52 protein-coding genes, 2 pseudogenes and 2 riboswitches (1 of these 56 only partly in view) are annotated in these 57,671 nt (G+C 35.0%); of the genes and pseudogenes, 36 read left to right on the top strand and 18 right to left on the bottom strand.

The features are described from left to right. Positions 1-324: the final stretch of a hypothetical protein gene (locus AC1Q51_RS24340; protein ID WP_079245002.1), read on the top strand. The gene continues 384 nt to the left of window position 1, outside the view; the window shows 324 of its 708 coding nt (coding positions 385-708); its start codon lies beyond the left edge, outside the window; it ends in the stop codon at positions 322-324. 46 nt (positions 325-370) lie between these two features. Here AC1Q51_RS24340 and AC1Q51_RS24335 read toward each other — a convergent pair whose 3' ends face one another. After that, entirely contained in the window at positions 371-1,567 is a 1,197-nt protein-coding gene (locus AC1Q51_RS24335) for a NupC/NupG family nucleoside CNT transporter (protein ID WP_001200494.1), read from the bottom strand. 202 nt (positions 1,568-1,769) lie between these two features. Then, positions 1,770-1,871: riboswitch (purine riboswitch) on the bottom strand. Between the two features lie 121 nt (positions 1,872-1,992). Here AC1Q51_RS24335 and rlmD point away from each other — a divergent pair. From rlmD to AC1Q51_RS24305, 6 genes are all read left to right on the top strand, one after another. Continuing rightward, on the top strand, positions 1,993-3,369 hold the full coding sequence (gene rlmD / locus AC1Q51_RS24330; RefSeq protein ID WP_078401480.1) for a 23S rRNA (uracil(1939)-C(5))-methyltransferase RlmD: 1,377 nt from the start codon (positions 1,993-1,995) through the stop codon (positions 3,367-3,369). Between the two features lie 161 nt (positions 3,370-3,530). Continuing rightward, positions 3,531-4,520 (top strand): tRNA dihydrouridine synthase, encoded by a 990-nt coding sequence (locus tag AC1Q51_RS24325; RefSeq protein ID WP_016083712.1) that lies wholly within the window; start codon positions 3,531-3,533, stop codon positions 4,518-4,520. 595 nt (positions 4,521-5,115) lie between these two features. Continuing rightward, positions 5,116-6,144, top strand: coding sequence for a hypothetical protein (locus AC1Q51_RS24320; RefSeq protein WP_000756602.1), 1,029 nt, complete (start codon positions 5,116-5,118; stop codon positions 6,142-6,144). Positions 6,145-6,198: 54 nt separating this feature from the next. Next, entirely contained in the window at positions 6,199-6,753 is a 555-nt protein-coding gene (locus AC1Q51_RS24315; RefSeq protein ID WP_000995851.1) for a zinc ribbon domain-containing protein, read from the top strand. Positions 6,754-7,102: 349 nt separating this feature from the next. Beyond that, a complete protein-coding gene (locus tag AC1Q51_RS24310; protein ID WP_326318623.1) occupies positions 7,103-7,621 on the top strand; it encodes a YehS family protein in 519 nt (172 codons plus the stop codon). A 95-nt stretch (positions 7,622-7,716) separates the two neighbouring features. Continuing rightward, the gene (locus AC1Q51_RS24305; RefSeq protein WP_000233763.1) at positions 7,717-8,424 is read left to right on the top strand and encodes a M48 family metallopeptidase; all 708 of its coding nucleotides are present in this window, start codon (positions 7,717-7,719) and stop codon (positions 8,422-8,424) included. Between the two features lie 219 nt (positions 8,425-8,643). On the opposite strand, the gene AC1Q51_RS24300 is transcribed toward AC1Q51_RS24305, so the two are convergent. Beyond that, positions 8,644-9,339, bottom strand: coding sequence for an N-acetyltransferase (locus tag AC1Q51_RS24300; protein WP_086387767.1), 696 nt, complete (start codon positions 9,337-9,339; stop codon positions 8,644-8,646). Between the two features lie 14 nt (positions 9,340-9,353). Continuing rightward, positions 9,354-10,463 carry a mandelate racemase/muconate lactonizing enzyme family protein gene (locus AC1Q51_RS24295; protein ID WP_016513317.1) on the bottom strand — a complete coding sequence of 370 codons (1,110 nt, stop codon included), beginning with the start codon at positions 10,461-10,463 and terminating at the stop codon, positions 9,354-9,356. Positions 10,464-10,556: 93 nt separating this feature from the next. Between AC1Q51_RS24295 and AC1Q51_RS24290 the strand changes: the two genes are divergently transcribed. Continuing rightward, positions 10,557-11,828: a hypothetical protein gene (locus tag AC1Q51_RS24290; RefSeq protein ID WP_043353419.1), complete on the top strand. Its 1,272-nt coding sequence runs from the start codon at positions 10,557-10,559 to the stop codon at positions 11,826-11,828. Here the strand turns inward: AC1Q51_RS24290 and nhaC are convergent. After that, entirely contained in the window at positions 11,817-13,238 is a 1,422-nt protein-coding gene (nhaC, locus tag AC1Q51_RS24285; RefSeq protein ID WP_000711502.1) for a Na+/H+ antiporter NhaC, read from the bottom strand. The genes AC1Q51_RS24290 and nhaC overlap by 12 nt on opposite strands. Positions 13,239-13,531: 293 nt before the next feature. Here nhaC and AC1Q51_RS24280 point away from each other — a divergent pair, with 293 nt between their 5' ends. Together AC1Q51_RS24280 and AC1Q51_RS24275 are read left to right on the top strand one after the other, a co-directional pair. Next, positions 13,532-14,647 carry a M20 peptidase aminoacylase family protein gene (locus tag AC1Q51_RS24280; protein ID WP_000853506.1) on the top strand — a complete coding sequence of 372 codons (1,116 nt, stop codon included), beginning with the start codon at positions 13,532-13,534 and terminating at the stop codon, positions 14,645-14,647. 214 nt (positions 14,648-14,861) lie between these two features. Further along, positions 14,862-15,467 carry an SAM-dependent methyltransferase gene (locus tag AC1Q51_RS24275; RefSeq protein ID WP_001005626.1) on the top strand — a complete coding sequence of 202 codons (606 nt, stop codon included), beginning with the start codon at positions 14,862-14,864 and terminating at the stop codon, positions 15,465-15,467. 33 nt (positions 15,468-15,500) lie between these two features. On the opposite strand, the gene ahpF is transcribed toward AC1Q51_RS24275, so the two are convergent. Both ahpF and ahpC read right to left on the bottom strand, forming a co-directional pair. Further along, positions 15,501-17,027 (bottom strand): alkyl hydroperoxide reductase subunit F, encoded by a 1,527-nt coding sequence (ahpF, locus tag AC1Q51_RS24270; protein ID WP_000599499.1) that lies wholly within the window; start codon positions 17,025-17,027, stop codon positions 15,501-15,503. 14 nt (positions 17,028-17,041) lie between these two features. Continuing rightward, entirely contained in the window at positions 17,042-17,605 is a 564-nt protein-coding gene (ahpC, locus tag AC1Q51_RS24265) for an alkyl hydroperoxide reductase subunit C (RefSeq protein WP_000924420.1), read from the bottom strand. A gap of 590 nt (positions 17,606-18,195) precedes the next feature. On the opposite strand from ahpC, the gene mtnK reads away from it, so the two are divergent. Genes mtnK through AC1Q51_RS24250 form a run of 3 tightly spaced genes read left to right on the top strand, consistent with a single transcriptional unit; the run spans position 18,196 to position 21,176 of the window. Beyond that, entirely contained in the window at positions 18,196-19,425 is a 1,230-nt protein-coding gene (mtnK, locus tag AC1Q51_RS24260; protein WP_000033229.1) for an S-methyl-5-thioribose kinase, read from the top strand. Positions 19,426-19,434: 9 nt separating this feature from the next. Further along, complete coding sequence (gene mtnA, locus AC1Q51_RS24255) at positions 19,435-20,481, top strand: S-methyl-5-thioribose-1-phosphate isomerase (RefSeq protein ID WP_080451051.1); 1,047 nt, start codon at positions 19,435-19,437, stop codon at positions 20,479-20,481. 53 nt (positions 20,482-20,534) lie between these two features. Next, complete coding sequence (locus AC1Q51_RS24250; RefSeq protein ID WP_492331779.1) at positions 20,535-21,176, top strand: L-fuculose-phosphate aldolase; 642 nt, start codon at positions 20,535-20,537, stop codon at positions 21,174-21,176. 84 nt (positions 21,177-21,260) lie between these two features. On the opposite strand, the gene AC1Q51_RS24245 is transcribed toward AC1Q51_RS24250, so the two are convergent. The 4 genes from AC1Q51_RS24245 to AC1Q51_RS24230 all read right to left on the bottom strand — a co-directional run bounded on the left by AC1Q51_RS24245 (position 21,261) and on the right by AC1Q51_RS24230 (position 24,618). Then, positions 21,261-21,431, bottom strand: a complete 171-nt coding sequence (locus tag AC1Q51_RS24245) for a hypothetical protein (protein ID WP_000644466.1) — start codon at positions 21,429-21,431, stop codon at positions 21,261-21,263. A gap of 173 nt (positions 21,432-21,604) precedes the next feature. Continuing rightward, positions 21,605-22,612, bottom strand: a complete 1,008-nt coding sequence (locus AC1Q51_RS24240; protein WP_000983749.1) for a FecCD family ABC transporter permease — start codon at positions 22,610-22,612, stop codon at positions 21,605-21,607. Then, positions 22,609-23,649: a FecCD family ABC transporter permease gene (locus AC1Q51_RS24235; RefSeq protein ID WP_002153558.1), complete on the bottom strand. Its 1,041-nt coding sequence runs from the start codon at positions 23,647-23,649 to the stop codon at positions 22,609-22,611. The genes AC1Q51_RS24240 and AC1Q51_RS24235 overlap by 4 nt, the downstream gene beginning before the upstream one ends. 48 nt (positions 23,650-23,697) lie before the next feature. Then, complete coding sequence (locus AC1Q51_RS24230; RefSeq protein ID WP_000732564.1) at positions 23,698-24,618, bottom strand: iron-hydroxamate ABC transporter substrate-binding protein; 921 nt, start codon at positions 24,616-24,618, stop codon at positions 23,698-23,700. Between the two features lie 333 nt (positions 24,619-24,951). Between AC1Q51_RS24230 and AC1Q51_RS24225 the strand changes: the two genes are divergently transcribed. Then, positions 24,952-26,001, top strand: a complete 1,050-nt coding sequence (locus AC1Q51_RS24225; protein ID WP_001078268.1) for an NAD(P)/FAD-dependent oxidoreductase — start codon at positions 24,952-24,954, stop codon at positions 25,999-26,001. 195 nt (positions 26,002-26,196) lie between these two features. On the opposite strand, the gene AC1Q51_RS24220 is transcribed toward AC1Q51_RS24225, so the two are convergent. After that, positions 26,197-26,565 (bottom strand): hypothetical protein, encoded by a 369-nt coding sequence (locus tag AC1Q51_RS24220; RefSeq protein ID WP_000235476.1) that lies wholly within the window; start codon positions 26,563-26,565, stop codon positions 26,197-26,199. A 186-nt stretch (positions 26,566-26,751) separates the two neighbouring features. Here AC1Q51_RS24220 and AC1Q51_RS24215 point away from each other — a divergent pair, with 186 nt between their 5' ends. The 7 genes from AC1Q51_RS24215 (at position 26,752) to AC1Q51_RS24185 (ending at position 32,515) form a co-directional block, all read left to right on the top strand. Further along, on the top strand, positions 26,752-26,991 hold the full coding sequence (locus AC1Q51_RS24215) for a helix-turn-helix domain-containing protein (RefSeq protein ID WP_492331778.1): 240 nt from the start codon (positions 26,752-26,754) through the stop codon (positions 26,989-26,991). Between the two features lie 235 nt (positions 26,992-27,226). Further along, positions 27,227-27,736: a hypothetical protein gene (locus tag AC1Q51_RS24210; protein ID WP_000051533.1), complete on the top strand. Its 510-nt coding sequence runs from the start codon at positions 27,227-27,229 to the stop codon at positions 27,734-27,736. A 20-nt stretch (positions 27,737-27,756) separates the two neighbouring features. Continuing rightward, a complete protein-coding gene (locus AC1Q51_RS24205; protein ID WP_000443836.1) occupies positions 27,757-28,206 on the top strand; it encodes a hypothetical protein in 450 nt (149 codons plus the stop codon). Positions 28,207-28,367: 161 nt separating this feature from the next. After that, positions 28,368-29,036, top strand: coding sequence for an LSm family protein (locus AC1Q51_RS24200; protein WP_001004268.1), 669 nt, complete (start codon positions 28,368-28,370; stop codon positions 29,034-29,036). 239 nt (positions 29,037-29,275) lie between these two features. Further along, positions 29,276-30,541: an S-adenosylmethionine decarboxylase related protein gene (locus AC1Q51_RS24195; protein ID WP_492331777.1), complete on the top strand. Its 1,266-nt coding sequence runs from the start codon at positions 29,276-29,278 to the stop codon at positions 30,539-30,541. Between the two features lie 137 nt (positions 30,542-30,678). Next, on the top strand, positions 30,679-31,905 hold the full coding sequence (locus AC1Q51_RS24190) for an ATP-binding protein (protein WP_090978200.1): 1,227 nt from the start codon (positions 30,679-30,681) through the stop codon (positions 31,903-31,905). A 229-nt stretch (positions 31,906-32,134) separates the two neighbouring features. Next, the gene (locus AC1Q51_RS24185) at positions 32,135-32,515 is read left to right on the top strand and encodes a hypothetical protein (RefSeq protein WP_016083694.1); all 381 of its coding nucleotides are present in this window, start codon (positions 32,135-32,137) and stop codon (positions 32,513-32,515) included. Between the two features lie 27 nt (positions 32,516-32,542). Here AC1Q51_RS24185 and AC1Q51_RS24180 read toward each other — a convergent pair whose 3' ends face one another. Continuing rightward, the gene (locus AC1Q51_RS24180) at positions 32,543-33,175 is read right to left on the bottom strand and encodes a cyclase family protein (protein ID WP_090978202.1); all 633 of its coding nucleotides are present in this window, start codon (positions 33,173-33,175) and stop codon (positions 32,543-32,545) included. An 85-nt stretch (positions 33,176-33,260) separates the two neighbouring features. Then, a riboswitch (SAM riboswitch) is annotated at positions 33,261-33,373 on the bottom strand. Positions 33,374-33,522: 149 nt separating this feature from the next. Here AC1Q51_RS24180 and AC1Q51_RS24175 point away from each other — a divergent pair. Both AC1Q51_RS24175 and AC1Q51_RS24170 read left to right on the top strand, forming a co-directional pair. Beyond that, positions 33,523-34,632, top strand: a complete 1,110-nt coding sequence (locus AC1Q51_RS24175; protein ID WP_090978204.1) for a PRK06851 family protein — start codon at positions 33,523-33,525, stop codon at positions 34,630-34,632. 112 nt (positions 34,633-34,744) lie between these two features. Beyond that, positions 34,745-35,527, top strand: coding sequence for a nucleotidyltransferase domain-containing protein (locus AC1Q51_RS24170; protein WP_001208235.1), 783 nt, complete (start codon positions 34,745-34,747; stop codon positions 35,525-35,527). A gap of 13 nt (positions 35,528-35,540) precedes the next feature. Here AC1Q51_RS24170 and AC1Q51_RS24165 read toward each other — a convergent pair whose 3' ends face one another. Both AC1Q51_RS24165 and AC1Q51_RS24160 read right to left on the bottom strand, forming a co-directional pair. Beyond that, positions 35,541-36,842 (bottom strand): MFS transporter, encoded by a 1,302-nt coding sequence (locus AC1Q51_RS24165; protein WP_097924657.1) that lies wholly within the window; start codon positions 36,840-36,842, stop codon positions 35,541-35,543. Positions 36,843-36,985: 143 nt separating this feature from the next. Then, positions 36,986-38,512, bottom strand: coding sequence for an FAD-dependent oxidoreductase (locus AC1Q51_RS24160; protein WP_000199977.1), 1,527 nt, complete (start codon positions 38,510-38,512; stop codon positions 36,986-36,988). A 581-nt stretch (positions 38,513-39,093) separates the two neighbouring features. On the opposite strand from AC1Q51_RS24160, the gene desB reads away from it, so the two are divergent. Beyond that, positions 39,094-40,179 (top strand): Delta(10) desaturase DesB, encoded by a 1,086-nt coding sequence (gene desB / locus AC1Q51_RS24155; RefSeq protein ID WP_000661219.1) that lies wholly within the window; start codon positions 39,094-39,096, stop codon positions 40,177-40,179. 53 nt (positions 40,180-40,232) lie between these two features. Here desB and AC1Q51_RS24150 read toward each other — a convergent pair whose 3' ends face one another. The 3 genes from AC1Q51_RS24150 to AC1Q51_RS24140 all read right to left on the bottom strand — a co-directional run bounded on the left by AC1Q51_RS24150 (position 40,233) and on the right by AC1Q51_RS24140 (position 42,683). Next, on the bottom strand, positions 40,233-40,925 hold the full coding sequence (locus AC1Q51_RS24150) for an amino acid ABC transporter permease (RefSeq protein ID WP_000461535.1): 693 nt from the start codon (positions 40,923-40,925) through the stop codon (positions 40,233-40,235). A 118-nt stretch (positions 40,926-41,043) separates the two neighbouring features. Beyond that, complete coding sequence (locus AC1Q51_RS24145; RefSeq protein WP_000823754.1) at positions 41,044-41,838, bottom strand: ABC transporter substrate-binding protein; 795 nt, start codon at positions 41,836-41,838, stop codon at positions 41,044-41,046. Between the two features lie 122 nt (positions 41,839-41,960). Then, a complete protein-coding gene (locus AC1Q51_RS24140; protein WP_000616921.1) occupies positions 41,961-42,683 on the bottom strand; it encodes an amino acid ABC transporter ATP-binding protein in 723 nt (240 codons plus the stop codon). 210 nt (positions 42,684-42,893) lie between these two features. Here AC1Q51_RS24140 and AC1Q51_RS24135 point away from each other — a divergent pair. From AC1Q51_RS24135 to AC1Q51_RS24095, 9 genes and pseudogenes are all read left to right on the top strand, one after another. Continuing rightward, a pseudogene (locus AC1Q51_RS24135) lies at positions 42,894-43,244 on the top strand (HAMP domain-containing protein); the annotation flags it as partial. A gap of 369 nt (positions 43,245-43,613) precedes the next feature. Continuing rightward, positions 43,614-44,186: pseudogene (locus AC1Q51_RS24130) on the top strand (methyl-accepting chemotaxis protein); the annotation flags it as partial. 146 nt (positions 44,187-44,332) lie between these two features. Next, a complete protein-coding gene (gene argR, locus AC1Q51_RS24125) occupies positions 44,333-44,782 on the top strand; it encodes an arginine repressor (protein WP_000711827.1) in 450 nt (149 codons plus the stop codon). A 268-nt stretch (positions 44,783-45,050) separates the two neighbouring features. Continuing rightward, positions 45,051-46,283, top strand: a complete 1,233-nt coding sequence (gene arcA / locus AC1Q51_RS24120; protein ID WP_000682331.1) for an arginine deiminase — start codon at positions 45,051-45,053, stop codon at positions 46,281-46,283. 30 nt (positions 46,284-46,313) lie between these two features. After that, entirely contained in the window at positions 46,314-47,312 is a 999-nt protein-coding gene (gene argF / locus AC1Q51_RS24115; protein WP_000930283.1) for an ornithine carbamoyltransferase, read from the top strand. 99 nt (positions 47,313-47,411) lie between these two features. Next, positions 47,412-48,827, top strand: coding sequence for an arginine-ornithine antiporter (arcD, locus tag AC1Q51_RS24110; protein WP_000503412.1), 1,416 nt, complete (start codon positions 47,412-47,414; stop codon positions 48,825-48,827). 37 nt (positions 48,828-48,864) lie between these two features. Next, positions 48,865-49,827, top strand: coding sequence for a carbamate kinase (gene arcC / locus AC1Q51_RS24105; protein WP_492331776.1), 963 nt, complete (start codon positions 48,865-48,867; stop codon positions 49,825-49,827). A 202-nt stretch (positions 49,828-50,029) separates the two neighbouring features. After that, the gene (locus AC1Q51_RS24100) at positions 50,030-50,719 is read left to right on the top strand and encodes a Crp/Fnr family transcriptional regulator (RefSeq protein WP_097924654.1); all 690 of its coding nucleotides are present in this window, start codon (positions 50,030-50,032) and stop codon (positions 50,717-50,719) included. A 156-nt stretch (positions 50,720-50,875) separates the two neighbouring features. Then, positions 50,876-51,559 (top strand): hypothetical protein, encoded by a 684-nt coding sequence (locus AC1Q51_RS24095; RefSeq protein ID WP_069354891.1) that lies wholly within the window; start codon positions 50,876-50,878, stop codon positions 51,557-51,559. A 123-nt stretch (positions 51,560-51,682) separates the two neighbouring features. Here AC1Q51_RS24095 and AC1Q51_RS24090 read toward each other — a convergent pair whose 3' ends face one another. Next, complete coding sequence (locus tag AC1Q51_RS24090) at positions 51,683-53,017, bottom strand: FAD-binding oxidoreductase (protein WP_492331775.1); 1,335 nt, start codon at positions 53,015-53,017, stop codon at positions 51,683-51,685. Between the two features lie 243 nt (positions 53,018-53,260). On the opposite strand from AC1Q51_RS24090, the gene AC1Q51_RS24085 reads away from it, so the two are divergent. The 3 genes from AC1Q51_RS24085 (at position 53,261) to AC1Q51_RS24075 (ending at position 57,564) form a co-directional block, all read left to right on the top strand. After that, positions 53,261-54,925 carry a glycoside hydrolase family 13 protein gene (locus AC1Q51_RS24085; RefSeq protein ID WP_001044701.1) on the top strand — a complete coding sequence of 555 codons (1,665 nt, stop codon included), beginning with the start codon at positions 53,261-53,263 and terminating at the stop codon, positions 54,923-54,925. 205 nt (positions 54,926-55,130) lie between these two features. Continuing rightward, entirely contained in the window at positions 55,131-56,768 is a 1,638-nt protein-coding gene (locus tag AC1Q51_RS24080; RefSeq protein ID WP_000705569.1) for a PTS transporter subunit IIBC, read from the top strand. 4 nt (positions 56,769-56,772) lie between these two features. Then, positions 56,773-57,564 (top strand): endonuclease/exonuclease/phosphatase family protein, encoded by a 792-nt coding sequence (locus AC1Q51_RS24075; RefSeq protein WP_097924650.1) that lies wholly within the window; start codon positions 56,773-56,775, stop codon positions 57,562-57,564. Positions 57,565-57,671: the final 107 nt, after the last annotated feature.

Genomic DNA, 57,671 nt, shown 5'->3' with positions numbered 1-57,671 from the left:
AGTAACCATGAAATTGAAATTGTTTCAAGTAGAAACCTAGAACTATTCCAGCATCTAGTAATTGATACAGAGAAGAATATAATAAAAACTTCTTTTGGAGAATGTCAGTATGTTGGAGAAATAAAGCCATCTTCAGAAAAAAGAATATTAGGTCGAGTAAATGGCAAACAATGGATGTTACAAAAAGAAAATTTAATCTATTTATTCTCTTTAGGAAAGCTTGAAGGAGAAGATAAATCTGTTATGGTTATTTCAGTAAAAGGCATACACGAAGGAAAACTTATTAGTAACGAGGAAGTAGTCGAATTCCGTTCGGTTTCATAAAGAATCAAAAAAATCACCTTACTTGTTAAAGTAAGGTGGTTTTTTATTAAATAAACAATCCAGCGATTGTCGCAGATAAAATAGAAGCAAGTGTTGATGCAAATAGCATTTTCCAACCAAATTTAGAAACGACGCTTCCTTGTTTTTCAGAAAGGGCACGGATTGTACCAACGATTGCACCAATTTGGCTAATACTTGCGAAGCTAATTAAGAATACTGTAACGATTCCAACTGTACGTGGAGCTAATGTTGTAGCTGTGTCTTTTAAATCAAGGATTGCTACAAACTCATTTAAAACAATCTTCGTACCCATAATACCACCAGCTGGGATAATATCTTGAGTTGGAATACCCATTAAGAATGCGAATGGAGAAAGTACGTAACCGAAGATTTGTTGTAAAGTAACAGCATGTCCCATTGCGCCTGAAGCTGCACTAATTACGTAGTTTACAACTTCCATCACACCGATAAAGGCGATCATTAATGCGGCAACGATACCAGCGACTTTTAAACCATCAAGTGCACCGTTAATCATTGCGCCGATAAAGCTGTCTCCGAATAGAGTTCTATCAAATTTCTGAATCACTTCATCTTCTTTTTTCGTATCAACTGGTGTTAATAACGAACAAACGATTAAGCTTGAGAATAAATTTAGCGGAAGAGCTGCTAGTACGTATTTTGCATCTAACATCATTACGTATGATGCTGTAACAGAAGCAGAAACGGAGCTCATCGCAGAACAACAAATGATAAACATACGATTTTTATTGAAATGCTGTAAATCGTTTTTAATAACGATTAACGCTTCACTTGAACCGAAGAATACAGAGTTTACTGCGTGGAATGATTCAACGCGTGGTAAACCAGTAATTTTTGAAATAGCACCGCCGACAACGCGAACGATGAATGGTAAAACACCTAAATAACTAAAGATTGAAAGTAGTGCTGAGAAAAATACGATAATTAATAATACGTTTAAGAAAAAGACAAAATCTCTGTGAATTCCATTAAAGAGAAAATCGACACCTGTCGTACCAAGTTTAATTAGTTTGTTGAAAACTTTACTAATGAAAATAATGATTTGTTGACCAACCTTTGTAGCAAACATAAACCAACCGATTAAAATTTGGAAACCAATCATAATTGCAATTGCACGGAAGTTGATTTTACTTTTGTTGTTTGACAAAGCAAAACATAAACCTAACACGGCAAGAATACCGATAATGCTCATTACATATTGCATGTAGTTGCCCCTTTCAGAAGTTCGTATAAAGTTTGTACATAAAACGCTCGTTATATTACTAAAAATAAAAGAACGAGGTTTTATGTCATACGTAAGATGTCTGACCTTTTAGAAAAATAAAAATAAAAAAAGACCCATATGGATTCACTTTCATCTATGAGAGAAAGCTAATCAATATGAGTCCTTTTTTGCGCATAGGCTAATATTCATTAGTTTTCCCCATAGTCCAGCAATTTAAGGTTGCCGGGTAGAAACTCTCGATCCATATTATCAAGTATATATGAGGTAACATCGTCCGTATTAAATTAGTAGTAGCGTAACATTAACAGAGAACTATCGTCAATAGCTTTTTTTCTTCCAATAGAAAAAGACCATATAAGTATGATAAAATGTAACGCAGTGTTATGAAAAAGAGAGGTCGGAAAATGAGTACTAAAATGACGCCACCAGTTGAGAAAAACGAGTTTATAGATGTAGTATTTGAAGATTTAACACATGATGGTGCCGGTGTTGCGAAAGTAAAGGGCTATCCTATTTTCGTTAAAAACGGATTACCAGGTGAAGAAGCGCAAATTAAAATTATTAAAGTGAAGAAAAACTTCGCATTTGGTCGTTTAATGAAGCTTCATACAGAAAGTCCATATCGTAAAGATGCAGAATGCCCAGTATATAACCAGTGCGGCGGTTGTCAGCTTCAGCATTTAACTTATGAAGGACAGTTACAAGCGAAAGAAAAACAAGTACGTGACGTTATGCAGCGTATCGGAGGACTAGGTGATGTTCCTGTTCATCCTGTACTTGGCATGAAGAACCCGTGGGTATATCGCAATAAAGCACAAGTACCAATCGGAGAACGTGAAGGCGGACTTGTAGCTGGTTTCTATCGCCAAGGAACGCATGACATCATTAATATGGAATCATGCTTAATTCAGGCAGAAGAAAACGATACATTAATTCAAGAAGTAAAACGTATTTGTGAAAAGCACGGTATCAATGCGTACAACGAAGAGCGTAACAAAGGAACACTTCGTCACGTAATGGCTCGTTACGGACAAGTAACAGGGGAAATTATGCTTGTCTTCATTACGCGTACAGCAGAATTGCCGAACAAAAAAGCAATCATTGAAGAAATTGCAGCGAAATTCCCAGAAGTAAAATCGATTGTTCAAAACGTAAATACGAAGCGTACGAATGTAATTTTCGGAGACAAAACTACAGTACTATACGGATCAGAATATATTTATGACTTTATCGGTGACATTAAATTTGCGATTTCAGCACGTTCATTCTATCAAGTAAACCCAGAACAAACGAAAGTGCTATACGATAAAACGTTAGAATACGCAAAATTAAATGGTAACGAAACAGTAATCGATGCCTATTGCGGAATCGGATCAATCTCGTTATTCCTAGCGCAAAAAGCGAAAAAAGTGTACGGCGTTGAAATCGTCCCAGAAGCAATCGAAGACGCAAACCGAAACGCAGCACTAAACAACATGACAAACGCTGAATTTGGCGTAGGAGAAGCAGAAGTAGTCATTCCAAAATGGTACAAAGAAGGCGTAATCGCCGACACAATGGTCGTAGACCCACCGCGTAAAGGCTGTGACGAAGCATTACTAAACACAATCATCGACATGAAGCCAAACCGCGTCGTATACGTATCGTGTAACCCAGCAACATTAGCACGTGACTTAAAAGTACTAGAAGAAGGTGGATATAAAACACAGGAAGTACAACCTGTTGATATGTTCCCGCATACGACGCATGTGGAGTGTGTGGCTTGGCTTAAGTTAGTATAATAGGAAAGCAGTTGATATAGAAAAAATCTATACCACCTGCTTTTTGGTTTACAAAAATACCATTCATAAGCGATTTTAGTTAAAATAAATATTGCTGATTTTCACAAATTATAAATTGAGATTTTGAAATTGTATTCATAGTGAGAGGATTTGAATTTGAAATGATAGATAATTTTTGGCGTGAATTACCACGACCATTTTTCGTACTTGCACCAATGGAAGATGTGACAGACGTTGTTTTCCGTCACGTAGTAAGTGAAGCAGGTCGTCCGGACGTATTCTTCACAGAGTTTACAAACTCGGATAGCTATTGCCATCCAGAAGGTATGAAAAGTGTACGTGGCCGTTTGATTTTTACAGAAGATGAACAACCGATGGTAGCACATATTTGGGGAGATAATCCTGAATACTTCCGTCAAATGAGTATCGGTATGGCAGAACTAGGATTTAAAGGCATCGATATTAATATGGGTTGCCCAGTACCGAATGTAGCATCAAGAGGAAAAGGCAGTGGTCTTATTCTACGTCCAGACGTTGCAGCAGAACTTATCCAAGCAGCAAAAGCGGGCGGACTACCTGTCAGCGTAAAAACAAGACTTGGCTTTAAAGAGTTAAGCGAGTGGGAAGATTGGTTAACGCACATTTTCAAACAAGATATTGCAAACCTTTCTATTCATTTACGCACAAGAGAGGAAATGAGCCAAGTAGATGCGCATTGGGAACTAATTCCGGAAATAAAAAAATTACGTGACCGCATTGCACCAAATACGTTAATAACAATCAATGGAGACATCCTTGATCGTAAAATGGGGCTGGAACTTGCTGAAAAATACGGCATTGATGGCGTAATGATCGGGCGAGGCATCTTCAAAAATCCATTTGCGTTTGAAAAAGAGCCAAGAGAGCATAGCAGTAAAGAACATCTAGATCTTTTAAGACTACAGCTGGATTTACAAGATCAATACGCAGAAGTACTGCCACGCTCAATCACAGGGCTTCACCGCTTCTTCAAAATTTATGTAAAAGGCTTCCCTGGAGCTGCTGAATTGAGAAATCAATTGATGAGTACGAAATCTACTGATGAGGTGCGTGCTTTGTTGGATAGGTTTGAGGATAGTGTTGGTGTGGCTCAGGATAGTGAGACGGTTTAACGCTCTGAAGATAGAGGAAAATGGACTGTATTAATTTGTGGGTAGTTATTTTATTTAGTTTTGAGTTTTTTTGTGAATGTAACTTTTTTTGTTGATACAGTCTGCTTGCTGAAAAAAGAAGTCTTTGAGAATATAATGAACTAACGAATACTCGTAAGGAGAAAAATGACAAGAGCTGGAGTAGAGTACATTAGGCTCTATCGAGGTATGAAATGTAATCTGAATAATAGACAGAAATAAAAAATCTCTTTATTTGAGCATGGCCATCAAGTTAAGAAAATGTATGATTTTTATCTAAATAGGACCTCCTTACATGCAGAGTGCATGTAAGGAGGTCCTATTTTATGTTTAAATTAATTAATTTAACAGAGGAAAAAATAAATCTGAATTTCCGATTATAAAAATATTGTTTTTCGACTTCTTTCGACATAATTTATAAAGTTAATTATTTAGTATTGGTATGAAGATCTTTTGAATAATAGTTATTTTTAAATATTCGATAATAATTTTAGAGTACTGTGGAATTTTCTTCTGATTTGAAGATTTTTTCTTATAGGAGCTACCAGAATTTTTTTATTTTAATTGGAGGGAAATTATGAAGAAAGTATTAATAGCTTTACTTACAGCAGGATTAATTACATCGGGTTGTCAAAAATCAACAGAATCAGTACCAACAAAAGAAGTAAGCCAAAATGTTAAGCAAGATGAGAAGAAAATTATGACGAATGAGAGCAATGATATTTCGACTTCAAATTTAAGTGGAATAGCAATGTACCTAAAAAAAACTTATCGACTTGAAGATTTAGAGAGAACGCTTTCATCCCCAAGAACAAAAGAGGAAACTAGATGGTTATATGTAGATAATTATGCTAAATATACATTTGAAAGTGATGGGAAAATTATTAATCATATTAAGATTGAATTATTAGAGCCAAAAGATTTGAAGTATAAGGATGCCTTCAAATTATTAGGTCTTGATATTATGTTAGGTACTAAAATTGAATCAGAAGGCACTGAGGCGGAAGGGTATGCAAAATATGATGTTCGAGGAAATGATGCGGAAAGTGTGCAGATTGAGAAGTTTTCAGGAACTGGGGGCGGTAGCATATCTGTAAGTGTGGATGGGGCTTTCAAAAATAAAGAAGGTACTGTTTGGTTGGATTGTGACCGGGATGGTAATGTGAAATTTATTGAAATGAATTATAAGGGTAAGGCGGTAGGAAATGAAACAAGTGTTGCTAACGAGAAATTAGAACCCTTTGATGCAGAGGCAGGATCGGAAGTAGGAAAGAATATTGCAAATATAAAAGTTTATGATACGAAGGATTTACTTATTGAACAAACCGGATTAGCCCCATTTTTATTTCAAGCAACGCTGTATGATAATCCAAATATGTATTATACAGCTGATTTTCCGATAAAAGTTCGAGTTGATAATAAGTCTACGGTAGAAGAAGCTGTGAAAATCGGAAATGAAATTAACAATTTAGTGGTAAGTGCTGTAAATAAAAAGTTTCCACATAAAAATTTTAGAGTCAAAACGTACATTTATCATACAGAATTGGATTCATCAGGTAATTTTAATGCTACTACATCAAAAAAATTGAAAATAATAGAAAATTAATATGTGAAACTTTGGGGATTTGATTTTAATAATAGGGCAGGGAGAAATAAAATAATGAATTGTACAGCATGTAATAAGAAATTATTGAAAACAAATAAGTACTGTACTAGTTGTGGTACAGAGAGAATAAATTTGGATGAATCAGAAGAACTATTTGATAATGGAGAATTCCATAACGATATTACGCCCCAAAATAGAAATGATAAAAACATAAAATTAATAAGAATTGCAAAAAAATCTCCTTGGTACGTGTGGATAATTGGGATTGTGTTTATAGTTATATTAGTTAACGTTCTAATTCAAAATAATAGTCCACAAGAAACAGTAAAAGGCTTTTTTAAAGCTCTTGAATCAAGAGATTTAAACAAAGCAGGTGAGTATATACATCCGAGTCTCCCTTGGGATGTAGAAGCTGGAAAACGTATTGGAATTCCAAAAAATGCGTCAATAGATATATTGAATATAGAAGAAAGAAAAGTTGGAGATAGAGCAAAATTAAAAGTTACGATAGATATCTCTCCAAAACCTTTATACGGCCCTAATCCTGACAATATTACTATTGATTTGAAGAAAGTTGACGGAAAGTGGCTAATTTATGATATGCAATAGTCTCCTATATGGATAAAATTCATCGAAACCCATAAACTCTAGTTTGTATAGAAGAAATATAACAATGTAAGAGACGAGCAGTGTATTTGAGGAATCAATGCACTGCTTTTATAGTTAACAAATATAAAATAGAATGTAGATCTAATGAACTAAGAAAAAATGAACCGAAAAGTTACCGTAACCCTTCTATAGAATCAAATTATTGCTTGGATTGTAGTATAGCCTCTATAATCATAAATTTGGTTAAGACTACAAAACCTCCCCCTAAAATGTTAAAGTAGTAACTTAACGACATTAATTTACACATGCTAAAAGCATTACTATAATCAACATTTCAGGAGGAAACCCAATGGCAATGAGCAACAACGATATATTAAAAAGAGTACGATACGCTTTAGACATAAGAGATATAGATATGGTAGAAATCTTTAAACTTGGCGGGATGGAAGTAACGAAAGAAGACGTAGTTGATATGCTTACAAAAATAAAGAAAACTCCGCAACATGAAGCTGAAAATGATGAGGTAGCTGAAGATGAGTACGTAAAAACATGCGATATGATGATGTTAGAGGCATTTTTAAATGGATTTATTACTTTAAAAAGAGGAAAGCAAGATCCGAAACCAGGGCAGCCTGCACCTGTACAGAGCAAGGAGAGTGCCAATAACCTTCTTCTAAAGAAAATGAAAATCGCACTATCTTTAACGAGTGAGGATGTACTTGATATATTAGATAGCGTAGGCGTTACGGTAACAAAAGGAGAGTTAGGCGCTCTATTAAGAAAAAAAGGTCATAAAAATTACAAAGAGTGCGGCGATAGATACGCAAGGAATTTCATTAAGGGATTAGGTGTAAAGTATAGAGGATAATGAGTTCGTTAAAGCAGTAAATGATATAATAGGTAGAGTAGGATGTTCGTATCCTACTCTTTTTTATTTGTAAAAATACTATGCTAGGTGATGAAATGGTACATACATATTTAGGTGAGACAATTAATTTTCATATAACTTATAAGAAGAAAAAGTCCGTGCGTCTTTTTGTAGATTCGTATGGAAATGTGGAAGTGCAGGCTCCGAAAGGGACACCTGTTGAATACTTAGTCCAGTTGCTAGAGGAAAAGTGGGATTGGATTCAGACAACACGTAAGGAAATGGCGGAGCGAGCGCGTGGACCACAGGAAAAGGATTACGATCAAGGAGAAGGCTTTTTGTATTTAGGGAATACGTATCCGATACAGATTTCCCAAGATGTAAGCATTGAGCAAGACAATGCGATTTTTGAAGGGGATAAGTTACATATTTATGTAAAAGAGCTAAAGGATGAGAAAATACAGCAAGCTTTAAAACGATTTTATTATAAGCAGTGTAAAACTTTAGTAGAGAAGAGCATTAAAGTGCATCAAAGTAACTTTAAGACAAAACCACGTTCTATTCGTATTACAGATAGTAGTCGTACTTGGGGTACTTGCGATTCGAATTTACAACTAACGTTCAATTGGAAGCTAGCGATGGCACCACAGCGAGTAATTGATTATGTAGTTGTTCATGAAATGTGTCATATGGTTCATTTAAATCATGATCGATCTTTTTGGCGTCTTGTCGGGAAGATAATGCCTGATTTTAAAGAAATGGAGAATTGGTTAGCGTTATCTAGTTGGAAGATGACGGTTTAGGAAGGGATATCGATTTTTGTCTGTAAATCGATATTTCTTGTCGAATCGTTGATATATTGTGAGTTTTGATAGATATATTTTAAAAATCGTTGATATATTGTAAGTTATGATAGATATATTCGAAAAATCGTTGATATAATTTCATTTACTACAGGATTGTTCAACAAATCGAAAAGAGAAGAGGTCACAGCAGACATCTCCTCTTTTCGAGTATATAGATTATCGCCCAAACTTCACAATGAAAGTATCTGCTGTTTTCTCCATCTCATACCCACGATACCCCTCCGAAAGTAAAGCCTGCTGTCCACTAGTATCACTCATTAGAATACTTTGAACATCTATCCAATCTTTTTCTTTATCTTCGCGCAATTCCTTCACAAAAACATACCGCGGACTACCACCATACTTCTCTTTCAGCGCAGCAATCTCCATCCCTTGCGCAAATTTATCCTTCAAACTTGGAATGTTAAAAGGAGCAACGGTGCAGCATACGTAATCATATTTGCTGTCTTCTTTTTGTAATTCTTCCATAATGACTTTCGCTAATATTTTTTGCATCCCATTTCCTCGGCAGTTCGGATGAACGTTTGAGATTTCTTGATAGATGACGCGGTGCAGTTCACTTTCTGATAGACCAATATCAAGCCCTAAATGTTCATCGTCGATAGGAGGGACGAGTAGAGCGCGAAATGCGATGAGTTTGTTTTCGATAAAAGCACCGATCATCATGCCGTTTCCTTCTAGAATGTATTGAAATTCTTCTTGTGAGAGTGGTTGTAAACGACTTTTATCTTCTAGTGCTTCAACTACGATGTTTTGTAGTGATAAAATTTGTTCGATGTGCTCTAGTGATAGTAATGTAACGTGAAATGATTCGTTATTTTGTTTTAATGTTCCTTCGTATAGAACCGTCATATGATAGTCCTCCTTTAGCGTACAACGTCTTGAAAGACGGTTAGTTCTTGTAGTGTATCTTCATTTATTTCAATGCCCAGTCCGGGCTTTTCGTTTAAGCGAATGAATGGTATATCGTAATGTAAGTTTCCGATGTCTTTCGTGAATTTTAATGGTCCCGTTAGCTCTACGCTCGTAATGATTTTCTTTGAGAAAGCGACATGGAATCCTGCGGAAGAGGCAACAGATGATTCGACCATTGATCCCACTTGGCATTCAATGCCGGCCATTTCAGCTTGATGAGCGAGCTTTACAGCTGGATATATGCCACCGCATTTCATTAGTTTTATATTCACTTTATCAGCAGCTTCTAATTTAATAATTTGGCGCATTTCACGAGAACTTTTTAGTCCTTCATCAATCATAAGCGGGAGGTCTGTCTTAGAACGGATATGAGCCATGGCATCAATATCGTCCGCGATAACAGGTTGTTCAATCCAGTCAATGTTTAAATGTCCTAATGAACGCAGTGCTGTTAATGTGTTTGCGCTATTTTTCCAGCCTTGGTTTACATCAACGCGAATAGCGATGTCATTTCCTACACGTTCTCGTACAGCTTCAATACGTTTCACATCTTCTTTTACATTCGTACCAACTTTCATTTTGAAAGATTGGTAACCTTTTTGAATCATAGAAGCAGCTTCTTCAGCCATATCTTCAGGATCGGCAATACTTAAAACGTGAGTGACATGGAATTCTTCATGATAGCGCCCGCCAATTAATTGATATACAGGTTGATTTAGTTTTTTGCCCATTATATCAAAACAGGCAATATCAATTGCGGCTTTCGCTGTTGGAACACCGTAAATTGTATTGTCCATCATGTCGTGTATTTTTTCGATATTCATTGGATTTTTCCCAATTAGAGCAGGGGCTAGCGTATGTTTTAAAGTATGGAAAGTACTTTCCCACGATTCACCTGTGACGTGATCATCAGCAACGCCTTCACCGTAACCGATAATACCTTCATCTGTTTCCATTTTGACGATAATAGAGGGCATATCAGAATAAGAGCCATAACTAATAACAAACGGATTGCGAAGCGGTAAACGAATTGCGTAAAGATGAATAGCTGTAATTTTCATTGAATAGAAACCCCTTCCTGTTTACAATAGTTTTATACATTTGATATAGTTGACGTTAAATAGTCGTTAATTAATGATAAGGAGTTAGAGAAAATTATGATAAAAATTGCAGTTGTCGGTTCAAAGGAATTTATGGACAACCTTTTTCCTATTGCTCAAAAATTAGAAGGAATAGAAATTGATCCATATATTTACCTTCATCCAGCGGAATCTTCTGAACTATTAAAGTGTCTAAAGCCTTGTGATGTCATCTTTTTCTCAGGTGCTTTACCTTATTATATGGCAAAAGAAATAAGAGAACAATTACGAATTCCAAGTACATACTTACAGCAAGACGAGACAACTGTCGCATCTTCAATTCTTTCTATCATGTATCATCAAAGTATTCAACCACATAACATTTCCATCGATTTAGTAGACCGCTCGTTTATTACAAATGTGTTCCATGATATCGGTATAAAAGAAAGTCCACAAGTGTTGGATTATGAAAATATGCTGTGGAGTAAAGATGAGATAAATAGAGTTATCGATTTTCATGTAGCTAAATATCAATGTGGAGAAGCTCATTTAGCTTTAACTAGTATTCACGCTGTTTACGACGAGCTTCAAAAAATAGGTGTTCCTTCAGAGCGCATGATTGATCCAACACAATCCATTATACATGGGCTAAAAGATGCAAAAATAAAAGCTGAGTTAGCAAAAAGCTATTCAGCTACTGTTGGTGCTTGTATTATTTCTTCCTTAGAATTACGAGCGAGTTTGCTTGAAAAACTAGATGTGATTTCAAAAGAACTACGTGGTTCATTTAAACAAGTGGATGAACTGACATGCATTTTGTATACAACTCGTGGTGATATCGAATCAATTATTAAAACAAATGCGATAGATAACTTGTTTGCGAGCGTAGAAGGAACGATAGCTATTGGATTTGGTTATGGGAAAACCGTGAAAGAAGCGGAGCAAAATGCAAAAATTGCTCAAAGTTTTGCAAAGAACAATCCAATAGATCGTTGTTTTTATATACTAACAAGTGATAAAGATTTGTTTGGTCCGTTCCCGAAAGAACAGAGAGTACAAAGTTTGAAAAATGATAATCCGGAACTAATGAAAATAGCGAAGGAAACAAAACTTAGTCCGGCCAACTTGTCAAAAATCATTCAATTTAGTCAATCGCACCCGTCATTGAAGTTTACAGCAGCTGACCTTTCTGAGTACTTACAAGTGACTCGAAGATCGACAGAAAGGTTGTTAAAGAAATTAGTTGATTACGGGTATGCTCATATTTGTGGGGAGGAAATGCCCTATCAACAAGGGCGACCTCGCGCACTATATGAACTGAATTTACCGCTATTTTTAAGCTTCTAGTTGAGCTTTTTGTTTCTTTAGTAGTTCTGCTTTTTCAATGTCTGATAGTTTGACAATTGTGAAGCCTGTTATACCATAAATGATTGAGATAATAGGTACGATGAAATTCAAAATAGCATAAGGAGCATATTCAAATGCACCTACGCCAAGTGTTGCGAGAATAAATACACCGCACGTATTCCAAGGAACGAAGACAGAAGTTAATGTTCCACCATCTTCTAATGCTCTGGATAAGTTTTTTGAATGTAGTCCTTTTTCCGTGTATGCATTTGCGTACATTCTTGAAGGGACAACAATTGAAATATATTGTTCAGAGCAAGTAAGGTTTGTTGCAAAACAAGATGCGATAGTAGAAGCGATAAGCCCTTTTGCTGATTTCGCTAACTTTAAAATTTGATTTACAATTGAGCGAAGAATACCTGTATGTTCTAATACTCCTCCGAAAGTCATAGCGACAATTGTCATAGAGACTGTATTCATCATCGAATCTAAGCCACCGCGGTTAAATAGTTCGTCTACTAGCTTGTTTCCAGTGTCTATAACAAATCCAGCTTGGAGTGCACCGACAGATGCTGAGACAGAACCACCTTGAATAAAGACTTGTGATAAGAATCCTAAAATAATACCGACGAGAATCGCTGGTATAGCAGGGACTTTTTTAGCGACCAATACCATAACGACTACGGGTATAATGAGTAGGAAAGGCGAGATAACAAAGTTTTGTTGCAATACTTGTAACGTTTGATCGATGCTTTTCGCATCAATATTGTTAGCGCCGAAGCTTCTTCCTAAGACTGCGTAGACGATAAGAGTAATAATTAAACCTGGAACTGTAGTAAATAACATATGACGAATGTGTGCGAATAAATCTGTATTTGTTAATCCTGCGGCTAAGTTAGTTGTATCTGAAAGCGGTGACATTTTATCGCCAAAATAAGAGCCTGAAATAATGGCACCAGCAACCATTGGAGCTGGGATTCCCATACTTAGGCCAATTCCCATTCCAGCAACGCCAATTGTTCCCATTGTAGACCAAGAGCTACCAATTGCTAATGCAACGATAGAACAAATGACGGTAATGGAAACTAAAAATAGTGATGGAGTTAAAAGTTTTAAACCGTAATAAATCATCGTTGCGACGATTCCACCGCCAATCCAAGCACCAATTGTTAAGCCAACAAGAATAATAATGACGATAGCAGGTAATGCAAGACGAATCCCTTTATACATTGCTTCTTCAAGATCATTCCATTTGTAACCGTAACGCCAAGCGACAATAGAAGCAACGGTTGTACCGATAATAAGTGGAACGTGAGGGGTTTGTTTTAATACAACAATTGTAATCATCATAACTGCAACGGTAATGATAATAGGGATAATCGCTATTCCAAAAGGTATTTCTTTTTTCATAAAGTTCCTCCTTGTTACGTATGTTTGTTTGTATTTTTAGAATTGTCGTAAAATAGACGTTTATTAGGTTATGATAACTAAAAGTTTATGTAAGCGTCAACATAAAAAACAGAAAATAAGGAATGTTCTAGTTGTTTGTTTAGTTTGTAATATAGGTGAGTAGTAAGCTTTTTAAGTATTTAAAAATAAACAATTGACTTTTTTCTTAAAATTCAATATGTTCATAAAAACATCTGTTTTTCATAAGTATAATTAACCCGAATCGTTTGTAATGTGGGAAGGAGACTGGAACGTTGAAAACATTAGAACTACAAGAGCGCTTAACGGAGATTTTTCAGCATTTACACGAAAACCCTGAAGTAAGTTGGAAAGAATATGAAACGACAGCGTATATTACTGACTTTTTAAAAGAAGAAGGAATTTCATATAGAACATTTGATGATTGTCCAGGTGTAATTGCTGAGATTGGAGGCGGGAATCCAGTTATTGCGATTCGTGCTGATATGGATGCACTTTGGCAAGAAGTAGATGGAGAATTTAAAGCGAACCATTCATGTGGTCATGATGCTCATATGACTATTGTAATGGGACTTATTTTACAATTGAAAAATATGAGATGGAAAAGTGGTACGGTTAGATTTATTTTTCAGCCGGCAGAAGAGAAGGGGAATGGTGCTTTGAAGATGGTGGAGAAAGGTGCTGTAGATGATGCTGATTTCTTATTTGGTGTCCATCTAAGACCGATTGAAGAACTAACTTTGAAACAAGCAGCCTCATCTATTCGCCATGGAGCAGCAGGATTTTTAGAGGGTATGATTCATGGGGAGGATGCACACGGGGCAAGACCACACCAAGGTGTGAATGCAATTGATGTCATTTCCATGATTAATATCGGTTTGAAAAATATTTGGCTGTCACCGCAAAGTTCTTATTCAGTAAAAATGACGAGATGCCAAGCTGGTGGTGATAATTTAAATATTATTCCGGGAAATGGTCATTTCAGTTTAGATGTAAGAGCAGAGAGTAATATACTATTAGAAGAATTAAAGAAAAAGATTGAGCATGTAATAGAATCAGCTGCATCGATGGGATCAAAAACTTCATACGAATGGATGGATCTTGCACCGGGAGCGGAGGTTTCTGAAGAAGCAGAGCGCTTTATGCGTAAAGGTATTCTCGAAGCGTATGGGGAAGAGAGATGTACGGGACCTCTCTATACGACGGGAAGTGATGATTTCCATTACTATACAGTGAAAAGACCACATTTAAAAGCTGTCATGCTTGGACTAGGAGCAGATCTACAACCTGGATTACACCATCCGTATATGAGGTTCGATCATAGTTGTATTATGGATGGGGTAGAAATATTGAAACAAACTGTATTGAAAGTGTTAGAAGACAGGGGCTAGAGAGCTCCTGTTTTTTTGTCGTGAATTGTCAGCAAATCGATATATTTTGAGTTATGATAGATATATTGAGAAAATCGTTGATATATTTGAAGTTACGATAGATATATTAAGAAAATCGTTAATATAATTTCACATACCTATTAATTTGATGAAAAATGAGCCTCCAGTACATGGTGTATAATAATAAGTACCATTTTTTAATAGGAGAAAACGAATGAACGAACAATATTACGATGCAGTTTTACATATAAAAACAGTCGGTGAGCAAAAAGGGTTTAACAAGTCTATGCATTATCACCGCTATGAACCGACGCCGTATAGCGGGTTAGATGAGTTATTGAATCAATATGAGATACGAAGTAGCGACCGAATTGTAGACTTTGGGTGCGGAAAAGGGCGATTAAACTTTTATATGCATCATAAATGTGGTGCTTCAGCAGTTGGAATTGAAATGAATGAAGAGTTTTATAAAGAAGCAATGGATAATCGAGATCGTTATGCACGAAAGGCACGAAACAGTAAGGGGAAAATTCAATTCCAATGTTGTTTAGCGCAGGAATATGAGATTGATCCACATGATAATAGGTTTTATTTCTTTAATCCATTTTCTGTACAAGTGTTTATGAATGTAGTAAATAACATTTTGCTTTCAGTAGAAGAAACGGGGAGAGAAGTAGATATTATTTTATATTATCCTTCTGAGGACTATATTTTCTTCTTAGAAAATCAGACTGCGTTTGAGCTGAAGAAAGAAGTTAGATTGCCAGGTGCTTATGAGAAGAATGGGAATGAGAGGTTTTTAGTTTATACATTAGGGTAATAAAAAACAGGTGCCAAGGCACCTGTTTTTTTATTAGTTACGGATTAAGTAATCAAATGCACCTAAAGCTGCGTTTGCACCTGAACCCATAGAGATGATGATTTGTTTGTACGGATTATTTGTACAGTCACCTGCAGCAAACACTCCTGGTACGTTTGTAGCGCCGTGCTTGTCTGTTACGATTTCACCGCGAGCGCGTTCAACTGTTTCGCCTAACCAGTCTGTGTTTGGAACAAGACCGATTTGTACGAATACACCTTGTAATTCAACGTGATGAACTTCTTCAGTTTCACGATCGATGTAAGAAATACCGTTTACTTTGTCAGTACCAGTGATTTCTTTCGTTTGAACGTTTTTCAGAACAGTTACGTTTGGTAAGCTGTTAAGACGCTCTTGTAATACAGCATCAGCTTTTAATTCTGGCATGAATTCAAGAACAGTTACGTGCTTAACGATACCTGCTAAGTCGATAGCCGCTTCAATACCAGAGTTACCTCCGCCGATAACTGCTACGTCTTTTCCAGTGAATAATGGACCGTCACAGTGTGGGCAGTATGCTACACCTTTATTTTTGAACTCAGCTTCACCTGGTACGCCAACATTACGCCAGCGAGCACCTGTAGAAACGATTACGCTCTTACTTTTCAGAATGGCGCCGTTTTCAAGTTCCACTTCAATAAGTTCTTTTTTCTCTAAACGTTTCGCACGTTGTAGATTCATTACATCGATGTCGTATTCTTTTACGTGCTCTTCAAGGCTTGCTACTAGCTTAGGACCTTCAGTCTTTTTCACGCTGATGAAGTTCTCAATGCCCATAGTATCCATTACTTGACCACCGAAGCGCTCAGCAACGATACCAGTGCGGATGCCTTTACGTGCTGCGTAAATTGCTGCACTTGCACCAGCAGGGCCGCCACCAACAACAAGAACATCGTATGGATCTTTATCAGAAAGCTCTGATGCATCTGGACCGTTACCCATTTTAGCTAAAATTTCTTCAAGTGTCATACGACCGCTTCCGAAAGATTCGCCGTTTAGGTAAACAGTTGGTACTGCCATGATGTCTTTGCTTTCTACTTCCTCTTTGAATGCAGCGCCGTCAATCATAGTATGTGTAATACTAGAGTTAAGAACGCTCATTACGTTAAGAGCTTGTACAACATCAGGACAGTTATGACAACTTAGGCTGATATAAGATTCAAAATGATATTCGCCTTGAATGTTTTTAATTTGATCGATTAATTTTTGTTCAATTTTTGGAGCGCGTCCACTTACTTGTAGTAAAGCTAACACTAATGATGTAAATTCGTGTCCTAATGGAATACCAGCGAATACGACACCAGTGTCTTCACCAGGGCGGTTTACGCTAAAACTTGGTGTTCTCTCTAATTCAACTTTTTCTACTGTAATCTTAGATGACATAGTAGCTAATTCGTCTACTAGAGCTAACATATCTTTAGATACGTTATCGTCTCCTGCGCTTACTTTAAGTAAAATATCGTTCTCCATTAACTGAAGGTATTGGGATAGTTGTGTTTTTATATCTGCATCTAGTATCATTTTGATCGAACTCCTTAGATTTTGCCTACAAGGTCAAGGCTTGGTTTAAGTGTTGCAGAACCCTCTTGCCATTTAGCTGGGCAAACTTCACCTGGGTTGTTACGTACGTATTGAGCAGCTTTAATTTTGTTAACAAGAATGCTTGCGTCACGGCCGATACCGTCAGCATTGATTTCCATAGATTGGATAACGCCGTCTGGATCGATGATGAATGTACCACGAGCAGCAAGACCTTCTTCTTCCATTAAAACGTTGAAGTTTGTAGTGATTGTGCGAGTTGGGTCACCAATCATGATGTACTCGATTTTGCCGATAGTTTCTGAGCTATCATGCCATGCTTTGTGAGTGAAGTGAGTGTCTGTAGATACAGAGTATACTTCAACGCCTAAGTCTTTTAGAGTTGCATATTGGTTTTGTAAGTCTTCAAGTTCAGTTGGGCAAACGAATGTGAAGTCAGCTGGGTAGAAACAAACTACACTCCATTTTCCTTTTAAACTTTCGTCAGTAACTTGGATAAATTCTCCATTATGGTAAGCATTAGCTTTAAACGGTTTTACTTCTGTGCCGATTAATAACATGTTAAAATTCCTCCTAAATGTTGGTTTGAGCATCAAAAAATAGTGTGCTCATAAAATATATTTTTTAATTAACTATAATAATTCTAATTCGATATTAATTATCATATAGAAGTGGTTATTTTGTCAAGAGAATAAACCAACTTTATACCAATTTAATTAATATTTATTCTCAATTAAGACTAACAGGGAACGGAAAGGTAATTTTAAGTCTATAAACTTTAGATGAGTGGTTGAAAGTTTATTGTGTATGTTAGAGAGTGTGTATAAGTTTAATTTCTTAGGAAGGAAATATTTCTTAGAAGTTGTGGTTTTGAAAAGGAACTGCTTACTTCTATTTTACAAAGAATTTTGTGATAAATAAAATAAAATGAATCGGAAATTTTTTGAACAATTTTTGTCATCTCAAATATATAATTAGGAAGTATATTACGATGATAGTTAGAAACATTGACTCAAAGTGCTAACAAGATATAATAAAACCTAGATATACCTTTCAAAAAGAAGAATACATATTTATAGGATGAAAAAATTCAACCTATTATTTTTTATAGCTTTTAGAAAACGCTTACAATTAGTGTGGAGGGGAAACCATGTCTAAGTTCACGAAGTATTTTTTAATGGAAGCTAAAGATGTGATTGCATATGTGAAAGAGAAATTATCTAAGTTTGAAAATGCAAAGGGGTTACAGTGTAAAGAAATAGGTGATGGCAATTTAAATTATGTGTTCCGCGTTTGGGATGAAAAAGAGAACATGTCTGTCATCGTAAAGCAAGCTGGGGATACAGCTCGCATTTCAGATGAGTTTAAGTTGTCGACGAATCGTATTCGTATAGAATCAGATGTTTTGCAGTTAGAGGATGAGTTAGCACCTGGACTTGTTCCTAAGGTGTATTTATTTGATAGTGTGATGAATTGTTGCGTAATGGAAGATTTATCGGATCACACAATATTACGTACAGCACTTATAAATCATCAAATATTTCCGAGGTTTGCGGATGATCTAACTACTTTTATGGTAAATACACTTTTGTTAACATCGGATGTTGTAATGAATCATAAAGAGAAGAAGGAACTTGTGAAGAATTATATAAATCCTGAATTATGTGAGATTACAGAGGACCTCGTATATTCAGAACCATTTACCAATCATAATAAGCGTAATGAGTTATTTCCGTTAAATGAGGGATGGATTAGGGAACATATTTATAGTGATAAAGAGCTTCGTATGGAAGTAGCGAAACGTAAATTTTCTTTTATGACGAATGCACAGGCATTACTTCATGGTGATTTACATACTGGCTCTGTTTTTGTAAGAGATGATTCTACAAAGGTTATTGATCCTGAGTTTGCTTTTTATGGACCTATGGGATATGACGTTGGGAATGTAATGGCGAATTTAATGTTTGCTTGGGTGAATGCAGATGCAACGATGTCACCTGGAGCTGAGAAAGATACGTATATGGATTGGTTACAAACTACGATGGTAGAGGTAATTGATTTATTTAAGCAGAAGTTTTTAGGTGCTTGGGATATTCATGTGACCGAGATTATGGCGAAGGAAGAAGGCTTTAGCGAAGTCTATTTGCAATCTGTATTAGAGGATACAGCTGCAGTGACAGGTCTGGAATTAATTCGCCGTATTGTTGGATTAGCGAAAGTAAAAGATATTACTTGTATTGGGAATGAGGAAGCACGTGCTAGAGCGGAGCGAATTTGTCTTCAAGTAGCGAAGAGTTTTATTTTACGAGCGAATCAATATAGAACGGGCACAAGTTTTGTAGAAACGTTAAAAGAACAGTCAACGCACTACGCGAAGTAAGGGGAGAATATGATGGAAGAGCAATTAATACCAATTCAGTGGAAAGATGATGCTTTAGTTTTGTTAGATCAAACGTTATTACCAAATGAAATTGTCTATGAATCTTTTAAAACAGCTGAAAGTGTGTGGGATGCAATACAAGTAATGAAAGTACGAGGTGCACCCGCGATTGGTGTTTCAGCTGCTTATGGAGTGTATTTAGGGATAAAGGAATTTGCTGAAAGTACGGAAGAAGGATTTATGGATGAAGTAAGAAAGGTATGTACATACTTGGCGACATCAAGACCGACTGCAGTAAATTTATTTTGGGCGCTTGAAAGAATGGAAAGTGTAGCGACAGATAATGCTCACTTATCAATCTCACAGCTGAAAAATAGATTACTAGAAGAGGCAAAAGAAATTCATAGAGAAGATGAAGAAATTAATCATCAAATTGGAGAGCATGCATTAACATTATTCCATGATGAAATGGGAGTATTAACGCATTGTAATGCAGGTGCTTTAGCGACGACTAAGTATGGTACTGCGACGGCTCCAATGTATTTAGCGAAAGAAAAAGGATGGAATTTAAAAATTTATTCGGATGAAACGCGTCCTAGATTACAAGGTTCAACGTTAACAGCATTAGAACTGCAGCGAGCGGGTATTGACGTTACTGTTATTACGGATAATATGGCAGCTATGGTCATGTCACAAGGGAAGATTGATGCAGTAATCGTTGGATGCGACCGTGTGGCAGCAAATGGTGATGTAGCAAATAAAATTGGCACATTAGGCGTATCTATTTTAGCTAAGTACTACAACATTCCGTTTTATGTAGCAGCGCCAACACCGACAATTGATTTAAAGACATCGACAGGAAAAGAAATTCCGATTGAAGAAAGAGATGCTTCTGAAGTGATTAATCGCTTTGGACAATATTCAGCTCCGAAAGAAAGTAAAGTATATAATCCAGCATTTGATGTTACTCCACATGAAAATGTAACAGCGATTATTACAGAAAAAGGGATTGTAAAGGCACCGTTTACGGAGAATTTAAAAAAGTTATTTCAATAAGTAGATAAATATAAAAGTCAGTCATCATAAGCTTCATACTTAGGGGGATGTATATGTTATTACAAAAAGAAAGAGAAGAAATTGTAGCGTATGGAAAGAAAATGATTTCTAGTGGTTTAACAAAGGGAACGGGCGGTAATGTTAGTATCTTTAATCGTGAACAAGGTCTTGTTGCGATTAGCCCAAGTGGTTTAGAGTATTATGAAACAAAGCCTGAAGATGTAGTTATATTAAACTTAGATGGTGAAGTAGTAGAAGGAGAGAGAAAACCATCAAGTGAATTAGATATGCACCTTATTTACTATAGGAAGCGTGAAGATATAAATGCGCTTGTGCATACACATTCTCCTTACGCGAAGACGATTGCATCATTAGGATGGGAGCTTCCTGCTGTGTCATATTTAATTGCTTTTGCAGGCCCGAATGTACGCTGTGCGCCGTATGAAACATTTGGTACGAAGCAATTAGCGGATGCTGCTTTTGAAGGCATGATTGATCGTCGTGCTGTGCTACTTGCAAATCACGGTTTAATTGCTGGTGCAAATAATATAAAAATGGCGTTTACTATTGCAGAAGAGATTGAGTTTTGTGCTCAAATTTATTATCAAACGAAAAGCGTCGGAGAACCGAAGCTTTTGCCAGAAGATGAGATGGAGAATTTGGCGAAGAAGTTTGAAGGGTATGGGCAACAGTAGAAATCTAACGGAAATGTTATTCAATGTGTATTAAAATGGCCGTGAAAGAATATATATTCTTCCATGGCCATTTTAGGATTTTAATTATTTAGATATATTTTTGAGTTGCGAATCTAATTTCCAAAAACCGATTCCTGAGAATAGTGCTGCTAATGAACCAATAATTGCAGCAATACCGATATCTCCGAACATCATTCCGCCCATTAAGATACCAAAAATTCCAATTAAGATAAGAATAATAGAAATAGCTTTCATTATACGATACTCCTTAAAACGTAAAAGTTATATGTGATAATATAACATTAATAGAGTTTATAATCAAAAATATTTTGTTCAGGAATTGTATTGAGGTAGGAAATATGAATGGTGAATAAAGGGTTAGGAGAAGGAAACGAAAGGAAAAAACATCCTCAAAATTGAGGATGTTTTTACGCTTTCTTAAGCAACAAATACATAAAGTAAGGAGCCCCAATTAAAGCAACGACAATACCTGCTGGAATGCCATTAGGATCAACGATATTTCGTCCAATTGTATCTGCTAATAATAATAGCCATCCGCCGATTAAAAGGGCGATAGGCATGAAGATTTGATGTCTTGGACCTACTAAAGATTTCGCGATATGAGGAGCCATTAATCCGATAAAGCTAATTCCTCCTGTTACGGAAACAGCTGCAGCTGCAAGTGCAACGGCTGCAACTAATAAGTACCTGCGTTCTTTTTCAATTTCAATTCCAACGCCGATTGCGACTGGTTCGTTTAATGCTAAGATGTTTAATCGATTTGCTTTATAGAAAATAAATGGAATGAATACGATTAACCATGGGAGCATTGCTAAAACGAAGATCCAGTCATCTCCCCAAATATTTCCGGCAATCCATTTTGAAATAAAGTCTACTTTCATACGATCCGCGGATGAAATAAGGACAATCATCGTTCCAGATAGTGCAAATGCAAAACCGATACCGGTTAATGTTAATCGCACCGGCTGAAGTCCAGTTGATTTACTATATGAAAATACGTAAATTAGAACAGCTGTCAGAAATGCCCCAATAAATCCAACGACAGGTAGTAAGTAAAGAAATGAACCTACGTCTATTGGAAAGTATAAAAAGAAAATAGCAACAGCAACACCAGCTCCAGAGTTAATACCAAGAATACCAGGTTCAGCTAAATCATTTCGGGTAATTCCTTGCAGAATAGCCCCTGATAAAGCGAGAGCCATACCAGCTAATAATGTAATGACAATTCTAGGTAGTCTTAAAGAGTATAAAACGAACTCCTCTTTAAAAGTCCCTTGCCCCATTAATGTTGGGAGTAGTCGATCATAAGATAAAGATGCTGAACCAAGTCCCATTCCAATTACAATGGTTGTGATGATTACTATAAGTAAAGCGAGTATAATGAGACGCTGTTTTCTTAAAATAGATTGCATCATGAGAATGTTTTTCCTCCTTTACGTACAATGAATAGGAAGAATGGTAATCCTACAATCGCGACAATTGCCGCAACTGGTGTTTCGTACGGAGCGTTAATAGTACGTCCAATTGTATCTGCAAGTAGCATAAAGGAAGCTCCAGCAATTGCTGACATCGGTATAACAAATCGGTAATCTGGACCGACAATTGGGCGTACCATGTGAGGTACCATTAAACCGATAAATGCCATATTTCCAACAAGCGCTACAGATGCACCTGCAAGTAAGATAATAATGATAAATAAAATAGTTTTAATAACAATAATTTTTTGACCTAGTCCAATAGCCACTTCCTCACTGAAACTAAGAACTGTCAATTTTTTTGCTAGTAAGATAGCGATAAAGATACTAATTGAAATGACTGGAATAATAATTTTTAATTGGCTCCAAGTTGTTCCAATTACGCCCCCAGCAGTCCAAAGTGATACATCTTGTGAAATTTTAAAGTAAATGCCAATTCCTTCTGAAATTGCGAGTAGAAATGCTGAAACTGCAGCGCCCGCTAATACAATTCGAAGAGGAGAAAGGCCGCCTTTTTTCACCATACCAATTCCAAATACCATAATTGCGCCAATTGCAGCACCGATAAAGCAAGCTAACGTTAAGTAAAGATAGCTGATGGAAGGATTGAAAGCAAGTGTTAGTGCAAGCGCAGCATTTGCTCCACCAGATAGCCCTAATAATCCAGGGTCCGCAAGTGGATTTCGTGTTAATCCTTGCATAATTGCTCCAGAAACGGCTAATCCAGCTCCTACAAAAATAGCAGCAACTTCACGTGGTAAACGTATTTCTCGAATAATAGATATTTTGTCTCCTTTAGCGGAGGAAGTGAGTGCTAACCATACATCTTTTATCGAAGTATCTGCAGCACCTAATACCATTGCAACCATAAAAATAAGAAAGAATGCAATTAAGCTTAAAATTAGTTTGTATGTAAAAGCTATAGAACGTGGATTTTCATGATCTTTTGTCATTCGTTTCACATCTTTTCTGTTCATAGAATAAAGGAAGAGGAATTCTTAAATTAAGAATTCCTCATGTTTGTATTATTTACCAAGAAAGCTCTTCTTGAAGAAGTCTAGTTGGAAATCTAATGTAAGTGGATCATTGAAATAGAATTCCATCATGTTTGCTTCATATACACGATTATTTTTTACTGCTGGGATGTTTTTATATGATTCTGTCTCTTGGAATGAGTTATCAGTATCTTTGTTTTTACTTACGATTAAGTAATCACCAGCAAATTCAGGTAATACCTCAGTAGATAATGCGTAATAACCTTCTTTTAATGCTTTTTCTTTTACTTTTTCAGGCATTTTTAATTTCATTTCTTGGTACAGAATTTCTGTTCCGCGGCCCCAGTTCTCGCCGTATACATAAAGCTGTTTGTTGAAGTTTTCTACAACAGAAACTGTTGCATCTTCACCGATTTTTGCTTTAATTTCTTTACCAGCTTCTTGTGCACGTTTCTTGAAGTCATCAACCCAAGTTTTTGCTTCTTTTTCTTTGTTTAATAACTTACCAATTTCTAAATGCTGTGTTAAGTAATCAACTTTTCCGTAAGTGTATGTTACAGTAGGAGCGATTTTCTTTAACTTATCGACATTTTTAACATTTGATAAACCAATGATTAAATCTGGATTTAGTTCAGCGATTTTTTCAACATTTTCATCTGATACTTCAGCAACATCTTTAAGTTTACTATCAAAACGTGGGTTTTGTTTAGACCATGAATCTACCCCAACAAGATTTACACCTAATGACATTACGTTACCAGCGAATGATGATAGTACAACAACGCGTTTTGGATTTGCAGGAACTTCTACTTTTTTACCATCTTCAGATTGGTATGTAATTGTTTCTGATTTGCTACCTTTTGCATCGTTCTTTTTGTCTGTAGAGCCATTGCTACAAGCACTCATAACAAGAACGAAAAGAACTGTTAGTGAAATAAATAACTTTTTCATCGTCTTTCTCCTTTAACATAGATGATATGTGTATACAATAATTTGTTTAACTGCAATCTTTTTGAAAGAGTAGTGGTAAAGCAAAATGATTTATTAAAAATCTTGAATATGAGATTTTATAATATAGTATTAACCATATTAATGAAAGAAGATGTAATCTCAAATTTGCTAATTATTAACAAAATGATAATGATTATCACTATTGATTCTTTAAATAATATAATTTTATATAGGTGTATTGTCAATAGTAATTTTGATTGTAAATTTTGCGGAAACAGGTTATATTTTATTGAGAATGATAATCAATGATTAATAGCTGAGGAGTGAGCACGAATGAATCGAGAAGAATTGTTTGATGTAACCGTGATAGGCGGAGGACCTGCAGGGCTTTATTCAGCTTTTTATAGTGGACTCAGAGAAATGAAAACAAAAATAATAGAATTTCAACCACATTTAGGTGGAAAAATACATGTGTATCCGGAAAAAATGATTTGGGATGTAGGAGGACTATTGCCAGTTACAGGTGATAAGTTAATTGAACAACTTGTACAGCAAGGGTTAACATTTAAGCCGGAAGTTGTATTAGATACAAAAGTAGAATCGATTATTCGTAATCAAGATGGTACTTTTACATTAAAAACAAGTACTGGCGAAGAACACTTTTCAAAAACAGTTATCGTCGCAACAGGAAGTGGTATATTGAAACCGCAAAAGTTATCTATTGAAGGTGCTGAGCGATTTGAAGTATCGAATTTAAATTATACAGTTAAATCTTTAAAGCGTTTCAAAGGTAAAACAGTTATTATTTCCGGTGGAGGCAATTCTGCTGTTGATTGGGCAAATGAATTGGAACCAATTGCGAAAAAAGTGTATGTAACCTATAGAAAAGAAGAATTATCTGGTCATGAAGCACAAGTAAAACAACTTATGAACAGCTCAGCGGAGTGTTTCTTTAATACATCGATTACAAAATTAATTGCTGGTGATAATCATGAAGCGATCGAATATGTAGAATTAACAAATCATGAAACAGGTGAGGTTTCTCATTTACCTATTGATGAAGTTATTATTAATCATGGATATGAACGCGACATTACATTATTAGAAAATAGTGAGTTAGACGTTGCAATTATAGATAATTATTATATTGCAGGTAATGCAAATAGTGAGTCTTCAGTAGATGGATTATATGCTGCTGGAGATATTTTAAAGCACGAAGGGAAACTACACTTAATTGCAGGTGCATTTCAAGATGCTGGAAATGCTGTGAATAAAGCAAAACAATTTATCCAACCAGATGCAAGTGAGTACGGAATGGTTTCTTCTCATAATGAAGTATTTAAGAAGAGAAATCGCGAACTGATTAAGCAGATGATGAAATAATAAGGAACAAGTATCCCCCCACGTATTTCTCTATTCAAGTGAATGAGAGATGTACGTGGGGGTTTTCCTGTTTACTATATTTTCTATCATTATAATGACACCGGTTTCATCAGTTCATATGATATGAACATTTTATTGGTAAAGCATCCTAGAAAACAATTTAGCTATGTTTTGCTTACACAGAACATGGCTAAATTACGCTGTCCCTTTAGCGCGTTTATTAGGAAATGGCATATTTAGTATAGAAGCAATATACTGTTTTCCGTGTTTTCGAGCCAATGATTCTAATATTTGACGGACGCGTTTTGTAAGATGACCTTGTTTTTGGATGGCTTCACAATATGCGTCATAGAAGGCATATTTAGCCCAAAGGAAATCATCTTGTTGGAATAAGAAATGATTTTTGTACCATTCACCAATTGTATGATAACAATTGTTTTCATGTATTGCTGTGCTTTGAGAAAGAAAACGATCAGATAAAGATACATTCAAATGAGAAATTGTGTTTTCTGTTTCAACTTGTAGTGTTTTTTCTAACATTGTAATGATGTGACGAGTAGCCATATGTTAACTCTCCTTTGTGTAAATGGGTAATACCATTCTATATTTAAAAAATTCTTACTATATAATACTATACAATATATGGAATGCATCTACCTGCTTTTTGAACTGCATTTACAAAATCTTTTTTATTTGTTTACAAAAATAAAGTAAAGTAAGATACAGTATAGATGAAAAAATAATAAAGGAATGAAGGCATTGTATATAACAATAGAAGAGACTGCGGAGTATTTGAATTTACCAAAATCGTATATTGAAGAGTTAATTCAGCAAAAGAAAATTCGTGCGCTATTCGATGGAGAGCAATATTTAGTAAATAAAGAACAATTTAATACACATTTAGAACAAATGGAGAAATATAAGCAATTAGTGGAAGAAATATTGAACGAACCAATTCCAGAAGATCTGGATGTTAAAGACGAAGATTAAACTATGGAAAATCCCTTATGAAGATATGCAGAAATGTATATTCATAAGGGATTTTTTGTTTGAAGATATCAAAAACATAAGGAGTTCTTAGCCTTTCTTCAAATTTTGATAGGTAGTAGTCTACCATGTTAAAAGCATATTTTTTTCTAGCTAGGACAAACATAGAGAACGTAACCTGTACAGATACATATACTATCAGTGCAAAAGCTTATAAATTAATGGAAGGGGTTTTCTCGTGAGTTTATTTCATTGTGATTTTCTGAAAGACTTAATTGGATCTTTTGTGAGAGTAAACAGGGGTGGTCCAGAATCTCAAAAAGGGACAATAGTCGCTGTATGTTCGGATTACTTTGTATTAAAGAATGAAAAAGGAGAGCTCTATTACTATCAGATTCGTCATCTGAAAAGTATTACAAAAAATGCGAAAGATTGTAAAGCAGATGATTGCAGATGGTTGGAATGTGAATGTGAAGATGACTTTGAAAAGTTACTTCAAAGCTTCAAATATTGCTGGGTGAAAATTAATCGTGGTGGCCCAGAGAAAGTTGAAGGTATTTTACAAGATGTTTCTTGTGAATTTGTGACACTAATTGTAAAAGAAGAAGTTATATTAGTTGCAGTATCTCATATTAAGAGTGTAACAGTACCTTGTAGAGAGAGCGAAGAAAGCGAAAGTGAAAGCGAAAGTGAAAGTAATGATTCAGGTCGAGCTCGCGCACAAAGACAGTCAAGAAGAGGAAGATAATAAGAAAGGAGGATACAAATTTGGAAAGTATATTATGCTGTGAACAAATTAAAGGCTTAGTCGGTGAGACTGTAAAAGTAAATCTTCGTGGACCAGAGAGTCGAGTGGGGGTACTTGTATCGTTAGGAAGAGATTACCTTACATTACAACTTCCTCTTGGTGAATTAGTATATTACCAATTGAAACATGTGAAGAGTCTAGTTAAGAAAGTGAAAGAAAGTAAATGTGGCGATGGCTATGTTTCATGTTTCTGCTCTGATGATGATACTTTCGTCGATGTATTACGTGACTTGAAGTATAAGTGGGTAAAGATTAACCGTGGCGGCCCAGAGTGTGTAGAAGGCCTATTAAGTGAAGTGCATGAAGAATGTATTACGCTAGTAAACGGTGATGAAGTTATTTATATCATTAATTATCATATTAAGAGTGTGAGTCAAGTAGTGAAATGTAAAAAGAATGAAGATGAATAATGTTTAATAAATAAGAGGGGCATTATGAGGGAAAGAGAAGAACAATTTCTTATTTCGATAGTATGAAAAGGAATTACTTACTATTAAGACAGAACATTGCCCTGATTATTTTTTTGAAAAGGAAGATAGGGAAGCTGAAATTCATAGGAAGGAGGATATAGATGAATGAGTTAAACAAAAGTATTGGGGAAAATATATATGTTAAATTAATCGGTGAAAAAAGGTTTAAAGGTATATTAATAGACGTAGGAAATGACATTATTGTTCTTTACAATGGACAAGACTATGTATATATATCTTTATATCATGTACAATACTATAAATTTTTAAGACCACATGACGAAGACATACTAAAACCAGATGTTGATTCTGTAATTAAGAGGGAATCCCCTTCAATTTCTTTGAGAAAAGTATTAAGTACTTCTAAAGGGATTTTTACAGAAGTTTATGTAGCAGGAAATGCTCCAATACATGGTTATGTTACAAGTGTGATGAACGACTATATTGTTTTTTATAGTCCGGTTTATAAAACGGTATATATATCTTTAAAACATTTAAAATGGTTAATTCCGTATAAAGAAAACCAAGTACCGTATGCCCTCAATAAAAATGAACTCCCCGTAAATCCGTTAAATATTACATTAGCTAGAACATTTGAAGAACAGCTTATTAAAATGACTGGGAAAATTATGGTGTTTGATTTAGGTGAGGAGTCCAATAAAATTGGAAAAATGGCGAAAATTGATGAAGGTCATATTGAAATATCAAAAGCACGTGATGCAAAAATGTATGTGAATATTCAACATGTAAAATCCGTCCATTGTCCGTAGATTAGTTGGAAGGGCTGACTTTTTCTTTTATATGCAGAAGAAAAGGTCGAGCCTATTTGTTTTAGTTTAATTTGAAGATGAGGGGAAAAATGAATTGAATATAAACATAGTATAGTGTGATTTTTTAAAAGGTAACTTTACACTAACTTATAAAAATTGTGTACGAGCTATCTTTTTATGTATTCAATTTATTTTTTGAGGAGGAGCTGCTCAACTAATTTATTAAAGGGGTTTTGTTTGTGGAGCAGTTTCCGAATTCGTTATCAATTACATTGCTTGGTAGTGCTGGTGGAGCAGCAAAAGCAGTTTTAGCAATTTTAAATCAAGCGATAGCAAATGAAAAAGATCCAATTTATGAAGTATTAAAGAATGCCAAATTTCATTTGGTGGATATAAAACAAAAAGATAGGACTTATTATGATGAGTTGTTTTCGAATTTGAAAAGTCAATTATATTTATATGAAATAAACCTTCAAAATGTAGTGGAATTTAAACAACATTTAAAAGAAAAAAGAACGAGTGTTGTGATTGATGTTTCAGGGGCAGATACAATTAGAGTATTAAGCTGCTGTAATGAACTAGGAATTTGTTATATTAACTCAGCCTTGGAAAATGAGGCAGTAGATCAGGACGATAGCTTAATCGGCTTTCAGCTTACGGAAAGATATACAAGGTTTGAGAAGGAGAAAGAGAAATTTACAAATACAAAAGCGATTATAGGTTCAGGTATGAATCCAGGTGTTGTTCAATGGATGGTTGTTGAGCTTATGAAGGAACGACCAAGTGAAAGGCCAAGAGCATGTTATATTGTAGAACATGACACATCGTTTTTGAATGATACAGCACTTATAAAGCCACATACACTTTATGCTTCATGGGCAGTAGAGCGATTTTTAGATGAAGCAATCTGGAGTTATCCGATGTATATGAGTCATCATCGTCCTCTTTACTTTTATGAAGATGTATATGCTTCAGAGTATAAAGTGAAGTTAGGAGAAAAAGAATTCTATGGTTGTTTAATGCCACATGAGGAAGTATTAATTTTAGGGAAAAACTTCAATATGGAAGTTGGTTTTCTTTACCGAATTAATGAGTATACAACAAATATAATTAGACAGAACTTAGATCAAGTAGAAGATTTATGGAACTGGAATCGTAAAGTGTTTAATCCAGCGGAAGAAGAGATTGCTGGAGAGGACCTGGTCGGTGTGTTACTCGTTTATGAAAATAGTGAGACATATATGTATAATGTGATGAATAGTAGCCAAGTTTTTCGTAAGTATAAAACGAATGCAACGTATTTCCAGGTAGGGTGCGGGATTTATGCGGGCTTGTGCAGTTTACTTTTAGATCAATTTGAACAAGGTGCTTATTACGTCGAGGAGTTGTTATTAAATACAGAAAGTAAGTACGGTGAGTATTTAAATTTATATATGAAGGATTTTGTAATGGGGCATAATAAATTTACTGATGGATTGTTACATGATAGGGTAAGATGGATGTAAGTTGTTACCAAAAGGAAGGAGAAATCTCCTTCCTTTTAGTATTATAAGGTTAAATATTGCCCTGAAAGCAATTTCATACTTATACTTTAAGGAGATAACAATGAAAGTTTTTTGTATCGATCAAGGGGAGTTTTTATATGAACAAATACAAGAGCTTGATTTATGAAGAAAGAAGAGCCTTAAAGGTATTTATATTATTATTCTATATTATATTCTTTTTATATGACGCTATATATTATTTTGTATATCCTGCTATGAATATTAGTGGAACAGCGGTAGGGTGGCCAGAAGGTAGTCTTGGGATAGGTGTGCCTATATTTGTAATAGCATTATTTCCTATTTCTATATATCTTCAAAAAAGAGGGTATGTATATTCTGTAAAATATTTATTTTTATTTGGGTACATGTTTATCAATCTTGTTAATAATTTAATGATTTATTTGCGAACGGATAGACCTTTTGAACATGGTAGTATGGTAGAAATGTTATTAATTTTATTTGCCCCAGTTTTCGTGAATAGGAAATACTTTTATTTAGTGTCCTTTAGTGTAATTGGAAAGTACGTATTTTTCACATTGCTATTACAAGATTTAAAAGTGATAATTCCACTTGTTTTATGTGTATTTTATTTCATTATTTCACATTCTTTATTAAAACGATTTCAATCTTATGTAAGAACAGTGGTTGAAATGATGAACAATATGAAAGAGACGGAAAATTTAGCTGTGATTGGGACTATGTCTACAACAATTGCCCATGAAATTCGAAATCCGCTAACGGCGTTAAAAGGGTTTACGCAAATGCAAAAAGAAAGAAATCCAACTGATACGATGAGCTACGACATTATGCTACAAGAAATTGAAAGGGTTAATGGATTTGTTAGTGAATTGATGTTGTTAGGAAAACCAAAGCCAACAAATTATGAAAGGTGTAATATACGAGACATCCTTCTATATGTTGTGCATCTAATGGAAAGTTATGCAACGCAATATAGAGTTAAATGTCATTTACAAGTAGATGGGAATTTACCGGCTATAAACGGTGATGATAAGCAATTAAAACAAGTGTTATTAAATATCATTAAAAATGGAATAGAATCAATGCCAGAGGGTGGAGAAATTTATATCCGTGCATATCAAAAAACGCAAGGACATTTGTGTATTTCTGTTGAAGACCAAGGATTTGGTATAGAAAATGAGAAGTTAGAAAAAATCGGCAAGGCGTTTTACACAACAAAGGAGAATGGTACAGGACTTGGATTAATGATTACATATAAAATTATTAAGGAACATCAAGGAAGTATCACAATCCAAAGTAGTGTAGGAGTAGGAACGAAAGTAGAAATTTTTCTTCCGAGCGTTTAATGTATTGAGAGAAAAGATTTTTCAGAAAAGTGTTCTTGTTGTGTAAATATAAACATTTTATAAAATGTTTCAAGAAGGGTTTTTTTTATAAAATACTTCGTTTATAATGGAGGAAAATATCGACATGAGATTGATTGCTCATGTAACGGTTCAGTAGTGTTATGAAAAGATAAGAAGGGGTGCACGCGCATCCTTTTTTCTATGCAGATATTATGAAAGAGGTGGTATGATGGAATTAACATTAAATTCGACTGTATGTTTACATACAATTCAATTTAGAAAAGAGCAAAAGAATTATATTGTAAAAGATACAATTACAGGAGAAAAATATGAAATGCCGCCACTTTGGATTGATGCACTAGCAATGATGCGTGACGGTTTTTTATTGGGAGAAATTGAGGAGAAATTAAAAGAAGAGTATCCAGCTGAAGAAGTAAATATGTTAGCGTTCACGAGGCAACTGTTAGAGCTGGAACTTGTTGAAATGGTAGATGGTGAAGAGATAGCTTGCACAAAGAAGAAAGAGATAGACTGTTTAGCTTGGGTGCGTCCTCGTGTGGAACAATTCTTTCTTAATTTAAATAGAAAATATAGAAGCAAAGGTCAGTAATGACCTTTGCTTTTTTTGTAGCCTCATTTAAAAAATAACAGCGAATGCTCTTGCGAAAGCACCGTCACTATCTTTAATTTTTAAAGGTGCTGCCGAGAAAAAGAAGCGTTTCGCTTCGATAGCATCTAGATTTGTTAAGTTTTCAATTAAATAAATATTATTCCCTAGCAATATGTGATGGATCGGTGATGTTTCTGTCGTTACTTCATCAGGAGAAATGAAATCTAAACCGATAGATTTTACTTTTAATTGAACTAATTCTTCAGCTAACTCTTCAGAAAGATAAAATGCTTCTTTCTCATAAGCTTCCGTATTCCATTTAGTGGATAGATTGGAATGAAAAATAACAATATCACCTTCGTTTATGTCAGCATTATGCAATACTGCCTTAGGTAATTTTCGCTCTTTAATGTGAGTTACATCGATAAGAACGGCTTCGCCTACAAATTGATCAAGGGGTAATTGATCGATGGTCGTTGCGCCTGAAATAAAATGCGCAGGTGCATCACAATGCGTGCCCACATGAACGACGGAATGAAAATCTGTAACTTGATAGCCTGCTTCTTCAACGCTTGTAACAGCTTCTAGTTGTATTTTTGGTGTTCCAGGAAATTGAGACATATTATTTTCAAATGTTTGCGATAGATCAATTACTTTCATTTTACATACCTCCAATATATGTTTTTCAAATAATAAAAAGCTCATCCTTCAATATCAAGAAAGATGAGCTTTGCATGCTAGTTGAGTTTTATCTTCCAAAATGCAATGCATTTTGCAGGAATTAGCACCTATTCAGTTTGTATAAACTGAGGTTGCTGGGCTTCAAAGGGCCGGTCCCTCTGCCTCTCTTGATAAAGAAGTATTCAGTTTTTAAAATCGGAATTTTCCGATAGTTAAATTGTAATTCATTTCCTTTTTGTGTGCAATACAAAATAGGTATTCACCCAAATAAAGCCGCTCGCATATTGTAGCTTATGTAAATACAATGCTGCGAAGGAGTGAGTGCAGTGACAGGAAATGTATTGAATTATTATGCTGGTGGTAATACAGCTAGAGGATTTCATAATTTATACGAAGAGAATTTAAAAGAATTAGACAGATTATTTATCTTAAAGGGTGGTCCAGGAACGGGGAAATCTTCTTTAATAAAGGCAATCGGTCGTGAATGGGTTGAAAAAGGATATGATATCGAATTTTTACATTGTTCTTCTGACAATAAATCGGTTGATGGTGTAATTATCCCAAAATTAAAAGTAGGAATTGTTGATGGGACATCACCGCATGTTATTGAGCCAAAAATGCCAGGAGTTGTTGAAGAGTATATAAATTTAGGAATTGCTTGGGATTCAGATAAACTAAGAAAGCAGAAGTTAGAAATTGAAAGATTTGTTTCAGAAGCAAGCAAAGCTTTTCAGTCTGCTTACGCACGTTTTAAAGAGGCATTGGTTATACATGATGAGTGGGAGAAGATATATATTGATAATATAGATTTTAATAAAGCGAATGAACTAACCGATCAGCTAATCCAGAAATTATTTGCAGATAAAAGCGGGAGACAATCTCTTGTAAAACATCGTTTTTTAGGAGCTGCTACACCGAAAGGAGCAGTTGATTTTGTCCCTAATTTAACAGAAGGGTTACCACATCGTTATTTTATAAAAGGGCGCCCAGGTTCTGGAAAATCAACGATGCTCAAAAAGTTAGCTAAGGCAGCTGAAGAAAAGGGGTTTGAAGTTGAAGTATATCATTGCGGATTTGACCCGAATAGTCTTGATATGGTTATCGTAAGAGAATTAGGTTTTGCAATTTTTGATAGCACGGCACCACATGAATATTTTCCAAGTCGCGAGGGTGATGAAATTATTGATATGTATGCCCTTATTGTTACGCCAGGGACGGATGAGAAATATGCGAAGGAAATTCGTGATGTTTCCATTCAATATAAAGCAAAAATGAATGAGGCGATGTCTTTCTTAGCGAAAGCAAAATCGGTTCGTGATAAATTAGAACGAATTTATATTGCTGCTATGGATTTTTCAATAGTAGATGCATATAAAGAGGAGATTCAAAAAGAGTTTGAACGAATTGCTACTACTGTAATCGAAAAGCAACAATAGACGTTTCATTAGGCTGTCAGTAATTTCTGACAGTTTTTTTGGTATGTAGTAAAATTAGTATTGTATTTGTCGAATTTCCAAGGAAATAATCAAAAAATGGAGGTGTTATGCAATGAGAGAGAAAATCGAGTTGGAGTTAGAAAGAATTGAAAAAGAGAATGATGTGAAAATTTTATTTGCGGTAGAATCAGGGAGTCGTGCTTGGGGTTTTCCATCGAAAGATAGCGATTATGATGTTAGGTTTGTTTATATACATCCGGTAGAATGGTATTTATCAATTCATGACAAACGAGATGTAATTGAATATCCAATTAGTGATGATTTAGATATAAGTGGTTGGGATATTAAAAAGGCGTTGCAACTATTCGCGAAGTCGAATCCTGCTTTACTTGAGTGGATTCGATCACCAATTTTTTATTCGAAAAACTCTAATTTTCCAGAACTACTTCAACAGATGAGTGAGAAGAATTTTGATCCAAAAGCAACGATATATCATTATTTACATATGGCGTCGAAAAATTATCGTGAATTTTTGCAAGGTGAGAATGTAAAGCTGAAAAAGTACTTTTATGTATTACGTCCCATTTTAGCTTGTAAGTGGCTAGAAGAGAAAACGACTTTACCTCCTGTAGAATTTGACCGATTGATTACAGAATTATCATTAGAACGTAGCGTATTAGATGAAATTGAAAAGTTGTTAATAAAGAAAAAAGCAGGTACTGAATTAGATGTTGGATTGAAAATTAAGGTGCTAAATCAATTTTTAGAAGAACAAATTCATTACTATCAGGAATATGTAAAAGGAATTGAAAAGGGATCAGGAATCGATATTGAGAGTTTAAATACATTGTTTCGAGATATGTTGTTTGAAGCATATGAAAAAGAGCACAAGTAAGTTTGTGCCCTTTTTATTTTGTAGGAATGAAGAAAACAGATATAGCTGCGATAAGACCTGCAAAGGAGAATAAGTAAAAATTCCATGCTAAGTCATATTGCATTGTCATAATAATACCGACGAGAATTGGGCCAGCAATTGCACCAACTCGGCCAAGTCCCAGTCCCCAGCCTAAGGAGGTAGCTCGGATATGTGATGGGAAGTATTGTGTTACATATGCATTTAATATTTGAGTAATACCGACCGATCCAATACCAGCAAGGCCAATTAAAAGATAAATGATTGTAACAGATGGCTTAATTGTTAATAGTCCGATACATATGGCTGCCATAAGATAAGAGATGCTAATAACAATTTTTGCGCCTATACGATCAGCAATTGCTCCAGCGAATAACGCACCAACAGCTGCGGTAATATTTAGCATAAGTAGAAAAGACAGACTAGATCCAAGAGGATATCCCGCCTGGCGCATCATCTGTGGTAACCAAGTGTTTAAACCGTATATTAAAAACATTCCCATTATATAAGTGATCCAAAAAAGTAGTGTTGCTTTTATGTATTCTTTTGAGAATAAAGTAAAAAATCCATTTTTCTTTCGTATAGTAGATGGAGCTTGATGAGTTTTATTTTTTACATGAAATTCAATTTGAAAACGATTAAGGATTTGGTTCACTTCTTCTTGGCGATTACGTGATAATAAAAATTGAATGGACTCAGGTAAATAGCGAATAATGAAAGGAATGAGGAGTAGTGGAATCATTCCGATACCAAACATAATTCTCCATCCGAAATCTTCTAACATAAACATAGACAAAATAGCACCTAATACGATACCTAAAGGATAGCCAGTAAACATAAGAGCATAAATAAAAGATTGCCTTTTTTTTGGTGAATATTCAACAGTAAGTGCTGAAGCCGTTGGGATAACACCGCCTAATCCGATTCCTCCTATAAATCGAGATAATCCAAATAACTCAGGAGAAGAAGCGATAGCCGCTAAACCCATTGTGATAGAAAAAAGTGCTAAACAGCATATAAGCGTCCATTTACGCCCAATTAGATCTGTAATCGTTCCAACTAGAATAGCCCCAATAAACATCCCAAATAAAGCATAGCTTGCAATTGTACCAGCGTGCGCTGGTGATAGCGCCCAGCTTTTGTCTTCTAGGAGCTTTGGTAGAACGGCACCGTAAATACCTAAATCATATCCATCAGCTAAAATGGCTAGCCAACAAATAAAAACAACAAGTTTTGTAATAGAGCTTGAAAAGATATTTTCTGTAGATTCTAGATGAGGTGGAGCTGAAGGTTGCATAATATTCACCCCTTTTAATTTGTAGATGAATATATTATTTTATTTAATGTTAATATTTTCCTTCCTGTGTCGAAATTTATCTGAACAGGTTTTATAACAAATAAAGAAGTTCAACCGTAATTCTGTTGAACTTCTTTATTTGTTTACTCATTATCAACGCGTTTTAACGGTTGATCTGCTGGGCCTTCAAGAACGTCTCCCTCAATTGAAAAACGAGAACCATGGCAAGGACAATCCCAAGTACAATCACCATTATTCCATTCAACTTCACAGCCGAGATGTGTACAAGTTGTATCGACGATATGTAATTTTCCTTCTTTGTCCTTATAAGCACCTGCTCGTTTACCGTTAACATGTACGACAGATCCTTCACCAACTTCGAGATCTTCTGGCTTACGTAATGCGGTTTCAATCTTTCCTTCAATTAAATGTTTCGCAACATCAATGTTCTGGGAGAGGAACGTTTTTATATCTGGATTTGCATGGAAGCGTGATGGTGCATACAGTTCTTTATAGGGACTGTGGACTTTTAAGATGGAGTCCTTCAGTAGGTGAGCGGCAGCAGTTCCAGTTGTCATGCCCCATTTGCGATATCCAGTTGCAACAAAGATATTTGGATTTCTTTCGTTAATATGTCCGATATAAGGAAGCTTATCTAGAGTGATTAAATCTTGTGCTGACCATCTATAAGGAACCTCGTCTATTCCAAAAGTTGCTTCAGCAAAAGAATAGAGTGCTTCATAATGAAGCATCGTATTTATTCCTTGTCCTGTTTTATGACTCTCTCCACCAATCAAAATTAATTTTTCTCCATTGTTTGTTATATAGCGTAAGGAGCGCTTTGGATCATCAATACTTAAATACATGCCACCTGGATAATCCGTTTTTGCTTTTATTGCAAGAGCGTAGGAGCGTTCTGCGTACATTCGCGTAAAGAAAAAGCTATTTGCATCATAAAAAGGAAAATGTGAACAAGAGACGACATATTCACAAGTGATATGATGGCCCTCTTTTGTAATTATTTGTGGATGATCTCCCTTTTCCACATCCATAGCTGTTGTTTGTTCGTAGAGCTTTCCGCCCATCTCCACAAACTTTTCTAAAAGTGTTTTTAAATAAAGAAGGGGATGGAATTGTGCTTGATTTTTCATTATAAGCGCAGATTGTACTGGAATAGGAATCGATAGAGATTGAACATAGTCACAAGGTATATTTAATTTTTGATAAGCTTCATATTCTTTCGATAAATTTCTTAATCCGTTATCGGTAGTTGTATATAAATATGAATCTTCATTTGAGAAATTACAGTCGATTTTATATGTTTGAACAGTTTCATTTATGAATTGTAGAGCCTGATTATTTGATTCATAGTAAAGCCCGGCCTTTTCTACACCGAAATGGTTTATTAATTCATCATAAATAAGATCATGTTGTGCTGTTACTTTCGCTGTTGTATGCCCAGTCGTTCCGTTTAAAATACGACCAGAATCAATTAAAACAACATCGATGCCTTCTTTTGCAAGTAAATAGGCAGTAGTAATACCTGTAATACCAGCACCGATAATAGCAACTTTTGTCTTTATATTTTCGGATAAACGAGGGAAAGTAGGAAACTGAGTAGATTCAATCCAATAAGATAGCGGCAGTTGTGGAAATGTATCACTTGTCATTGCGGAAACCTCCTGATTTTAGAACAATTTTCCTTTTAATATTTCCATAATATATGAAATTCATGTGTGTTGTTTTAGAAGTAGTCTATTTTTATTAAAAGAGGTTATAAATTATTTTAATATAATTAATTAGATGGGGCATTATGAAGTGGTAGGATTTATATAAAACTAAATTCAAGTGATTCTGTTTGTTGATTACATAGGGAGTTATTGAATGAGATAGAGTCTATGGCGTTTAAGAAAATGTCTATATATAGTGGGTAAATCCTTATGGAATCTATACATTTTCTTTAGTGAAATAAAGTATGATTATAAAAATATAACCACCTTTTATTACTAGGTCATAAAAGGTGTTGACAATATAGAAATTCTATTGTTATGATTCATCATGTGGAAAGGTTGATAGAGAGTAAAAAGAGAAATGTTTTTCATTGATAATAAAAGCGAAAAATAAGTGACGATAGAGTGAGTATATTTTCCTTATAATAGATGCTTTTTGGATCATCTAGTAAAATCAATCTGGAAGCAAGAATTGATATATGTAAGTTGCGCAAGGCGCGGCATAAGAAAGGAGCAAAAGGATGAAGGAGCTTCATACGTTTGGGTGGTATGCAGCACGTGTATCACCACATTTGCCGAAAAAAGCATTTAAACCAGTGCCTACTCGTTTATTTGGTGGACTGGCTTATTTGCTTGTGGCATTGGCGGGGTTAATATCGATTGGTGTATTTGAATTGAATGTGTGGGCGAATCTAGGAATTGCGATTGTTCTTGGATTATGTTTTGCTTCACTAGGATTTTTAGGGCATGAAATTTTACATGGAACTGTTGTAAGAAAGGCATGGCTTCGTGACTTCTTAGGCGCGATTGCATTTATGCCATTATCAACAGGGCCAAAGCTTTGGAGAAAGTGGCATAATGCAACGCATCATGTTCATACACAGCATGAAGAGAATGATCCGGATGCATGGCCGACACTTGAGAAACTTAAGAAGAGTAAGTTTTTGAGTTGGGTATATCGTATGCCTCTACATGTACGTTCATTCTTTAGTTTTCTGTCACTAACAATTCAATTTACATTGCATTCGACTCGAATGTTCTTTCATTTTATAAAAGAGTTCAAGTCATCCAATCAAAAATCTGTATGGCTTCAACTTCTTTTGCCTTGGACAGTTTGGATTAGTTTATTGTTTATTATGGGACCTGGAAAATGGTTATTTGCATATGTCATTCCGTTGTTAATTGCTAACTTTATTGTAATGGCATATATCGCAACAAATCACCGCTTAAATCCAATTGTTCCAGTAAATGATCCGTTAGCAAACTGTTTATCAGTAACAGTGCCGCGCTGGGTAGACGTTTTACATTTCAATTTCTCATATCATACAGAACACCATCTGTTTCCTGCTATGAGCTCTAAATACTATCCGTTAGTAAAAGAGAAGATTAAAGAAATGTGGCCGGAACGTTATCACGAAATGCCGATGACAAAAGCATTAGCAGCCCTATGGAATACACCACGTGTGTATTATCACGGAAGTGAATTAGTGGATCCGCATAGAGAGCATTTCTATGGTTCTTTAGGAAATGGACTAGATCCTCATAATATTTCATATCGTGAGGAACATATAGAGGAAGACGAGAGTATTAAAAAAGTAAATCAGTAAAAATTAATATATTTTTGCAGTGAAAAAGCAAGCCATCTCAGGCTTGCTTTTTCTTATAAAGAAACTTCCTTTTTGTTCTTTTTATGGACTTGGACGGAGTTAGTTTCTTTTCGTTGTAATCGTTTTTCTAAAAGATTAACAAAATAAGTAAATAGAAGAACAAGTACGAGATAGTATGCACCAACGATTATGTAAGTATCTAATTGTTGGAAGTTACCTGCTGCAATTGATAAACCTGATCCCCATAATTCGGACATTCCTACATAAGCAACAAGTGAAGAATCTTTTAATCCGATAATAAATTGGTTTCCTAGAGGAGGAAGAGACAGACGAAATGCTTGTGGTAATATAATTCGTCGCATAGCTAAAGGATAAGGCATGCCTAAAGAGCGAGCTGCTTCTAATTGTCCCCGGTCAACGGATTGAATAGATCCACGGAAAATTTCCGTAATATATGCACCGTTATGAATTGCTAAAGCGATTGCTCCTGCCCAAAAAGGGGTGAAAACAACAACGGATGTAATTCCAAAATAGAGAATGGCAATTTGAACAATTAAAGGTGTACCACGAATAATAGCAATGTAGACATGAGCGATACTATTTAAAACTTTATTGTTAGAGATTCGAAAGAAAGCGAATAATAATCCAATTAATGAACCGAGTACTAGGGAAGTTAATGTTAATTGTAATGTGACAATAGTAGCCTTTAAGAGTGTGGGATAGGAAGAGATAAAAATTTCAAACATGCGTTTCACCTCATATTGTATAGATTTTAGTAGAGAATGAAATGCCCCACATAAAATGAATACTTAATCAGTGGGGCACTGTTTATGAATCTTTTGAATGGCTAACTTACTAACTTACTTACTTCGTTTTTTCCTCTTCACCAAGAATATTACGCCCGAACCATTTTTTACTGATCTTTTCATACGTACCATCTTTAATGATTTCATCTAACGCTTTATTTACTTTCTCAACCATTTCTTTATCATCTTTGCGAATAGCAATTCCCATTTCATCAAGATTTAATGGTTTTCCGGCTTCTTTTATATTCGATTTTCCTTCTTTTATCATACGTAGACCAACCATTTGATCCGTAATTACTGCATCAACACGCCCAGGCTCTAAATCCATAAGAGCAGTAATATCACTGTCATATTCTGTGATTTGATCTGTATATTTTGCAACAAGATTTTTAAAGGTACTAGCTTTTACAACACCAATTTTCTTACCTTTTAAATCTTCTGGAGAAGAGATAGCGGTATTCTTTTTAGCCACAAAAATTTGGGCGCCAGACCGATAGTACGGATTTGAGAAACTAACAGCTTTTAAGCGCTCCTCTGTAATTGCCATACTACCCAGTATTACATCATATTTCTTCGCTTGAAGACCTTGAATTAGCGTTTCCCATGGGTTTGTAACTGGCGTAGCCTTCATGTTCATCTTTTTAGCAAGAGCTTCACCGATTTCTACATCAAAGCCGACAAGTTTGCCGTCATTTTCTTTATAGTTAAAAGGTTTGTATAATCCACTCATCGCATAGCGAAATTCTTTTTCACCATTTGATGAAGTAGTAGAGCTTTCTTTGCTACAAGCTCCTAGTATGAAAGATGTACATAGTGTAATGCTAGCAACAATGGTTAATAGTTTCCTTTTCATAAAACCCCTCCTATATATTGATCATACGGATGGTTTTTTAGTATGTTATTGAAATAGTTTATTTGGATGATTAGTTGTGCACCGTATGAATGTATTCCTTTTCGTTTGAAACAGAAGTTACATTATAAAACGTTGCGTAAAAATTGTTTTGCCCGTTCATGTGATGGAGCTGAAAAGAATTGTGCTGGCGGAGCATCTTCTACAATCTTTCCATCATCCATAAAGATGACGCGATCAGCTACATCTCTTGCGAAATTCATTTCATGAGTAACAATAACCATTGTCATCCCTTCTTCAGCAAGTTCTTTCATAACTTGCAATACTTCTCCAACAAGTTCAGGGTCTAAAGCTGAGGTAGGCTCATCAAATAGCATAATCTTAGGGCTCATTGCAAGAGCTCGTGCAATGGCAATGCGCTGTTTTTGACCACCTGAAAGAAGATGAGGAGTTACATCCGCTTTATCTTGAAGGCCGACTTTTTGGAGAAGTTGATTTCCAATATCCTTTGCATTTGCTTTCTCTAATTTTTTTACGTGAATAGGTGCTTCTATGATGTTTTCTAGTGAGGTCATATGAGGAAAGAGGTTAAAGTGCTGAAAAACCATACCGACATTTTCACGGACTTTATTTAAATTTGAATGCTTTGGATCAATTCGCTCACCTTGTAAGTGAATTTCGCCTTCATCGTACATTTCTAAAAAGTTAAGACAGCGAAGTAATGTACTTTTACCAGAACCACTGGCACCAATTAAAACAACAACTTCTTTTTCTTTTACTTCTAAATCAATTCCTTTTAACACATCAAGTGAACCGAATGATTTTACTAGATTTCGAACTTGAATCATACAAAACCCCCAGTTAAAAATATATTTTACAAATGTTGCCCCTTATTTCTGTTATTAGTCACAAATTGTCAGAATCCTTTATTTTTTTCGTGCAATTTGATATTCAAAGAAATAATAATTTTTAAAATCCCTATATCCTTCTATAATGAAAATATGGATAATAATATATAGGTAGTATTTATATTGCTTATAAAAAGGGGGAAAGGGAAGATGGAAAAAGAAAGGAAAACATTTTCTTTTGGATTACGTACACAACTTATGCTATTCACTACAGTTTTAGCTTTCATTACATATTCAACAAGTATATTTTTTATTTACGTGATATACGATTATTTTCAAAGTTATGTAAGTCAAACTGTATATAATATTCTTGTTATGTTATTAGGGGTAGTATGGTCTGGGATTTTAGCATATGGAGCAGCCGTATTTTTAATTAAACCGCTTCGCAAGTTAGAGGAAGCGGCAAGAAAAGCAGCTGAGGGTGATATTCGTGAAGATGTTCCATTACCGAAGACAGATGATGAAATTAAATCTTTAAGTGTTGCATTTAATATGATGTTAGGAAACTTAAGGGGCATGGTAAAAAATATTGATACAACATTTTCGTATACAAATAATCAAGTACAGCAGATTAGAAAACAAACAGGCGAAGCAACGAGACAAGCGCAAGGTGTATCTGAGACACTTGCAGAAATTTCTTCAGGCGCTGAGCAATCAGCGGCATCAATTCAAGCAATTGTTTCTGCTGTTGATACAACGACTTCTATTGCAAGTGAAGTAGAAGAAAAAGCGAAGCAGTCTGATACATTGTCTTCAGAAATGGTTGAAGCTTTAGGGCATAGTACTCGTGTCTTTACGTCTTTAATTCAAGGTATTCAAACATTGGCAAAAGAAAATGAAGATTCAATGCAAAATGTACAGAAGTTAGAAGAACGAATGAAACAAGTAGAACATATTGTGTCTGTTGTGAGTGCGATTGCTAGCCAAACGAATTTATTAGCACTAAATGCTTCTATTGAGGCAGCTCGCGCAGGAGAGCATGGAAGAGGCTTTGCGGTTGTTGCGGAAGAAGTACGTAAACTTGCTGATGAAAGTGATCATTCTGCAAGAAACATATCGCAGTTATTACGGAATATGCAAGATGAAGTACAACAAGTTGCAATGAAAATGACAGAACAAGTGAAAATAGCTAAAGAAGAGGCGAAACGTGGGGAAGCTACGGAATTAATTTTAAAAGAAATGTCATCAAGTGTTATGGAAGTAGCCGATGCAACTCAGCAAATTAGTAGTTATATGAATGAACAAGTGAGCCACATTCATCAAACAGGAGCACAAACAAAAGCTGTAGCAGCAATTGCTGAAGAAACGTCAGCTGGTTCGCAAGAAGTGGCGCGTGTGACGCTACAACAGTCTAAAAATATGATAGTAATCGATCAATTATTAAAGGATTTAGAGAAACAAGCAACTGATTTGAAACAAACAATTGAACGATTTTCAATGTAAAAGGAAGAACAGAATGCTGTTCTTCTCTTTTTTATTTAGCTTGATTTAATATTTACAGTTAAACTATGAACGTTTCCGCAACATTCTTTTCTGTCCCTTTCGGATGAAAATTATAGCGAGCTATAATATTAAAAGGGGTGTCTTTTATGAAAAAAGAAAAAAGACAACGGTTAATTAAACAATTTGTAAAGGAGTATGAAATAGATAAGCAAGAAAGATTAGTAGAATTGTTAGCAAAAAAAGATGTATTAGTAACACAAGCTACGGTTTCTCGCGATATTCGTGAGTTAAACTTAACGAAGGTACCTTCTCAAGAAGGATTAATGATATATAAAGTTTTCTCAGAAGAGCATGTACAAACTGATATAAAGTTAAAGAAAAAATTACGAGAAGTTGTTGTGAAAATTGATTGTGTAGATCAATTAATGGTTATTAAAACATTACCTGGTAATGCACATGTTATTGGTGTTTTATTTGATGAGTTAGATTGGAAAGAAAAAATAGGATGTATATGTGGAAATGATACATGCCTTATAATTTCACAGTCGAAATCAGATAGGGAGATTATAGAAGAAAGATTAAATTTAATTATTTAGATGCAAAAATCCTGTTTTTAATAAAATTAAAAACAGGATTTTTGTTTAAATACGGAAGTTAAATATTCAACATATATGCGTAATATATGTATTTTTTATTGAGAAAGCGAGATAGTTTGTTATAAAAATACATATTCGTATGATTTTAAAAAAATAACTTGTTTAATATTTCACAATGATAATGTGGATACTTTCACAAAGATGAAAGTGCAGAGCATTTATTATGTACTTGTAAGACATCAAACATATTTAAAAGGAGGTACAACAAATGAAACATCCGATACATGTTACTTCAGAAATTGGGGAATTACAAACGGTTTTATTAAAACGACCGGGTAAAGAAGTGGAAAACTTGACGCCAGATTATTTGCAGCAATTATTATTTGACGATATTCCATACTTACCAATTATTCAAAAAGAGCATGATTATTTTGCACAAACGTTACGCAATCGGGGTGTTGAAGTTCTTTATTTAGAAAAACTAGCCGCTGAGGCGTTAGTAGATAAAAAACTTCGAGAAGAATTTGTTGATCGTATTTTAAAAGAAGGACAGGCCGACGTAAATGTTGCACATCAAACTTTAAAAGAATATTTACTTTCCTTTTCAAATGAAGAATTAATTCAAAAAATTATGGGCGGTGTACGGAAAAACGAAATTGAAACAAGTAAGAAGACACATTTATATGAATTAATGGAAGATCACTATCCGTTTTACTTAGATCCAATGCCTAATTTATATTTTACTCGTGATCCAGCAGCTAGCGTGGGCGATGGCTTAACGATAAATAAGATGAGAGAACCAGCGCGTAGACGTGAATCATTATTCATGGAGTACATCATTAAATATCATCCAAGATTTGCAAAACATAATGTACCAATCTGGTTAGATCGTGATTATAAATTTCCAATTGAAGGTGGCGACGAGCTAATTTTAAATGAAGAAACAATTGCGATTGGAGTATCTGCTCGTACTTCAGCTAAAGCAATTGAACGTTTAGCTAAAAATCTCTTTAGCCGACAAAATAAAATTAAGAAAGTGTTAGCAATAGAAATTCCAAAATGTCGAGCATTTATGCATTTAGATACAGTATTTACAATGGTTGATTATGACAAGTTTACAATTCACCCAGCCATTCAAGGGCCAAAAGGGAATATGAATATTTATATTTTAGAAAAAGGATCAGATGAGGAAACTCTTAAAATTACACATCGTACTTCTTTAATGGAAGCATTAAAAGAGGTATTAGGCTTAAGTGAATTAGTTCTTATTCCATGTGGAGGAGGAGATGTAATTGCTTCTGCTCGTGAACAATGGAATGATGGCTCGAACACATTAGCAATCGCGCCAGGTGTAGTTGTTACATATGATCGCAACTATGTATCTAATACGTTATTACGGGAGCACGGTATAGAAGTAATTGAAGTGCTAAGTTCGGAATTATCTCGTGGTCGTGGGGGTCCACGTTGCATGAGTATGCCAATTGTTCGTAAAGATATTTAGTATAAATAACGGAGAAAGTAGGGATGAAGTATGTTAATGACTAGACCAAATTTAAAAGGAAGAAGCTTTCTAGCAGAAAAAGATTTTACACAAGAAGAATTGTTATATTTTCTAGATTTGGCAGCAGAATTAAAAGAGAAAAAGAAAAATGGTATCCCGCATCATTATTTAGAAGATAAGAATGTAGCGCTCTTATTTGAAAAAACCTCCACTCGTACGCGCTGTGCATTTACAGTAGCATGTACAGATTTAGGGGCGAATCCTGAATATTTAGGGAAAGGTGATATTCAGCTTGGGAAAAAAGAATCCGTAGAGGATACAGCAAAAGTGTTAGGGCGTATGTTTGACGGAATTGAGTTTCGTGGATTTAATCATGAGACTGTAGAATCTTTAGCACAAAATTCTGGTGTGCCAGTTTGGAATGGATTAACAGACATGTGGCATCCAACACAAACACTAGCAGATTTATTAACAATTAGAGAACATGTAGGGAAGTTGAAAAATGTGAAGCTCGTTTACGTTGGAGATGGACGAAATAATGTTGCTAATAGCTTACTAGTTGGTGGAGCAATCGTTGGAATGGATGTACGTATTTGCACACCAGAATCTTTATGGCCTGCACAAGAAGTAATTGATTTAGCAAAAAAATATAATGAACAGGTAATGATAACAAGTAATGTGGAAGAAGCTGTTGCGAATGCAGATGTAATTTATACAGATGTATGGGTGTCTATGGGGGAAGAAGAAAAATTTGCTGAACGTGTCGAGTTATTAAGACCTTATCAAGTAAATATGAAAATGATTAAAGAAACAGGGAATGAAAACGTGATTTTCTTACATTGTTTACCTGCATTTCATGATGTTGAAACGATGTATGGCGAAGAAGTTTACGAGAAATATGGGTTGAAAGAAATGGAGGTAACTGACGAAGTATTCCGCAGTAAACATTCAAAAGTATTTGATCAAGCTGAAAATAGAATGCATACAATTAAAGCGGTTATGGCAGCTACTTTAGGAAACATGGAGTAAAGAAGAAAGGGAGTCTTCCTTTCTTCTTTCTCCTCCTTTAGACACTATCATTCACTATTGCTTTTGTATTGTTATTGCAATTAAAGAGAGGTGAGTGGAATGGGTGAAGATAAGAAATTAGGGTTGTTTACACTAACGGCTCTTGTAGTTGGGTCTATGATTGGCGGTGGAGCCTTTAATTTAGCGAGTGATATGGCAAAAGGTGCTGGTGCTGGAGCCATTATTATTGGCTGGGTTATAACAGGAATTGGGATGATTGCACTTGGATTATCTTTTCAAAATCTAACTGTAAAACGGCCAGATTTAGATGGTGGTATTTTTAGCTATGCAAAAGCAGGATTTGGTAATTTTATGGGATTTAATAGTGCGTGGGGATACTGGCTATCTGCTTGGCTTGGGAATGTAGCTTACGGTACATTATTATTTTCTTCATTAGGATATTTCTTCCCGATCTTTGAAGGCGGTCAAAATGTAGAATCCATTATTGGTGCAAGCGTATTATTGTGGTGTGTTCACATGTTAATTTTACGTGGAGTTCAATCAGCAGCACTTGTGAATTTAGTAACTACAATCGCAAAATTAGTACCTGTATTTGTATTTATTGTCATAGGAATCTTCGCGTTTCATATTGATACATTCTTAGATGGATTTTGGGGGCAAACTGGTTCTTTTTCATGGGGAGCAGTTGGTAGCCAAGTTAAAAGTACAATGCTTGTAACTCTATGGGTATTTATTGGGGTAGAAGGGGCGGTTGTTTTATCCAGTCGAGCAAAAAATAGAAGTGATGTAGGGAAAGCAACGGTTATTGGCTTAATTGGTACACTCATCATTTACATTTTAATCACATTATTGTCTCTTGGACTTATGCAGCAAGCAGATATTGCTGGTTTGAAAAATCCAGCTATGGCTTATTTATTTGAAAGTGTTGTTGGAAAATGGGGTGCTATCTTTATAAATTTAGGTTTGGTCATCTCTGTATTAGGTGCTTGGTTAGGTTGGACTTTGCTCGCTTCTGAAATTCCATATTTAGCGGCTAAAGATGGAGTATTTCCAAAATGGTTCGCAAAAGAAAATAAAAATAAGGCTCCAGTAAATTCATTATGGATAACAAATGGTTTAATTCAAATATTCTTGTTAACATTCGTCGTTTCTGATCAGGCGTATAACTTTGCATTCTCTTTAGCATCTTCAGCTATTTTAATCCCATATGCTTTTTCAGCGTTTTATCAACTGAAGCATAGCTTAAAGTCTGAAGAAGCAGATCGAAATAAAAATATAATAATTGGCTTGATAGCCAGTATTTATGGCGTGTGGCTAGTTTATGCAGCTGGTTTAGAGTATTTATTATTAACAATGACTTTATATGCGCCAGGTATTTTTATTTTTTACAATGTTCAAAAGCAAAAGAGTTCGAAGCAAATATTTACTCGAGTGGAATTAGCATCATCCGTAGCAATTGGTGCTTTAGCATTCTTTGCTATTTATGGATTAATTACAGGCAGTATTACTTTATAAAGCGCTGTGAAAGCGAAATGAACTGGAGGGCTGAAATATGGCACGAAGAAAAATTGTAGTTGCACTAGGGGGAAATGCGATACAGTCTGGAGAAGCTACTGCGGGAGCGCAGCAAGAAGCGTTGGAAAAAACGGCGGAACAACTTGTGAAAATAATGGAAAATGATGTGGATATAGTAATTGCGCATGGAAATGGCCCACAAGTGGGGAATATTTTATTACAGCAAAAAGCTGCAGAAACGGAAAAGACACCTGCAATGCCATTAGATACTTGTGGGGCAATGAGCCAAGGGATGATTGGATATTGGATGGAAAATGCGATTGAAAAGGCATTAAAAAAACGGAATATACAAAAAGATGTAGCAACGGTTATAACGCGCGTTGTTGTGGACAAAAAAGATGAGGCATTTAAAAATCCAACTAAACCAATTGGTCCTTTTTATACAGAAGAAGAGGCCAGAAGATTAATGGATGAAACAAAAGCAGTGTTTAAAGAAGATGCTGGTAGAGGATGGAGACGTGTTGTTCCATCACCGAAGCCTGTAAGTATTCATGAACATAAAGTGATTAATTCTTTGGTGGAAGATGGAAACATAGTGATAGCTGTTGGCGGGGGTGGAATTCCAGTAATTGATTCCGAAGAAGGGTTAAAAGGAACTGAAGCGGTTATCGATAAAGATTTCGCTGCGCAGAAATTAGCAGAATTAGTAGGTGCCGATACGCTCGTTATTTTAACTGCAGTTGATCATGTGTATGTAAATTATAATCAACCGAATCAAAAAAAATTAGAGCATGTCACAGTGAATCAATTAGAAGAATATATTGAAGAACAACAATTTGCTGCGGGAAGCATGCTTCCAAAAATTGAAGCTGCTATTAATTTTGTTAATACAAATCCAAAAAGAAAAACAATTATTACGTCTTTAGAAAAAGTATATGAAGCACTAGAAGAAAAAGCTGGTACTATTATTTCAAAACAGAATGTATGCATGTATGTTTAAATTATTATGTACGCTACTTAGTAGTAAAAAAAAGAATGAGGTTAATAACTTCATTCTTTTTATTTATTAATATTTTTTGTACTCATTGTTCATAAAGTTTTCATGATGAAATCTGAATATATAAGTTAATTATGATAAAATTCAAATTGAATACGCTTTCTTGATTTTTCGCTCCAACATACAGCAAGAGAGAGGGAATTTTATGAATAGACGGAACGTAGTGAAAGACTTAAAGCAGTTCGAATTATTTGCTCATTTAACAGAAAAAAAATTGAAAGGCTTAACAGAGTTTGTTTATTGGCGAACTTATAAAAAAGGTCAATTTTTATTTTTAGAAGGGGATTCAAGGGAAAGAATTTACTTCATGTTAGATGGTTTTGTAAAGTTAGAGCGGGTTAATCAAAATGGGAACTTATTATACGATGACTATGTAAAGCGGTATTCTATTTTTCCTTATGGTGGTATGTTTACAGACAGAGGATATAGCTATACAGCAGAAGCAATGACGGATGTGGAGGTATATTATATTCCAACGGTAATCTTTGAAGATATGGTAAAATCCAGCAGAACGCAATTGATGTACGTTGTTCAGCAATTATCATCTATATTAAAATTGAATGAAAATCGAGTGCAAAATATTACAATTCCTAATGCACAAGATCGTGTTATCCAAACGTTAAATTATTTAATGCAGGATTTAGGAGAACAGAGTGGGGAAAAGATTGTAATTTCATGTCCACTTACAACAATTGAAATATCCAAAATATCTGGAACATCTCGAGAGACAGTTAGCAGCGTATTAAAACAATTAAAAAATGATAGCATTGTTACAATTTTAGATAAAAAAATTACAATACACAATCCAACATATTTTGAAGAAATCTCAATGTGAAAATTGTATATTAATTTTTTAATTCATAATGTATATTAATAAGGTTATTTATATATTTATAAGGAACTTTTTTACGTTATCCTCTATAAAAAGATTGTATAGTATGGTAATAATAGCTAAAATCGATAATAAAAAACAAAGTGAAGGGGAGAAAGAATGATTCGTATTGAGTATGATCGATTAGTAGCTATTTGTTACAGTATAGGGGTTTTGTTATTATTAAAAATTCCAAATGATAATGAATTAATTGGGGAAAAACTATTCAATGTCTATAAGGTTCCGATACATACGTATGTTTATATGAATTATAAAGTCTCAAATATATTGATTGTTTCTTTCATACTACATGTAATTGCATTTATATTATTTTTAAAATGGCTAGGAAAAAAGGAGTCTAGTACATTTAGAAAAATGAATAAGATAAAAGTAGTAGGCATTAGTATATTGATTGTAATGATGCCGTTTATTTTAAATAACATCATCCAGACATTGAATAAAACATGGTACTACGCAGGAAAAACAGGGGTAGAAGCAATAGAATATAAAAAAGAAGATAGCCAGTGTAGTATGGAGAAAAATGGAGATAATATCCAACCGAAGTGCATTGTTACTTTAAAAAATTATCGTAATCATTCACAAGCATTAAAAGTTGTTTTATATGATAATGCAAACGAGAATTCAAAAAGCTATCCAGTACCGAAACCAGTCTATTTACAAAAACACGAGACAAAACAATTCGAATTTCAAGTTCCTGTTTCTTATAATAATGGTATTGAAAAAGATAAAGTACCAGATATTAAATTACATTTATTGCATGAAAATGATACGAAGTACAATTAATCTGTAAGTAAAAGTTTATGAGTAGGAGCAATAATTTGAAACGATATAGAAAATCAACTTGAATCATCCAACATACTGCAAGGTAACGGTATATTGGATGATTTTTTATGTTATCCCCTTGTTTCACGTATGAAAAGGAGGAATACTTTGTTGGAAATGAAAAATATCACAAGGATCATACATGGTTTTTACTTTACGCAATCTGTGAAAGTTAGAGCCATAATAACTAGTTTGCCAATTTTTAATGTCGATATCGGGCCAGTTCACATAGTCACCTAGTGTATAAGGATCTAAGCTTTCTCGTAAATCTTTAACCCAGCGTATATTTTGATTTTCTTCATCATCGCATTTCCAAGAGGTAATGTATTCTTGAGCAATAATTGCTTTACGATGAAAATAAGCCGTTTCATTCGGCGAAATATTTTCAACAGCACCTATGAGCGATTGATGCCAAATACTAGCATCTTTATTTGGTGCATGAGAAAGAAAGTATTGCATGATTTGAATGCCTTTAAGGGGAATAGGTTTATAGACATAGGAACCAGAGCGCTTGAAATTTTCAGGGATGTTACCGCCATTAAAAAATTCGACAGCCTTTATATAAGGAACTTCTTCTATAAAGAGAGAGGGGCTACCAGTTTCAAGAAGAGGGGATAATAGGGAATGGAGTTCAGAGGGAGAACCGACAAACTCGCCTTGTGCTTCAATTTTATTTCGTTGCTTGGCGAATAATTCGATCGATGAAGTGAGACGTTCATCTATATAAGGTGCCCAGTTTTGCCACGCTTGAAATGCAGCAATAAAGTCTTCCCATTCCCATGTAATTGAGAAAATTGATACATTTTTTATCGGGTGGACTCGAAAAGTTAAGGAAGTGACAATTCCGAAGTTTCCACCACCGCCACCACGGCATGCCCAAAAAAGGTTAGAGTTTTCTTGTTCATTTGCACGAATGAGTTTTGCACCAAATTTTCCACACGCTTGTACCATTTCCACTTCCATTAATTGATCACATGTTAATCCAAATAAGCGCGAAAGCATACCAATACTACCGCCAAGTGCTAATCCAACAACTCCAACGCTTGCACTTGTACCAGCAGGAATTGTAACACCGTAATTCCAAAGTTCTTTATAAACAGTGCCAAGATTTGCACCAGCCTCAATTGTTGCTGTTAATTTCTCTGTATTAACAGTAATGCGATGCATTTCACTCACATCAATAATAAGTCCTCTATTTAAAAGAGAAAAATTTTCATAGCTATGACGTCCACTTCTTAACCGAAATGGTATATGACGTTCACGTGCCCATTTTAAGGCGTTACAGATATCCTTGCTATTTTGACAAAAAACAATAATACAAGGGAGTTTTGGAATACTTAAATTTAAATTCATTCGGGCTACATTGTAGTCAGGATCTGTGGGAACAACGATACGACCTGTTAATTTTGTTTGCTTCAATTTATTACTCCTTTCTAAAATAATCAGAGCTTTTTATTAATATATGAAAAATGTCTGTAATACGCGTGGACAAGGAGAGGTGGAGAATGAGATTTACCTTTGTGAGAAATAAATAAAGCATAAGAATAAAGAATCTACATAGAGTTCAATGAAAACAGTTGCAAACTGTTCATATTTTGTTATGATAGTGTTACGAAAACGTTTGCATAAAATTCCGATGGGATGCAAAAGGAGAGAAGGACTATGAATAAGACATGGTGGAAAGAAGCAGTTGCTTATCAAATTTATCCACGAAGCTTTATGGATTCAAATGGTGATGGTATTGGAGATTTACAAGGTATTATTGCAAAACTGGATTATTTAAAAGATTTAGGTATAGATGTAATTTGGATTTGTCCAATGTATAAGTCACCTAATGATGATAATGGTTATGATATTAGTGATTATCAAGATATTATGGATGAGTTTGGTACAATGGCAGACTTTGATGCTTTACTAGATGAAGTTCATAAGCGTGATATGAAGCTTATTATTGATTTAGTTATTAATCATACGAGTGATGAACATCCATGGTTTATTGAATCACGTTCATCTAAAGATAATCCGAAGCGTGATTGGTATATTTGGCATGATGGTAAAGATGGTGCGGAGCCAAACAACTGGGAAAGTATTTTTAATGGTTCGGCATGGGAATATGATGAAGAAACAGAACAATATTATTTACATCTATTCTCACGTAAACAACCAGATTTGAACTGGGAGAATAAAGAAGTTCGCGAAGTACTATATGATACGGTTAATTGGTGGCTTGATAAAGGTATTGATGGTTTCCGCGTTGATGCGATCAGTCATATTAAAAAAGAAGAAGGCCTTAAGGATATGCCAAATCCAAAAGAGTTAAAATATGTGCCATCTTTTGATAAACATATGAATGTGAAAGGTATTCAACCTTTATTAGAAGAGCTAAAAGAAAATACATTCTCTAAGTACGATATTATGACTGTTGGTGAAGCAAATGGCGTTAAGATTGAAGATGCTGAGCTTTGGGTTGGAGAAGAGCAAGGTAAGTTCAATATGGTATTCCAGTTTGAACATTTAAGTTTATGGGATGCAGAGAAGAAGAAAGACCTTGATGTTGTAGGATTGAAAAAAGTATTAACGAAATGGCAAAAAGGATTAGAGAATAAAGGATGGAACGCTTTATATATTGAAAATCACGATAAACCACGTATCGTTTCAACATGGGGAGATGATAAACAATATTGGCGTGAAAGTGCAACAGCTCTAGGAGCGATGTATTTCTTTATGCACGGTACACCGTTTATTTATCAAGGACAAGAAATTGGTATGACAAATGTTCAGTTACCAAATATTGAAGATTACGATGATGTAGCAATTAAAAACTTATATCGCGAGAAAATTGCAGAGGGCGTACCACATCAAGATATGATGGAGATTATATGGGCTTCTTGCCGCGATAATTCACGTACACCTATGCAGTGGAATGATGAGATGAATGCTGGTTTCACAACAAGTACACCTTGGTTTAGCATGAATCCAAATTACAAAGAAATTAATGTTGAAAAGCAAAAAAATGAAGAAAAGTCTATTTTCAATTTCTATAAGAAAATGATTGCCCTGAAAAAAGAGCACGATGTACTGAACTATGGTACGTACGATTTACTTTTAGAAGACGATCCACAAATTTATGCATATACACGTACGTTACAGGATGAAAAAGTCATTGTAATTAGTAATATCTCAAAAGAGGAAGCAGTGTATAATGAGGATTTATTTGCACTAGAACGCAAACGTTTGCTTTTAAATAACTATGAAGTTGCGGAACATGAAGAAGTAACAACAATTGCTTTAAAACCTTATGAAACAAGGGTTTATCGCATTTCATAATAAAAAAGGATGCTCTTTGAGCATCTTTTTTTATGAAAAAAAATAAATTTCTATTGCAAAGTGAAAACGCTTTTATTAAAATAGATTTATGAAAACGGTTGCGTAAAGATAAAAATAAAGTAACATAAGGAATCGTTTTCATAAAGGGAACAGAAATTATAATTTAAATCATTATGTTGTTATAAATAAAGGGGAGGAAGAACAGATGAAAATTACGTCTTTTGATTTTTGGCAAAAGTTCGGGAAAGCGTTATTAGTTGTTGTAGCCGTAATGCCAGCAGCTGGTTTAATGATTTCCATCGGTAAGTTAATTGGTATGTCTGCTGGGGATGTTAACGCAGTTCATACAATTGCTCGCGTAATGGAAGACATCGGTTGGGCAATCATTACAAATCTACACATCTTATTCGCAGTAGCAATTGGGGGATCTTGGGCGAAGGATCGTGCAGGTGGTGCATTTGCAGCGCTATTAGCATTCGTCTTAACAAACCGAATTACAGGAGCTATATTTGGCGTAAACGCTCAAATGTTAGCGGATTCAAAAGCGACAGTTTCTTCAGTAATAGCAGGAGATTTACTTGTAAAAGATTACTTTACTTCTGTACTTGGTGCACCAGCATTAAACATGGGAGTTTTCGTGGGGATTATCACAGGTTTCTTAGGAGCTAATCTATATAACAAATATTATAACTATAATAAACTGCCACAGGCATTAGCATTCTTTAATGGAAAACGATTTGTACCATTCGTTGTAATTCTTTGGTCTACAGTTACTGCGATTGTATTATCACTTCTATGGCCATTCATCCAAAGTGGGTTAAATGAATTTGGTCGCTGGATTGCAGCTTCAAAAGATAGTGCACCAGTTGTTGCACCGTTTGTATATGGAACGTTAGAGCGTTTATTATTACCATTTGGTTTACACCATATGTTAACGATTCCGATGAACTATACAGAGCTAGGCGGAACATATACGATGCTAACTGGTTCAAAAGTTGGACAAGTTGTAGCAGGACAAGATCCATTATGGCTTGCATGGATTACAGATTTAAATAATTTATTGGCAAATGGAGATACGAAGGCATATAACGATTTATTAAATAACGTTGTACCAGCTCGTTTCAAAGCTGGACAAGTTATCGGCTCAACAGCAGCGTTAATGGGGATTGCATTTGCGATGTTCCGTAACGTTGATAAAGAAAAGCGTGCAAAATATAAACCAATGTTTTTATCAGCAGCATTAGCAGTATTCTTAACAGGTGTAACAGAACCAATTGAATTCATGTTCATGTTTATTGCTCCAGTATTATATGTTGTATATGCTATTACAACAGGACTTGCATTCGCATTAGCTGATTTAATTAACTTACGTGTTCATGCATTTGGATTTATTGAGTTAATTACTCGTACACCAATGATGGTTAACGCAGGTTTAACAAGAGACTTAATCAACTTTGTTATTGTTTCATTAGTGTTCTTCGGTCTTAACTTTACACTATTTAATTTCTTAATTAAAAAATTCAATTTACCAACACCAGGGCGTGCAGGTAACTATATTGATAATGAAGATGAGGCATCAGAAGGAACAGGAAATGTACAAGATGGTTCATTAGCAACAAAAGTTATCGATTTATTAGGTGGAAAAGAAAATATTGCTGACGTAGATGCTTGTATGACACGCTTACGTGTAACAGTAAAAGACTTAGATGTTGTTGCACCAGAAGCACAGTGGAAACAAAATGGTGCTTTAGGGCTTATTGTAAAAGATAAAGGTGTACAAGCGGTATATGGTCCGAAAGCTGACGTATTAAAGTCAGACATTCAAGATATGTTAGGTGCGTAATAATATGAAATTGCTAACTTTAAACTGTCATTCTTGGCAAGAAGAGAATCAAATAGAAAAGATAAAATACCTTGCTAAAGTAATTCAAGAAGAAGAGTACGATGTCATCGCATTGCAAGAAGTAAGTCAGTCCATACAAGCTGAAAATGTATGCGGTAACAAGAAAGAAGATAATTTTGGACTTTTACTATTAGAAGAGTTAAAAGCACTACATGTAAAAGATTACAATATTACTTGGGATTTCTCTCATATTGGTTATGACGTGTATGAAGAAGGATTAGCGATTATAACGAAGCATAATATTATAAAAGAAGATACGTTCTTCATTTCAGAAAACGAGGATACAACGTATTGGAAAACACGTAAAATTGTAAGTACAACAATTGCTTATAATGGTAAAGATATAACGTTTTACTCTTGCCATCTCGGTTGGTGGAATGATGAAGAAGAGTCATTCAAAGGTCAAATCAATCGTTTGATGGGGCGTGTAGATAGCAATAAGCTCGCCTTCTTAATGGGGGATTTTAATAACAATGCTCGCTTGGAAGGCGAAGGTTATGAGTATATGATGCAAAAAGGGTTGTATGACACATATGAATTAGCAATAGAGAAGGATGAAGGAACGACTGTCCAAGGCGAGATTGCTGGTTGGGATGAAAATAAACATAATTTGCGAATAGATCTAATATTGTGTAACCAAAGTAAAAAAGTTCATTCTTCAAAAGTTATTTTTAATGGTACAAACAGAAATGTAATTTCAGATCATTTCGGTGTAGAGATTCAATTGGATATATAATAGAAGAAATCCTCACAGAGAATAAAAGCTGTGAGGATTTTTTTTAGGAATACAAGTATTTCCAAGAGAAAATACTTGTATTTTTTATGACATTTCATATATATTTG

This window comes from Bacillus sp. MT94 (assembly GCF_058792475.1).
This window is presented reverse-complemented; position numbering and strand designations above follow the sequence as displayed.

Excerpts from the sequence above, each read along its gene's own strand:
- AC1Q51_RS24335 (WP_001200494.1), bottom strand. The coding sequence starts at position 1,567 with ATGCAATATGTAATGAGCATTATCGGTATTCTTGCCGTGTTAGGTTTA.
- rlmD (WP_078401480.1), top strand. The coding sequence starts at position 1,993 with ATGAGTACTAAAATGACGCCACCAGTTGAGAAAAACGAGTTTATAGAT.
- AC1Q51_RS24325 (WP_016083712.1), top strand. The coding sequence starts at position 3,531 with ATGATAGATAATTTTTGGCGTGAATTACCACGACCATTTTTCGTACTT.
- AC1Q51_RS24320 (WP_000756602.1), top strand. The coding sequence starts at position 5,116 with ATGAAGAAAGTATTAATAGCTTTACTTACAGCAGGATTAATTACATCG.
- AC1Q51_RS24315 (WP_000995851.1), top strand. The coding sequence starts at position 6,199 with ATGAATTGTACAGCATGTAATAAGAAATTATTGAAAACAAATAAGTAC.
- AC1Q51_RS24310 (WP_326318623.1), top strand. The coding sequence starts at position 7,103 with ATGGCAATGAGCAACAACGATATATTAAAAAGAGTACGATACGCTTTA.
- AC1Q51_RS24305 (WP_000233763.1), top strand. The coding sequence starts at position 7,717 with ATGGTACATACATATTTAGGTGAGACAATTAATTTTCATATAACTTAT.
- AC1Q51_RS24300 (WP_086387767.1), bottom strand. The coding sequence starts at position 9,339 with ATGACGGTTCTATACGAAGGAACATTAAAACAAAATAACGAATCATTT.
- AC1Q51_RS24295 (WP_016513317.1), bottom strand. The coding sequence starts at position 10,463 with ATGAAAATTACAGCTATTCATCTTTACGCAATTCGTTTACCGCTTCGC.
- nhaC (WP_000711502.1), bottom strand. The coding sequence starts at position 13,238 with ATGAAAAAAGAAATACCTTTTGGAATAGCGATTATCCCTATTATCATT.
- AC1Q51_RS24275 (WP_001005626.1), top strand. The coding sequence starts at position 14,862 with ATGAACGAACAATATTACGATGCAGTTTTACATATAAAAACAGTCGGT.
- ahpF (WP_000599499.1), bottom strand. The coding sequence starts at position 17,027 with ATGATACTAGATGCAGATATAAAAACACAACTATCCCAATACCTTCAG.
- ahpC (WP_000924420.1), bottom strand. The coding sequence starts at position 17,605 with ATGTTATTAATCGGCACAGAAGTAAAACCGTTTAAAGCTAATGCTTAC.
- mtnK (WP_000033229.1), top strand. The coding sequence starts at position 18,196 with ATGTCTAAGTTCACGAAGTATTTTTTAATGGAAGCTAAAGATGTGATT.
- mtnA (WP_080451051.1), top strand. The coding sequence starts at position 19,435 with ATGATGGAAGAGCAATTAATACCAATTCAGTGGAAAGATGATGCTTTA.
- AC1Q51_RS24250 (WP_492331779.1), top strand. The coding sequence starts at position 20,535 with ATGTTATTACAAAAAGAAAGAGAAGAAATTGTAGCGTATGGAAAGAAA.
- AC1Q51_RS24245 (WP_000644466.1), bottom strand. The coding sequence starts at position 21,431 with ATGAAAGCTATTTCTATTATTCTTATCTTAATTGGAATTTTTGGTATC.
- AC1Q51_RS24240 (WP_000983749.1), bottom strand. The coding sequence starts at position 22,612 with ATGATGCAATCTATTTTAAGAAAACAGCGTCTCATTATACTCGCTTTA.
- AC1Q51_RS24235 (WP_002153558.1), bottom strand. The coding sequence starts at position 23,649 with ATGAACAGAAAAGATGTGAAACGAATGACAAAAGATCATGAAAATCCA.
- AC1Q51_RS24230 (WP_000732564.1), bottom strand. The coding sequence starts at position 24,618 with ATGAAAAAGTTATTTATTTCACTAACAGTTCTTTTCGTTCTTGTTATG.
- AC1Q51_RS24225 (WP_001078268.1), top strand. The coding sequence starts at position 24,952 with ATGAATCGAGAAGAATTGTTTGATGTAACCGTGATAGGCGGAGGACCT.
- AC1Q51_RS24220 (WP_000235476.1), bottom strand. The coding sequence starts at position 26,565 with ATGGCTACTCGTCACATCATTACAATGTTAGAAAAAACACTACAAGTT.
- AC1Q51_RS24215 (WP_492331778.1), top strand. The coding sequence starts at position 26,752 with ATGAAGGCATTGTATATAACAATAGAAGAGACTGCGGAGTATTTGAAT.
- AC1Q51_RS24200 (WP_001004268.1), top strand. The coding sequence starts at position 28,368 with ATGAATGAGTTAAACAAAAGTATTGGGGAAAATATATATGTTAAATTA.
- AC1Q51_RS24190 (WP_090978200.1), top strand. The coding sequence starts at position 30,679 with ATGAACAAATACAAGAGCTTGATTTATGAAGAAAGAAGAGCCTTAAAG.
- AC1Q51_RS24185 (WP_016083694.1), top strand. The coding sequence starts at position 32,135 with ATGGAATTAACATTAAATTCGACTGTATGTTTACATACAATTCAATTT.
- AC1Q51_RS24180 (WP_090978202.1), bottom strand. The coding sequence starts at position 33,175 with ATGAAAGTAATTGATCTATCGCAAACATTTGAAAATAATATGTCTCAA.
- AC1Q51_RS24170 (WP_001208235.1), top strand. The coding sequence starts at position 34,745 with ATGAGAGAGAAAATCGAGTTGGAGTTAGAAAGAATTGAAAAAGAGAAT.
- AC1Q51_RS24165 (WP_097924657.1), bottom strand. The coding sequence starts at position 36,842 with ATGCAACCTTCAGCTCCACCTCATCTAGAATCTACAGAAAATATCTTT.
- AC1Q51_RS24160 (WP_000199977.1), bottom strand. The coding sequence starts at position 38,512 with ATGACAAGTGATACATTTCCACAACTGCCGCTATCTTATTGGATTGAA.
- desB (WP_000661219.1), top strand. The coding sequence starts at position 39,094 with ATGAAGGAGCTTCATACGTTTGGGTGGTATGCAGCACGTGTATCACCA.
- AC1Q51_RS24150 (WP_000461535.1), bottom strand. The coding sequence starts at position 40,925 with ATGTTTGAAATTTTTATCTCTTCCTATCCCACACTCTTAAAGGCTACT.
- AC1Q51_RS24145 (WP_000823754.1), bottom strand. The coding sequence starts at position 41,838 with ATGAAAAGGAAACTATTAACCATTGTTGCTAGCATTACACTATGTACA.
- AC1Q51_RS24140 (WP_000616921.1), bottom strand. The coding sequence starts at position 42,683 with ATGATTCAAGTTCGAAATCTAGTAAAATCATTCGGTTCACTTGATGTG.
- argR (WP_000711827.1), top strand. The coding sequence starts at position 44,333 with ATGAAAAAAGAAAAAAGACAACGGTTAATTAAACAATTTGTAAAGGAG.
- arcA (WP_000682331.1), top strand. The coding sequence starts at position 45,051 with ATGAAACATCCGATACATGTTACTTCAGAAATTGGGGAATTACAAACG.
- argF (WP_000930283.1), top strand. The coding sequence starts at position 46,314 with ATGTTAATGACTAGACCAAATTTAAAAGGAAGAAGCTTTCTAGCAGAA.
- arcD (WP_000503412.1), top strand. The coding sequence starts at position 47,412 with ATGGGTGAAGATAAGAAATTAGGGTTGTTTACACTAACGGCTCTTGTA.
- arcC (WP_492331776.1), top strand. The coding sequence starts at position 48,865 with ATGGCACGAAGAAAAATTGTAGTTGCACTAGGGGGAAATGCGATACAG.
- AC1Q51_RS24100 (WP_097924654.1), top strand. The coding sequence starts at position 50,030 with ATGAATAGACGGAACGTAGTGAAAGACTTAAAGCAGTTCGAATTATTT.
- AC1Q51_RS24095 (WP_069354891.1), top strand. The coding sequence starts at position 50,876 with ATGATTCGTATTGAGTATGATCGATTAGTAGCTATTTGTTACAGTATA.
- AC1Q51_RS24085 (WP_001044701.1), top strand. The coding sequence starts at position 53,261 with ATGAATAAGACATGGTGGAAAGAAGCAGTTGCTTATCAAATTTATCCA.
- AC1Q51_RS24080 (WP_000705569.1), top strand. The coding sequence starts at position 55,131 with ATGAAAATTACGTCTTTTGATTTTTGGCAAAAGTTCGGGAAAGCGTTA.
- AC1Q51_RS24075 (WP_097924650.1), top strand. The coding sequence starts at position 56,773 with ATGAAATTGCTAACTTTAAACTGTCATTCTTGGCAAGAAGAGAATCAA.